The 57,671-nt window shown below is 42.2% G+C and carries 46 protein-coding genes, 1 tRNA gene and 1 pseudogene (2 of these 48 running past the window's edge); 26 read left to right on the forward strand and 22 right to left on the reverse strand.

Going from position 1 to position 57,671, the window contains the following annotated elements; translation table 11 throughout:
• The 5 genes from I595_RS11670 to I595_RS11690 all read left to right on the forward strand — a co-directional run.
• Window positions 1-553, forward strand: partial view of an ExbD/TolR family protein gene (locus I595_RS11670; RefSeq protein ID WP_054559613.1) — the 3' portion only. Its footprint begins 68 nt before the window's first position; 553 of the gene's 621 nt are visible here — the last part of the coding sequence; its start codon lies beyond the left edge, outside the window; its stop codon occupies window positions 551-553.
• 11 nt (window positions 554-564) lie between these two features.
• Window positions 565-1,047, forward strand: a complete 483-nt coding sequence (locus I595_RS11675; protein ID WP_054559614.1) for an ExbD/TolR family protein — start codon at window positions 565-567, stop codon at window positions 1,045-1,047.
• 192 nt (window positions 1,048-1,239) lie between these two features.
• Complete coding sequence (locus I595_RS11680; protein ID WP_054559615.1) at window positions 1,240-1,842, forward strand: ExbD/TolR family protein; 603 nt, start codon at window positions 1,240-1,242, stop codon at window positions 1,840-1,842.
• An 11-nt stretch (window positions 1,843-1,853) separates the two neighbouring features.
• The gene (locus I595_RS11685; RefSeq protein WP_083467590.1) at window positions 1,854-2,324 is read left to right on the forward strand and encodes an ExbD/TolR family protein; all 471 of its coding nucleotides are present in this window, start codon (window positions 1,854-1,856) and stop codon (window positions 2,322-2,324) included.
• 166 nt (window positions 2,325-2,490) lie between these two features.
• Complete coding sequence (locus I595_RS11690) at window positions 2,491-3,126, forward strand: porin family protein (protein WP_245628280.1); 636 nt, start codon at window positions 2,491-2,493, stop codon at window positions 3,124-3,126.
• Here the strand turns inward: I595_RS11690 and I595_RS11695 are convergent.
• The 4 genes from I595_RS11695 to I595_RS11710 all read right to left on the reverse strand — a co-directional run bounded on the left by I595_RS11695 (window position 3,121) and on the right by I595_RS11710 (window position 9,227).
• Complete coding sequence (locus I595_RS11695; RefSeq protein ID WP_054559618.1) at window positions 3,121-3,726, reverse strand: hypothetical protein; 606 nt, start codon at window positions 3,724-3,726, stop codon at window positions 3,121-3,123. The two genes, I595_RS11690 and I595_RS11695, sit on opposite strands and share 6 nt — an antisense overlap.
• Window positions 3,726-5,183 carry an RNA polymerase factor sigma-54 gene (rpoN, locus tag I595_RS11700; RefSeq protein WP_054559619.1) on the reverse strand — a complete coding sequence of 486 codons (1,458 nt, stop codon included), beginning with the start codon at window positions 5,181-5,183 and terminating at the stop codon, window positions 3,726-3,728. The genes I595_RS11695 and rpoN overlap by 1 nt, the downstream gene beginning before the upstream one ends.
• A 36-nt stretch (window positions 5,184-5,219) precedes the next feature.
• Complete coding sequence (asnS, locus tag I595_RS11705; RefSeq protein ID WP_054559620.1) at window positions 5,220-6,653, reverse strand: asparagine--tRNA ligase; 1,434 nt, start codon at window positions 6,651-6,653, stop codon at window positions 5,220-5,222.
• A gap of 177 nt (window positions 6,654-6,830) precedes the next feature.
• Complete coding sequence (locus I595_RS11710) at window positions 6,831-9,227, reverse strand: efflux RND transporter permease subunit (protein WP_054559621.1); 2,397 nt, start codon at window positions 9,225-9,227, stop codon at window positions 6,831-6,833.
• A gap of 371 nt (window positions 9,228-9,598) precedes the next feature.
• Between I595_RS11710 and I595_RS11715 the strand changes: the two genes are divergently transcribed.
• Window positions 9,599-10,417, forward strand: coding sequence for a hypothetical protein (locus I595_RS11715; RefSeq protein ID WP_054559622.1), 819 nt, complete (start codon window positions 9,599-9,601; stop codon window positions 10,415-10,417).
• Here I595_RS11715 and frr read toward each other — a convergent pair.
• The 11 genes from frr to hppD all read right to left on the reverse strand — a co-directional run bounded on the left by frr (window position 10,404) and on the right by hppD (window position 21,060).
• Window positions 10,404-10,958, reverse strand: coding sequence for a ribosome recycling factor (frr, locus tag I595_RS11720; protein WP_054559623.1), 555 nt, complete (start codon window positions 10,956-10,958; stop codon window positions 10,404-10,406). The two genes, I595_RS11715 and frr, sit on opposite strands and share 14 nt — an antisense overlap.
• A gap of 44 nt (window positions 10,959-11,002) precedes the next feature.
• Window positions 11,003-11,710 carry a UMP kinase gene (pyrH, locus tag I595_RS11725; protein WP_054559624.1) on the reverse strand — a complete coding sequence of 236 codons (708 nt, stop codon included), beginning with the start codon at window positions 11,708-11,710 and terminating at the stop codon, window positions 11,003-11,005.
• Between the two features lie 220 nt (window positions 11,711-11,930).
• Window positions 11,931-12,755, reverse strand: coding sequence for a translation elongation factor Ts (gene tsf, locus I595_RS11730; RefSeq protein ID WP_054559802.1), 825 nt, complete (start codon window positions 12,753-12,755; stop codon window positions 11,931-11,933).
• A gap of 77 nt (window positions 12,756-12,832) precedes the next feature.
• The gene (rpsB, locus tag I595_RS11735; RefSeq protein WP_054559625.1) at window positions 12,833-13,909 is read right to left on the reverse strand and encodes a 30S ribosomal protein S2; all 1,077 of its coding nucleotides are present in this window, start codon (window positions 13,907-13,909) and stop codon (window positions 12,833-12,835) included.
• 241 nt (window positions 13,910-14,150) lie between these two features.
• On the reverse strand, window positions 14,151-14,537 hold the full coding sequence (rpsI, locus tag I595_RS11740) for a 30S ribosomal protein S9 (protein ID WP_054559626.1): 387 nt from the start codon (window positions 14,535-14,537) through the stop codon (window positions 14,151-14,153).
• The gene (gene rplM, locus I595_RS11745) at window positions 14,537-14,992 is read right to left on the reverse strand and encodes a 50S ribosomal protein L13 (protein WP_054559627.1); all 456 of its coding nucleotides are present in this window, start codon (window positions 14,990-14,992) and stop codon (window positions 14,537-14,539) included. The genes rpsI and rplM overlap by 1 nt, the downstream gene beginning before the upstream one ends.
• A gap of 294 nt (window positions 14,993-15,286) precedes the next feature.
• Window positions 15,287-16,378, reverse strand: a complete 1,092-nt coding sequence (locus I595_RS11750; RefSeq protein WP_054559628.1) for a pyridoxal phosphate-dependent aminotransferase — start codon at window positions 16,376-16,378, stop codon at window positions 15,287-15,289.
• Window positions 16,375-17,280: a flavin reductase family protein gene (locus I595_RS11755; protein ID WP_054559629.1), complete on the reverse strand. Its 906-nt coding sequence runs from the start codon at window positions 17,278-17,280 to the stop codon at window positions 16,375-16,377. Before I595_RS11755 ends, I595_RS11750 begins: the two co-directional genes overlap by 4 nt.
• A 69-nt stretch (window positions 17,281-17,349) precedes the next feature.
• The gene (gene fahA, locus I595_RS11760; protein WP_054559630.1) at window positions 17,350-18,570 is read right to left on the reverse strand and encodes a fumarylacetoacetase; all 1,221 of its coding nucleotides are present in this window, start codon (window positions 18,568-18,570) and stop codon (window positions 17,350-17,352) included.
• Between the two features lie 108 nt (window positions 18,571-18,678).
• Window positions 18,679-19,845: a homogentisate 1,2-dioxygenase gene (locus tag I595_RS11765; protein ID WP_054559631.1), complete on the reverse strand. Its 1,167-nt coding sequence runs from the start codon at window positions 19,843-19,845 to the stop codon at window positions 18,679-18,681.
• A gap of 81 nt (window positions 19,846-19,926) precedes the next feature.
• Window positions 19,927-21,060: a 4-hydroxyphenylpyruvate dioxygenase gene (gene hppD / locus I595_RS11770; protein WP_054559803.1), complete on the reverse strand. Its 1,134-nt coding sequence runs from the start codon at window positions 21,058-21,060 to the stop codon at window positions 19,927-19,929.
• 149 nt (window positions 21,061-21,209) lie between these two features.
• Here hppD and I595_RS11775 point away from each other — a divergent pair, with 149 nt between their 5' ends.
• Together I595_RS11775 and I595_RS17415 are read left to right on the forward strand one after the other, a co-directional pair.
• Window positions 21,210-21,650, forward strand: coding sequence for a MarR family winged helix-turn-helix transcriptional regulator (locus tag I595_RS11775; protein WP_054559804.1), 441 nt, complete (start codon window positions 21,210-21,212; stop codon window positions 21,648-21,650).
• Window positions 21,651-21,862: 212 nt separating this feature from the next.
• Window positions 21,863-22,039, forward strand: a complete 177-nt coding sequence (locus I595_RS17415; RefSeq protein ID WP_157449735.1) for a hypothetical protein — start codon at window positions 21,863-21,865, stop codon at window positions 22,037-22,039.
• A gap of 167 nt (window positions 22,040-22,206) precedes the next feature.
• Here I595_RS17415 and polA read toward each other — a convergent pair whose 3' ends face one another.
• Complete coding sequence (polA, locus tag I595_RS11780; RefSeq protein WP_054559632.1) at window positions 22,207-25,047, reverse strand: DNA polymerase I; 2,841 nt, start codon at window positions 25,045-25,047, stop codon at window positions 22,207-22,209.
• A gap of 482 nt (window positions 25,048-25,529) precedes the next feature.
• Entirely contained in the window at window positions 25,530-26,531 is a 1,002-nt protein-coding gene (locus tag I595_RS11785) for an isoaspartyl peptidase/L-asparaginase family protein (RefSeq protein WP_054559633.1), read from the reverse strand.
• Between the two features lie 39 nt (window positions 26,532-26,570).
• Between I595_RS11785 and I595_RS11790 the strand changes: the two genes are divergently transcribed.
• The 3 genes from I595_RS11790 (at window position 26,571) to I595_RS11800 (ending at window position 28,963) form a co-directional block, all read left to right on the forward strand.
• Window positions 26,571-27,293, forward strand: a complete 723-nt coding sequence (locus I595_RS11790) for a copper homeostasis protein CutC (protein WP_054559805.1) — start codon at window positions 26,571-26,573, stop codon at window positions 27,291-27,293.
• 55 nt (window positions 27,294-27,348) lie between these two features.
• Entirely contained in the window at window positions 27,349-28,575 is a 1,227-nt protein-coding gene (locus tag I595_RS11795; protein WP_054559634.1) for a metallophosphoesterase, read from the forward strand.
• 91 nt (window positions 28,576-28,666) lie between these two features.
• On the forward strand, window positions 28,667-28,963 hold the full coding sequence (locus tag I595_RS11800) for a thioredoxin family protein (protein ID WP_054559635.1): 297 nt from the start codon (window positions 28,667-28,669) through the stop codon (window positions 28,961-28,963).
• Between the two features lie 525 nt (window positions 28,964-29,488).
• On the opposite strand, the gene I595_RS11805 is transcribed toward I595_RS11800, so the two are convergent.
• Entirely contained in the window at window positions 29,489-32,842 is a 3,354-nt protein-coding gene (locus I595_RS11805; RefSeq protein ID WP_054559636.1) for a glycosyltransferase family 117 protein, read from the reverse strand.
• A gap of 188 nt (window positions 32,843-33,030) precedes the next feature.
• Between I595_RS11805 and I595_RS11810 the strand changes: the two genes are divergently transcribed.
• The 4 genes from I595_RS11810 (at window position 33,031) to infB (ending at window position 38,067) form a co-directional block, all read left to right on the forward strand.
• Window positions 33,031-33,102, forward strand: a tRNA-Gln gene (locus I595_RS11810).
• A 468-nt stretch (window positions 33,103-33,570) separates the two neighbouring features.
• Complete coding sequence (gene rimP / locus I595_RS11815; RefSeq protein ID WP_054559637.1) at window positions 33,571-34,038, forward strand: ribosome assembly cofactor RimP; 468 nt, start codon at window positions 33,571-33,573, stop codon at window positions 34,036-34,038.
• 12 nt (window positions 34,039-34,050) lie between these two features.
• A complete protein-coding gene (gene nusA / locus I595_RS11820; protein ID WP_054559638.1) occupies window positions 34,051-35,283 on the forward strand; it encodes a transcription termination factor NusA in 1,233 nt (410 codons plus the stop codon).
• Between the two features lie 42 nt (window positions 35,284-35,325).
• On the forward strand, window positions 35,326-38,067 hold the full coding sequence (gene infB, locus I595_RS11825; RefSeq protein ID WP_054559639.1) for a translation initiation factor IF-2: 2,742 nt from the start codon (window positions 35,326-35,328) through the stop codon (window positions 38,065-38,067).
• A 48-nt stretch (window positions 38,068-38,115) separates the two neighbouring features.
• Here the strand turns inward: infB and I595_RS11830 are convergent, their stop codons facing one another.
• Window positions 38,116-38,487, reverse strand: coding sequence for an SPOR domain-containing protein (locus I595_RS11830; RefSeq protein WP_054559640.1), 372 nt, complete (start codon window positions 38,485-38,487; stop codon window positions 38,116-38,118).
• 315 nt (window positions 38,488-38,802) lie between these two features.
• Here I595_RS11830 and I595_RS11835 point away from each other — a divergent pair, with 315 nt between their 5' ends.
• The 9 genes from I595_RS11835 to I595_RS11875 all read left to right on the forward strand — a co-directional run bounded on the left by I595_RS11835 (window position 38,803) and on the right by I595_RS11875 (window position 51,502).
• Window positions 38,803-40,161 (forward strand): c-type cytochrome, encoded by a 1,359-nt coding sequence (locus tag I595_RS11835; RefSeq protein ID WP_054559641.1) that lies wholly within the window; start codon window positions 38,803-38,805, stop codon window positions 40,159-40,161.
• 31 nt (window positions 40,162-40,192) lie between these two features.
• A complete protein-coding gene (locus tag I595_RS11840) occupies window positions 40,193-43,306 on the forward strand; it encodes a TAT-variant-translocated molybdopterin oxidoreductase (RefSeq protein ID WP_054559642.1) in 3,114 nt (1,037 codons plus the stop codon).
• A 32-nt stretch (window positions 43,307-43,338) separates the two neighbouring features.
• Window positions 43,339-45,069 carry an NrfD/PsrC family molybdoenzyme membrane anchor subunit gene (nrfD, locus tag I595_RS11845; protein ID WP_083467591.1) on the forward strand — a complete coding sequence of 577 codons (1,731 nt, stop codon included), beginning with the start codon at window positions 43,339-43,341 and terminating at the stop codon, window positions 45,067-45,069.
• Between the two features lie 6 nt (window positions 45,070-45,075).
• Window positions 45,076-45,594 carry a DUF3341 domain-containing protein gene (locus tag I595_RS11850; protein ID WP_054559643.1) on the forward strand — a complete coding sequence of 173 codons (519 nt, stop codon included), beginning with the start codon at window positions 45,076-45,078 and terminating at the stop codon, window positions 45,592-45,594.
• A gap of 6 nt (window positions 45,595-45,600) precedes the next feature.
• Window positions 45,601-46,179 (forward strand): c-type cytochrome, encoded by a 579-nt coding sequence (locus I595_RS11855; RefSeq protein ID WP_054559644.1) that lies wholly within the window; start codon window positions 45,601-45,603, stop codon window positions 46,177-46,179.
• A 12-nt stretch (window positions 46,180-46,191) separates the two neighbouring features.
• Window positions 46,192-47,502, forward strand: a complete 1,311-nt coding sequence (locus tag I595_RS11860; RefSeq protein ID WP_054559645.1) for a hypothetical protein — start codon at window positions 46,192-46,194, stop codon at window positions 47,500-47,502.
• Between the two features lie 24 nt (window positions 47,503-47,526).
• The gene (locus I595_RS11865) at window positions 47,527-48,648 is read left to right on the forward strand and encodes a cytochrome c oxidase subunit II (RefSeq protein WP_054559646.1); all 1,122 of its coding nucleotides are present in this window, start codon (window positions 47,527-47,529) and stop codon (window positions 48,646-48,648) included.
• Window positions 48,649-48,709: 61 nt separating this feature from the next.
• Window positions 48,710-50,530 carry a cytochrome c oxidase subunit I gene (locus I595_RS11870; RefSeq protein ID WP_054559647.1) on the forward strand — a complete coding sequence of 607 codons (1,821 nt, stop codon included), beginning with the start codon at window positions 48,710-48,712 and terminating at the stop codon, window positions 50,528-50,530.
• Window positions 50,531-50,677: 147 nt separating this feature from the next.
• Complete coding sequence (locus tag I595_RS11875) at window positions 50,678-51,502, forward strand: GIN domain-containing protein (RefSeq protein WP_083467592.1); 825 nt, start codon at window positions 50,678-50,680, stop codon at window positions 51,500-51,502.
• Here the strand turns inward: I595_RS11875 and I595_RS11880 are convergent.
• Window positions 51,499-53,760 carry an acyl-CoA dehydrogenase family protein gene (locus tag I595_RS11880; RefSeq protein ID WP_054559649.1) on the reverse strand — a complete coding sequence of 754 codons (2,262 nt, stop codon included), beginning with the start codon at window positions 53,758-53,760 and terminating at the stop codon, window positions 51,499-51,501. The genes I595_RS11875 and I595_RS11880 overlap by 4 nt on opposite strands.
• Before the next feature lie 86 nt (window positions 53,761-53,846).
• Between I595_RS11880 and ruvB the strand changes: the two genes are divergently transcribed.
• Together ruvB and I595_RS11890 are read left to right on the forward strand one after the other, a co-directional pair.
• Window positions 53,847-54,869, forward strand: a complete 1,023-nt coding sequence (gene ruvB / locus I595_RS11885) for a Holliday junction branch migration DNA helicase RuvB (protein WP_054559650.1) — start codon at window positions 53,847-53,849, stop codon at window positions 54,867-54,869.
• A pseudogene (locus tag I595_RS11890) lies at window positions 54,870-56,192 on the forward strand (cytochrome P450).
• Window positions 56,193-56,319: 127 nt separating this feature from the next.
• Here I595_RS11890 and I595_RS11895 read toward each other — a convergent pair.
• Window positions 56,320-57,498: an ABC transporter permease gene (locus I595_RS11895; protein ID WP_054559651.1), complete on the reverse strand. Its 1,179-nt coding sequence runs from the start codon at window positions 57,496-57,498 to the stop codon at window positions 56,320-56,322.
• Window position 57,499: 1 nt separating this feature from the next.
• Window positions 57,500-57,671: the 3' end of an ABC transporter ATP-binding protein gene (locus I595_RS11900; protein WP_054559652.1), read on the reverse strand. The gene runs 584 nt beyond the window's last position; only the last 172 of its 756 coding nucleotides appear in the window; its start codon lies off the right edge, out of view — the gene reads right to left on this strand; it ends in the stop codon at window positions 57,500-57,502.

The following is a 57,671-nucleotide window of genomic DNA, read 5'->3' on the forward strand; positions in this document are numbered from 1 at the left end:
TATCTTTTTCTTGGTAACCACTACCATTGAAACAGATGCTGGCTTGGATCGTATGTTGCCTCCAATAGAACCACCAACGGAAGACCCTCCGGTCATTAAGCAGAAAAATATCTTTACCGTAAATATCAATAAGAACGGTCAGCTTTTGGTAGAGGAGAAAATTATGAACATCAAGGATTTAAGAGCGGCTGCCACTGAGTTTCTTGATAATGGTGGAGCACCCCAAGGACCAGAGTACTGTTCCTATTGTAAGGGGAAAAGAGATCCAAATTCCTCGGATAATCCTAATAAAGCCATTATTTCGTTAAAAAATGATAGGGAGACCAAATATGCTACCTACATCACTGTACAGAATGAATTGGTAGGTGCATATAATGACTTAAGGAACAGGGAGGCACAAAGGCTGTTTAATCGTGACTTTGTGGATATGGAAGCGGAATACCTTAATCCAGAAACCCCTAGCGCGGTCCGGGAAGAATTAAAGGATAAGGTAAAAAAGATTCAAGATTTGTTTCCGCAGAAACTATCTGAAGCAGAAACCTCAACAAACTAAAATTTAAAAGTATGGCGAAGTTTGCTAAAAAGAAAGATGGTGATTTACCAGCTGTATCAACAGCGTCCTTGCCTGATATTGTGTTTATGTTACTGTTTTTCTTTATGACTGTAACCACAATGAAGGATAGCTCCATCATGGTAGAAAATACCTTGCCAAATGCCTCTGAAACTAAAAAGTTGGAAAAGAAGGATAGGATTATTTACATCTTTGCCGGAAAGCCAACCAAAGAGTACCAGAGCGTTTATGGAACGGAGACAAGAATACAACTTAACGATAAATTTGCCAACGTTAACGAAGTAGGCTCTTATATTCTTGCAGAGCGGGCCAAAAAGCCACAGGAATTGCAAAATGTATTGACTACAGCTTTAAAGGTAGACAAAGAGGCCAATATGGGTCTTATCTCCGATATAAAGCAGGAGTTACGTAAGGTAAATGCCTTAAAGGTAAACTACACTACCTTTGAAGGTGATGCCTTCAATAACATCCAATAAGGATAGTTATAGAATTGACAAGAAGTTACAAGCCCCACTTTCGTGGGGCTTTTTTTATGATTTAGGGTATACAAGGAGGTCCAATCGCTCACCCATAGGCGAAGTTCCCTCATTGCAGGTGGATAAGTAGATTAATTTTTAGGTAATTCAAGGTATAAACAAGGTAGATACTACCTTTTAAACCTTGAAGATATGGCAACAAGAAAACAAATGCCTGAGGTAAATGCCGGTTCCATGGCAGATATAGCCTTTTTACTACTTATCTTTTTTTTGGTGACCACCACCATTGAATCCGATGTTGGGCTATCTGTAAAACTCCCAAAAGACAATAATACGGCAACCGTTCTGGAACGCAATGTTTTAAGGGTAAGCCTCAACGCGAGCAACGAGGTTTTGGTAGAGGATAGCTTAGTTCCGATTAAGGATTTACGGGAAATTGCCATAGCTTTTTTGGACAATGGTGGTCTAGTAGGCGGAAAGGGAAAATGCGAGTATTGTCAAGGTGCTAGGGATGGGGCTTCTTCAGATCATCCGCAGAAAGCTGTCATTTCCATTTCAACCACCCGCGCTACAAAGTATGGCCTTTTTATTGCGGTACAGAATGAGTTGGCAGCTGCGTACAATGTACTGCGTAACCGGGAAGGGCTATCACGCTATAATGCCAGTTATGTGGATTTGATTCACCTATATGAAAGTACGGCTACCCATATGGAGGAAAAAGCCCTGCTAAAGTCAAAAATAGAGCATTTGCGCACTTTGTTCCCAAAACTAATATCAGAAACCAACGTTAACTAAAACATGCTCTTATGAGTTTCAGAAAAACAATGAATAGAGAAAAGATTCCCCAAGTTTCTACTGCATCCTTACCAGATATCGTTTTTATTTTATTGTTCTTTTTTATGACGGTTACCGTTGTAAAAAACACGGATTATCTGGTAGACTACGCCTTGCCTTATGCGCAGGATGCAGAAGCACTGGCTCCACCGGATAGGGTGATAGAACTTATTGTGGGGCAGCCTAAACAGCAATTCAGGTCCAAATGGGGCAAGCAAGCAAGGGTTCAATTAAACGGGAAATTAATGGCGGTAAAGGATGTAGGGAATTTTGTCCTCTCGGAACTGGGTAAAATGCCCGAGTATCTCCAAAGGGTGGCGGTTGTTTCTCTAAAGATAGATGAGGCGGTACCTATGGGAATGGTAGCTGACCTAAAGGAGCAATTGAAAAACGTGCAGGTCTATAAAATACACTATGTTACTCATGAGGTAGAAGAACCATGAGTAACCCTTAGAGAGGTCCGTTGGATAAACTAACCTATGGCATACCAGATTTTAAGCTAAAATCTAGGTAAAATATTTTAACTTAAGTTACCTTGCATTCATGTTTTTGAGACGCCTCATTATTCCCGTTTGTATATTTTTTCTACTACAGGTAAAGGCCCAGAACATGGTGGATAGTAGAGCTGTTAAAGGGTTGGACAACACCTACCTGGAGGATCAGTTCTATGCAGGCCTGGCCTATAATTTTATTACGGACTTACCAGCCAATGTGGTCCTACGAAACTTATCTTATAATTTGCGTTTTGGGTTCGTCAAAGACCTTCCTTTAAACGCACAAAGAAACTTTGGTCTAGGTGTGGGTTTTGGTTATGACGTAAATTCTTATTATACCAATATGGTTGCGGAGGAGATAAATGGTGATATTGGCTATAGGTTAACGTTACCTACCGAGAATATAAACCGAACAAAGTTAGAAACCCATGCTGTTGAGTTTCCATTGGAAATACGGTGGCGCACCTCCAACAGCGAAGATTATAAGTTTTGGAGGATATATGGCGGAGTAAAATCTTCGTATGTATTCTCTAGAAGGTCAAAAACTGTAAGTGATTCTGGTTCTAGCAGTTTTTCTAACACAGATGTGCGTAATTGGCAACATGGGCTCACTCTTAGTTTTGGTTACAATACCTGGAACATACAGCTTTTTTATGCCTTAAATCCCCTTTTGGAAGACGGGGTTACCTTAAATACAGAGCCCATAGCACTTCGCCCTTTGCGGGTTGGGGTGGTTTTCTATATTCTATAACCAATACTGCAACAATACCAGTTGTGAAATAATGCCAACCATTAAGCCTACCAAAACCTCGGGTTTGGAGTGTGCATGCATATACAGTCTAGAAGTGGCTACCAAGCCGGTGGTCAGGGTAAAGATAGCAATGGCAAAAGTAATGTTGACCTCAAAGTGGATGCTCAACGCAATTAAGAACATTAATAGGTTTCCCATGCCTAAAAGATGCAGGCTTATACGCATTTTAAAAAATAACAGTAGTAGTGCCGTGGAGGTGGAAACGACTAGTCCAATAAAGAAATAATAGAGTTCATGAACGTAATGCTGGGGAATCACCTTATATAAAATGAGAAAGAAAAGTACAAGGCTAATGTAAAGTGGATATTTTCGCTCCTTTAAGGTTGGCGCAAAAATAGAGCTGATAAGTCCCAAATTTCTAAGGATAAAAAATGCCAATATCGGAATGATCACGGTTAGGATAAAGATGGGTAGTATATTGCCTCCCTGCACAGATAAGGAGGTATATTTTGGTGTTACAAGGAAATAGGAGACAGTACCTGCTATTGGAATAAAAAGTGGATGAAAAATATAGGAGACGGAAGTAAAGACCTTGTCCATTAAATTTCTTTTCTGAGGCGAGCTACCGGAATGCCCAATAATTCCCTATATTTTGCCACCGTCCGCCGGGCTATTGGATATCCTTTGTCTTTTAATATTTTGGCCAGTTTATCATCCGTCAATGGTTTTTTCTTGGTTTCCTCACCAATAACGGTCTCCAAAATCTTCTTGATCTCCGTAGTGGACACGTCTTCACCCTGCTCATTTTTCATAGATTCTGAAAATAGGGATTTGATGAGCTTAGTGCCATAGGGTGTATCTACATATTTGCTATTGGCCACACGGGAAACGGTAGAAACGTCCATTTGTATTTTGTCTGCAATATCTTTTAATATCATGGGCCGCAGTTTGCGCTCGTCACCGGTTAAAAAGTATTCCTTCTGATATTCCATGATGGTACTCATGGTCACGAACAACGTCTGTTGGCGCTGCTTGATGGCATCTATGAACCACTTGGCGGCATCCAATTTCTGCTTGATGAACAGTACCGTATCTTTTTGGGCCTTGGATTTCTTTTTGGTGTCCTTGTACCCTTTTAGCATCTCATTGTAGTTTTTGGATACATGCAGCTCTGGAGCGTTCCTACCGTTTAAGGTTAGCTCTAAATCCCCATCTACAATGCGAATGGAAAAATCAGGAATCACATGCTCGATCATTTTGGTGTTGCCAGAATAAGAACCGCCAGGTTTGGGGTTCAGCCTCTCTATTTCCGCAATGGCAGCTTTGAGTTCTTCTTCCGTGATATTGTGTTTGGCGATGAGCTTTTGGTAGTGTTTTTTGGTAAACTGGTCAAAAGAACGCTTAAGAATTGTGGTGGCCAGTTCAATAGGGGGTGTAGGTTCCTTTCTGGTTAACTGCAGTATCAGACATTCGTCCAGGCTTCTGGCACCTACGCCCGGTGGATCCAAGGACTGTACCGTTTTTAATACTTTAAGGATGCTTTCCTCATCCGTATAAATGTTTTGGGTAAATGCAAGATCATCCATGATATCGGCTATTGGCCTCCGGATATAGCCGCTTTCATCTATACTGCCCACCAAAAATTCCGCAATGGACCACTCCTCATCACTTAAATAGACCGTATTGAGTTGGTTGACCAAATACTGGTTAAAAGAAATACCCGCTGCATAGGGCACGCTCTTTTCATCCTCATCTGCGCTGTAATTATTGGCATGGGTTCTATAGTCTGGAATTTCGTCGTCACTTAGATAATCATCAATATTGATGTCTTCCGCGGTAATGGTCTCGCTGTCGTCCAAATCATCATAGGTGTCCTCGTAAGGGTCTTCATTGATCTCATTTTCCTCTTTGCCACTCTCCAATGCAGGGTTTTCCTCTAATTCTTGCTTCAATTTTTGTTCAAAAGCCAGGGTTGGCAATTGTATGAGCTTCATCAACTGTATCTGTTGGGGAGATAGTTTTTGTGAAAGCTTAAATTGAAGGTTTTGTTTTAGCATGGTGCTGTTGTCTTTCCTTAAAGTTAAGAAATCAAATTAAAACGATGCGTTTTGAGGAGTCCTGGGAAAGGGAATAACGTCCCTAATGTTGCCCATACCTGTGGTAAATTGCACTAATCTTTCAAATCCAAGGCCAAAACCACTATGTACGGCCGTGCCAAATTTCCTTAAGTCCAAATACCACCAAAGTTCCTCTTCATCAATCTGTAGTTCTGCCATTTTTTGCTTTAGTACATCCAAACGTTCTTCCCGTTGCGAACCACCCACAATTTCACCAATACCGGGAAATAGCACGTCCATGGCCCTTACGGTTTTACCATCCTCATTTAATCGCATATAAAACGCCTTGATGTCCGCAGGATAATCAAAGAGTATCACGGGACATTTAAAGTGTTTCTCCACCAAAAATCGCTCGTGTTCACTTTGTAGGTCCGCACCCCATTCTTCAATGATATAGTTGAATTTTTTCTTCTTGTTGGGCTTACTGTTTTTAAGGATTTCTATGGCCTCCGTGTAGGATACTCTCTTAAACTTGTTATCCACAACAAACCTAAGTTTCTCTATCAGTGCCATTTCGCTTCGTTGGGCAATTGGTTTTCCTTTTTCTTCGTCTAGCAATCGTTTTTCCAAGAACGCCAAATCATCCCCACAATGCTCTAGCACGTATTTTAGTACCCATTGGATAAAGTCCTCCGCAAGGTCCATATTGTCATTCAAATCATAAAAAGCCATCTCGGGTTCAATCATCCAAAATTCCGCTAAATGCCTAGATGTGTTGGAGTTTTCCGCACGGAATGTAGGGCCAAAGGTGTACACTTTTCCCAAGCCCATGGCGTAAGACTCTGCCTCTAGCTGTCCAGATACGGTTAGGTTGGTCTCCTTGCCAAAGAAATCTTCCTTGTAATCTACTTGGCCGTCCGCAGTCAACGGCGGTTGTTTTGCATCAAGGGTAGTTACCCTAAACATTTCTCCCGCTCCCTCGGCATCGGAGCCTGTGATAATGGGGGCGTGGAAATAATAGAACCCATTGTTTTGAAAATAGGTATGTACGGCATAAGAAAGTGCCGAGCGTAATCTCATCACCGCAGAAAAGGTATTGGTCCTTACCCGTAGATGTGCCTTTTCCCGTAAAAACTCAAAAGAGTGTTTTTTAGGTTGAATTGGATATGTTTCCGCATCTGCCTCCCCATGAATATATATAGCACTTACTTGGATTTCAACAGATTGCCCCCTTCCTTGGCTTTCTACCAAAATCCCGGTAACCTTAATTGCGGCACCTGTAGATATGGATTTAATTAGAGCCTCATCAAACTGCTCAAAATCGATGACACACTGGATGTTATGTAGGGTAGAACCATCATTTAGGGCGATAAACCTATTGCTCCTAAAGGTTTTGACCCATCCATTTACATGTACTTCTTGGTTGTTAGGGGTGGTTTGTAACAAGGTTTTAACCGAAATCTTTCCCATGGGCTATCTTCAAATTTAGGGTGTAAAGATAACTTTTTGGGGGGATAAATTTCATGTAAAACCAAACAACCCTGCGCTGCAATCTGGTATTGTTTAAAGAAATTGGTGTTACATGATTTCAGAACCAATATGGCGCAATCTTTGGACCAATTGGAACCGTACCACTATGTAGCTTACCTATTTGCCATTTGGTTTCTCCTCGTTGTCCGGCAAAATATCAATCTGTGGTTTTTTAAGGACCGTTTTATTGGCAATGCTCCGTTCTAAGGACAGTAAGAGTGATGGTAGTAGAATTAAATTGGAGAGCATGGCAAAAAGTAAGGTGGCCGAAACCAGGCCGCCAAGCGCTTTGGTTCCTCCAAAGCTGGAAATGATAAAAACGGAGAAGCCAAAGAAAAGGACTATGGAGGTATAGAACATACTCACCCCGGTTTCCCTTAGGGCGTTGTAGACAGATTTTTTTATTTGCCATTTATTGGCGGTCAACTCTTGGCGGTACTTTGCCAAAAAATGTATGGTATCATCCACGGAAATGCCAAATGCGATGCTGAAAACCAAAATTGTTGAAGGTTTTATAGGTACCCCTAAAAATCCCATCAGCCCGGCTGTAATGACCAATGGTAAAAGGTTGGGAACCAGCGATATGAGAATCATCCGGAAAGATCGAAAGAGGTAGGCCATAAAAAGGGCAATAAGCCCTATGGCAAAAGCCAATGATAATAGGAGGTTTTTGGTTAGATATTTTGTCCCTTTTAAGAAAAGAAGCGCCTTACCCGTCATATAGACCTCATACCGTTCTTTGGGGAATATTTTATTGATGGAGGCCAAAAGATCTTCTTCTATCTCTTCCATTCTTGGGGTTTTAACATCCCGCATAAAGGTGGTCATGCGAGCCGTTTGGCCGGTACTGTCCGCAAAGCTTTCCAAAAGGTTACTGTTTCCCGAAGATTTTCTTGCCACATCCATAATGAAATTGTTCTCTTGTGATGTGGGCAGTTGGTAATACTTGGGATTCCCATTGTAGAAGGCTTGTTTAGAGTACTTGACCAAGTTAACAATGGATACGGGTTTGGAGAGTTCCGGGGTTTCATCTATAATTTGGGCAAGTTCATCCATGCGCCTTAAGGTTGCAGGCTTGAGCACCCCGTTTTTCTTTTTGGTGTTTACTACCACCTCAACGGGCATGATACCATCAAATTCTTTTTCGAAGAAACGTATATCTTTAAAAAATTGGGTGTTTTTGGGCAAGTCCTCTATCCTGCTTCCGGTAATCTGAATTTGATAAATACCAATAACACTGGTTACCAAAATAACAACGGTGGTCATATAGACGGCAATTCTGTGGTTGCGGACCACATGTTCCATCCAACTAACAAAACGGTCTATCCATTTTTTTCTTAAATGCTTTAAATGCTTGTCCTTAGGGATGGACATAAAGCTGTAAACAATGGGTATGATCAAAAGGGATAATAGGAAAATACAAAGAATGTTGATGGAGGCCACGATACCAAACTCGCGCAGTAAATCACTATCCAATGCAATAAATGTGGCAAACCCCAATGCCGTGGTACAATTGGTCATTAAAGTGGCATTGCCAACTTTTGAGATTACCCGTTGTAGGGATAAGGCTTGGTTCCCGTGTTTTTTGACCTCATTTTGATATTTGTTGATTAAAAAAATACAATTGGGAATCCCAATTACAATGATAAGGGGTGGTATCAGTGCGGTTAAGATGGTGATTTCATATTCCAATAGGCCCAAAACACCCAAGGCCCACATGACCCCAATGATCACTACGCACATAGATATCAAGGTAGCCCTGATACTTCTAAAAAAGAAAAAGAAGATAAGGGAGGTAACAATGAGTGCCGCCAGTATAAAGGTGCCTACCTCGTCAATAATTATTTTGGAGTTCAGGGTTTTTATGTATGGCATCCCTGATACCTTAACATCTATTTGAGTCTCTTTTTCAAAATTAGTGATTAATGTTTTTAGGTCATTCAACACAAATTCATTCCTAACGGAGGTATTTAGGATGTCCTTATCCAAATAAAGGACGCTTCTCACCGTTTGGCTTTTTGGGTTAAAGAGGAGGTTCTCGTAAAAAGGCATTTTTTCAAAGAGCTGTTTTTTTAATGCCTTGGTTTCCTCGTCAGAGCTGAGCTGCCCTAGTATAACAGGACGCATTGCAAACTCCTGCTTTTCCTCATCCTTGTATAGCTCTTGGAGATTTTCCATGGAGACCACAAAATCAATTTCTGGCGTGGCTTGAAATTGCTTACTGAGTTTGTTCCAGCGATTCAGGATTTTTGGGGTGAAAAGGGCTGGGTCGCTTATGGCGATGACTATGGCATTGTCCTCCTCACCAAAAAGGGATACAAATTTTTGATATTGTACGGTTTCTGGATGATCGTCCGGAAGTACGTTGGCCTCTGTGTTGGAAAAGCGCATGTTTTCCCATTGAAATCCAAGGAAAACGGTTACCGCGGAGATGATTAACAGGATGATGATTCTGTTCCGAAGAATTAGTCTAGCCACCCCATCCCAAAAACCATGGAAAACCCCTTTTAGCATTTTTTGTCAGTTTGTTGCAAAGGTAGAAGATTAAGATGGTATATAAATGATGCTTATAATACAAAAAAGAGGCGAAGGTGCAGCTTTAAAACGGTATTCAAATTTTACGCATTCCCGCTGCTCCTAAGCAAATTAGCTGTGATACTAAGTTGGAATTTTTTTAGTGTACAGTTAAAAGACGCGGATAACAGGATACATCTTTAAGCAATAATCGGTAAAAGTTTAGAAGATGTTTTAAATGCCCCGAAACGCTAAGGTTTCTTATTGATAGCTTCCTTTATAAAGGTAATTCATCTAAGCCCTCAAAATCGTTATAAATGTACAGCGGGTATTGTTTAAATAATTTTTAAGTAACTAGCAACCAAAACATCATGGTGTTTCCTAAAATAGGCCCTAAAAGTATCCAACTTAATGCAGTACCGGCAAAAGATATCATCATAAGGGCAAATCGTGATGGAGACGTTCTATTTAACGAAAAAAAAGTCTTTCATTGGGGCGGTATATTTCATTGTCTCTATCAAAAATTTTTGGATAACCCGCAATTTCTTTTTAAGGCAAAAATTTTTCTTGAGGCTGATAAAAAAGTGAGCCTAACCACAGTTGAAAAAATTGTCAATGAATTAGCTAGGTTTCCGTTTAAGATGTTATATGCCAGAGTGGGTAATGACAAGACTACATTTTACGAGGTAATTCAACTTATGGGCACCTCTAAAAATGATTTTGCAGAAGAAACGATTCATTCAGGCAAAGTTACCGTAGAACTGTTTGTGGAGGGTTTTTTAATTCAACCGCAAGCTAATGGACTATCGGACTACGAAAAACTGCAACAATTAAAACAAGGCTTATTTGGTCTTGACACTGCGTTGGTAAAACAAAACATAAAGCAGTTACAAGTTAGTTTGTTTAGGATCACCAGCACAGATAGTTCCTATAACGGGGGCGATGGTCATCAAAGTTTACGGAGTTCAATTAAATCTAAGAACAGTAAAAAGCTTCTTCTGGTGCTATTTGATGACACTATGAGCTTTGAGGACTACATATCCTACCTAAGATACTTTCGCGATTGTTGGAAACACAGGTATGAATCCCTAAGCATCAAACACAGATTGCTATACATAGAAATACCCACTTTTTTAGAATTTAAATTAAGAAAAGCCGGTATGGATTTCAATGCATTTAAACCTTCATGATTTCCGTTTCTTTCACTTGGAAAATCGCGTCTACCTTTTTGATATAGGTATCGGTAAGCTCTTGCACATCAACCTCTGCGTTGGCTAGTGCATCTTCAGAAATATCTAACTTTTTAAGTTCTTTGTTGGCCTCTTGCCGGGCACTTCTAATACTCACTTTAGCATCTTCTGCCTCGGCTTTGGCCTGTTTTACCAAATCCCTCCTTCTTTCCTCGGTAAGTGGTGGTACATTGATGATGACCAAATCCCCGTTGTTCATGGGATTAAAGCCAAGATTGGAATTCATGATCGCTTTTTCAATTTCTTGAAGCATATTCTTTTCCCATGGCTGAACGGAAATGGTTCTTGCATCTGGAGTATTGATGTTGGCCACCTGCGTTAATGGCGTTTGTGAACCATAGTATTCTACCATAACCGTAGAGAGCATGGCAGGGCTGGCCTTCCCTGCACGTATTTTAATAAAAGCCTTTTCCAGATGGCTCATGGCACCATCCATTCCCTCTTTAGTAGTATCTAAAACAAAAGTGATTTCTTCGTTCATGTGTATTCCAATTTAATTGAATTGTACCAATGATTATACCGTAATTAATTTTCTACCACCGTTCCTATTTGCTCCCCAGATATCAACTTCATCAGATTTCCCCTGGTGTTCATGTCAAAGACTACAATGGGGAGCTCATTTTCCTGACTTAAGGTAAATGCCGTGGTATCCATTACCTTAAGGCCTTTGGAGAGTACATCGTCAAAAGACAAATTATGGAACTTGGTGGCCGTTTTGTCTTTTTCCGGGTCAGCTGTATAAATACCATCTACCCGTGTTCCCTTTAAAATAACATCTGCCTTAATTTCAATTGCCCTTAAAACTGCGGCGGAATCCGTTGTAAAATAGGGATTTCCCGTTCCGCCCCCAAAGATGACCACCCTGCCTTTTTCAAGATGTCTTAGTGCGCGTCTACGAATAAAAGGCTCTGCAACCTCGTTTATTTTAATGGCTGTTTGTACACGTGTCTGTACACCAGCAATTTCCAAGGCACTCTGCAGCGCCAAGCTATTGATCACCGTGGCCAACATGCCCATATGATCCCCCTGTACGCGGTCCATGCCTTCACTCGCACCTTTTAACCCCCTGAAAATATTACCACCCCCAATAACAATGGCCACCTGCACCCCTGTCGCTACAACAGCTTTAATATCTTCTGCATATTCCTTGAGCCGGTGGGCGTCAATACCGTATTGTTGATCGCCCATTAAGGCCTCGCCACTAAGTTTTAAAAGGATTCTTTTGTATTGCATTGTTGTTGTTTTGCTCGATTACCGAGGTGTAAAAGGATGACATTCTTACGCTGAAATCCATCTAAATGGATCTGCTTGGTGCCATTCCTCTTTGCGGAAACCATTACCGCGAGCAAAAATAATCAAAAATATGTTTGGGCTGTTATGGTGGCGGGGTGATGAGAAACAAAAAGTCCCACCGGTAACGTGGGACTTTTTAAGCTTATGTCGTTAAAGGGTGCTATCCAAGAGCCACCCTGGAAAAACCTGTAACTTCCAGACCTGCATCCACGGACTTCACGTACTCAGAGACGCTTTGCTTACTGTCTTTTATGAAAGCTTGGTTCACCAACGTATTGTCTTTGAAGAAACGGTTTAATTTGCCTTTGGCAATATTGTCCAGCATGGCCTCGGGCTTCCCTTCTTGGCGCAGTTGATCTTTGGCTATTTCAATTTCCTTGTCAATGATGGATTGATCTACACCGTCTTCGTTCAAGGCTACTGGGTTCATGGCGGCAGCTTGCATGGCCACATCTTTGGCAGCGGCTGCAGCACCTTCAACAGCAGCGGATAGTCCTACCAAGGTTGCGATTTTGTTTCCGGCATGGATGTAAGAACCTACAAAAGGAGCACTAAGGGTTTCAAAACTTCCAATTTCAATTTTTTCACCAATGACACCAGTTTGCTCTGTAAGTTTTTCGGCAACCGTCATTCCATTGAACGGGGCATCCATAAAGGCATCCTTACTGTCATAGCCAAGGGCCAAATCTGCCAACTCGTTTGCTAGGGTTACAAAAGATTCGTTTTTAGCAACAAAATCAGTTTCGCAGTTTAGGGATATGACAACACCTTTAGCATTGTCCGCACTTACCTTTGCTATTGCCGCACCTTCCGAAGAATCGCGGTCTGCTCTTTTTGCTGCTACTTTTTGTCCCTTTTTACGGAGAATTTCAATGGCTTTGTCAAAATCTCCATCGGCCTCTACCAATGCTTTTTTGCAGTCCATCATTCCAGCACCTGTTACTTTTCTTAATTTATTTACCTCAGCGGCTGTAATTTTTGCCATAATCATATATGTTTTAGTTCCGCAAAGCGGAAAAAGAATTGTACGTTAAAATGTTATCACCAAATAGCAAGAATGGGCTATTCCTCAGAATCTTCTATGCCACCCTTGGTGTTGTCCTGCCATTCCTTAAGCTCATCCCATTTGCCGTCAGCGGCCATTTGGGCTTGCTTTGGCCAAGAGGCTGGCTCTAAATGCGCCAAACGTGGACTGGCATCGGTTAGTATGGTTTTAATGTTTGCAGGCTCAGCTTTGGCGAGGTCTGCAAAGGTTGCTACACCGGCGGCCACTAGGGCTTCCGCCGCTTTTGGCCCAATACCTTCTACTTTGGTTAAATCGTCTGCGGCTGCTGCTTTTTTAGGAGCCGCCTTTTCCTTTTTAACAGGAGCTGCCTTTACCTCAACTTTTTCTGCGGTAACGGTTTGTGTCTTTTCCTTTTGGGCAGGTTTGTCGCTTTGCTTCTCTGCTTTGCGCTCTGCCAGACCTTCTGCCACCGCTTCCGTAACCGATCCCATGATAATCTCAATGGACTTGCCTGCATCATCGTTGGAAGGGATGATATAGTCAATGGGTCTTGGATCGGAATTGGTATCTACCATCGCAAAAATGGGAATGTTCAATTTTTGGGCTTCTTTCACGGCAATGTGCTCGCGCATGGTATCTACAATGAAGATGGCACCTGGCAACCTTGTCATTTCAGAAATGGAACCAAGGTTTTTTTCCAATTTGGCTCTTAGACGGTCTACCTGTAAGCGTTCCTTTTTAGATAGGGTGTTAAAGGTTCCGTCCTTCTTCATGCGGTCAATGGAGGCCATTTTTTTTACCGCTTTCCTAATGGTCACAAAGTTGGTCAGCATACCACCTGGCCACCTTTCTGTAATGTAGGGCATGTTTACATTAGCTACTTTCTCGGCAACAATATCCTTTGCTTGTTTCTTTGTGGCCACAAAGAGGATTTTACGTCCGGAGGCGGCAATTTTTCTTAGCGCCTCATTGGCCTCATCTAATTTTGCTACAGTTTTGTAGAGATTGATAACGTGGATACCGTTGCGCTCCATGTAGATGTATGGGGCCATGTTAGGGTTCCACTTGCGGGTAAGGTGTCCAAAATGCACACCTGCTTCCAATAGATTTTTTACTTCAACTTTACTTGCCATTCTTTTGTAATTAGTTTACGTTCCGTTGGGATAGCAATGCTTTGGTGGTCATTGATGGTACAAATCGCCCTAAACATTTAGATGCTAAACTAAATTCCAAAAAGTTCGTAATTCACTCCTTGGAACAACGACAACTTTGATTTAAAATGTAATCCTGACCGCAAGGCCAGGATTTTATGAACTTTTCCCAAATTACCACTGGGATGTATGGTTGACGTAACTACTTCGTTACGCTAAATTCTTAACGTTTAGAGAACTGGAATTTCTTACGGGCTTTTTTCTGACCGAACTTCTTACGTTCAACCATTCTTGGGTCCCTGGTAAGCAAGCCTTCTGGTTTTAAGGCCAATCTGTGCTCTTCATTTATCTCACACAAAGCCCTTGAAATTGCCAAACGAACTGCCTCTGCCTGACCCGTAATACCGCCTCCATAGACATTTACCTTAACGTCATAATTGTCATCAGTTTCAGTAAGGCTAAACGGTTGTTTTACTTTATATTGCAGGGTTGCAGTGGAAAAGTATTCCTCAAGATTCCTTTTGTTCACCGTGATGTTCCCTTTTCCTTCGGAAACATAAACCCTAGCTACGGCTGTCTTCCTTCTTCCTATTTTATGAACCACTTCCATTATTTGTAGTCATTTAAATTAATAGCCTTTGGTTTTTGAGCCTCTTGGCCATGCGCTGCACCAGCATATACCTTTAGGTTGCGAAACAAATCTGCACCCAGTTTGTTTTTTGGCAGCATGCCCTTAACGGACTTCTCAATAATACGTTCCGGATGTTTGTCCAGTAAACTTAGCGCAGAAGTTGCTCGTTGTCCGCCTGGATATCCTGTGTAGCGCAGATACGTTTTGTCATTCCATTTGTTACCGGTCATTTGTATCTTTTCCGCGTTCACAACAATAACGTTGTCACCGCAATCTACATGAGGGGTAAAATTTGGCTTATACTTACCTCTTAAAATTTTAGCCACTTTTGATGCCAGTCTTCCAAGGGTTTGTCCTTCAGCATCTACAAGTACCCATTCTTTCTGAATGTCGGCAGGTTTGGCTGAAATTGTCTTATAACTTAATGTATCCACTGCTTGAACTATTATTGATTTTCAAATCCTTCCCAATAATCGGGGTGCAAATGTACAATTATTAGATTGAATTGCAAATGCTTGTAAAATAATATTTTATTTTCTTATTGATTTTTTTGGTAATGCCCAAAATTAGAACGAGATGTTCGGCTGTCGTATGCGATTGCTTTATTCTTATAGGCCTTTTACAGACCTGCAGGGCAAGGGCTTTAATTGGGTTCCCCACAAGTTCTAGTAGTACCTGTGAAACATGGCGAGTTCTTGCAAAAGGGTCAAAAAGGTAATGTGCCTAAGTTATTTGAGGTTTTTCAACACCTTGATTAATGCCTGGTTTGCCTCCTGATCCCCAATGGAAATGCGTACCTTACCGGGAGCGCCAAATTGGGAGACTGGTCTCACCATGATTCCCTGATCCATTAATTGATTGGTAAACTCCATTTCAGGTAGTGGGGGGTCTATGATAAAAAAATTCGCTTGGGTGGGCCAATAGGTAATGCCAAGCTTGGTAAAAGACTCTTGCAAAAACCGCCTACCTTCCAAAACGGTCTGCACGGTTTTTTTAATGAATTCATGGTCTCTTAATGCTCCAATGGCTCCTTCAATAGAGGTGATGGGCAGTAAAAAGGGTTTATGTATCTGGCGGATGTACTTAGCAATGGTAGTTGTGGTATAGCAATACCCAACCCGTTGGCCGGCCAAACCATAGGTTTTTGAGAAGCTGTTGACCGCAATAATGGAGTGGCCTTTTTTGACAAAGGGCAAAGCGGTTGTATAGTCGGTTGCGTCGGCAAAATGGCGATAAACCTCATCAAACACTATGATAATGTTATTTGGAATTCTTTCCAAAAAAGCTTCTAAAACATCTTTTTTGATATAGGTGCCCGTAGGATTGTTGGGGCTGGTTAAGAAAATGATTTTGGTTTTTTGGGTTACGACTTTCAGTATGCCTTCTACATCTAGAGCAAAGGACGCTTCTTTTAAAGGTACGTCAATGAGCTTGGCTCCATACCATCTGGAAAAAACATGGTAAGGCAAAAAACAGGGATTGGAATAGATGACTTCGTCACCTTCGTTAATAAACGCCCTTAACACCATATCAATGATTTCAGAACCACTGTTGCCGCATATAAACTGATCTGGCGTTAATTCTTGCCCAAAATCCGTCACTAAAGCTTCCCTGAGCCGAATATCCGTTTGGTCTGGGTATAGGTCAATGGATTCGGCCGCTTGTTTAATCATTGCTATGGCCTTTGGCGACGCACCAATAGGGTTTTCATTGGAAGAAAGCTTGTAGATTTTCTTATCTGAGGCAGGAACATTTTTACCTCCCCTATACACCTCCTTGGGTTCTAAATAGGGTTTAAAGATGGATGTAATATCGCTCATGAATCCAGTTTTTCTGCCACCAATAAAACACACATGGCCCTTTTACTCTCTCCTTCTTCTAACATGCGCTGCGCCAGCCAATGCAATTGTCTTTTATGTTCAGAAGAATCATGCCCTACTTTCTTGGCCATCATCAAAAGTTCATCATCTTTCTCCATGGCCTGCATTTCATGATCTTCAGGGAGTGATTCCAGATTTCCAAGTCGCCCTAAGTTATTACCTGTGAGTATGGCGCTGTTTCTAATTCCCTCAGGAAGCGCATCCACCCCTATGCCCGTTGTGCGTATGGGTTTGGGAATTTCGAACAAAGACTCGCCATTGGAACGGGTATACCAACTACCCCCCATACGGCCTACCAAATCTAGTTTTTTGGTATCTAGCTGGCCATCGGTTAGGTAATTCTCATTCATATGGATAAGTTTTACTTCACATAGTATCAAGTTTCCTGCCCCAGGGGTTGTCGCCAATTCTATGACATCCGTAACCGTACATTCAAAAGATACGGGGGCTTCGGCCACCCGTGGGGGACGTACTTTGGTACTGGCCACTTGTTTAAGTCCTGCCTTAACAAATTCATTTATTCCCTTTGGATAGGCTGTGCTGGACAATGACATTTGTTCTACCAGGGGGTAGTTAACGATATTAATGACCACTTCTGCCACTTCTTTTACATTTTCGTGGGAGTGCTTTAACGTATTGTCCCTACCACTCCTGGCCGGTGAGAAAATAAGCACCGGGGGATTGGAACTAAATACGTTAAAATAGCTGAAAGGGCTTAAGTTAACGTTACCGGATTTGTCCACGGTACTCGCAAAGCATATGGGGCGTGGTGCCACCGCCGTCAACAATATGCTGTGCAGATCTGGTTGCGCTATCTGGTTAGGGTCTAGTGTTTTTATCATAGGTTATCTTGCTATTCTTTGGAAACTGGGCACGGTTAAATAAAGGTAGTGGTTTGTGGGTGCTTGCGTTTATGTTGCCGGTAAGATTTTTGCTTTAACCTCACCAAAGCCAACCCGTTTTCCTTCTTTTTGGGAATGTCCGCGCATGATAACGGTATCACCATCATGAATAAATTTGCGTTCCGTGCCATCTTTCATTTTTAAAGGCTTAGTGCCCATCCAGGCCAGTTCTAGCATAGAACCATAAGAGTTTTCATCTTTTCCGGAAATGGTCCCGGAACCGTAAAGGTCGCCAATGTTAACGTTACATCCATTTACCGTATGGTGGGCCAACTGCTGTGCCATGTTCCAATACATAAATTTAAAATTGGAATGACAAACGGTTTGTTCTGAGCTACCCTCCGGTACAATACCTACCTCTAGGTTGATGTCGTAATTTTTGTACCCCTCATATTGCAAATAAGGGAGTACTTCTGGCTCTTGTTTTGGTCCCGCAACCTTAAAAGGCTCCAAGGCTTCCAGGGTCACAATCCAAGGGGAAATATGGGAGGCGAAGTTTTTGGCCAAAAAAGGACCTAGCGGGACATATTCCCATTTTTGGATATCCCGCGCAGACCAATCATTTAACAAGACCATCCCAAAAATATAATCATCTGCCTGCTGCGTACTGATGGATGCTCCAAGGGTGGTGCTTTTTCCAGTAATAAAACCCATTTCCAACTCAAAGTCCAACCCCTGTGACGCGCCAAAGATTGGTTGTTTGGAGTCGTTGGGTATGGTCTGTCCTTTTGGGCGGTGAATCGCCTGTCCGCTCACCACAATGGAGCTTGCGCGACCGTGGTAGCCAACGGGGATGTGCCTCCAATTGGGCAAGAGCGCATTTTCCGGATCACGAAACATTTTGCCCACATTGGTGGCATGTTCCATACTGGAGTAAAAGTCCGTATAATCATTTATAAAGACCGGCATATGCATTTGCGCCTCTGACTGCCTAACAAAAAGTTGGGGCTTGTTCGCCAGTACGGAAACATCATCCTGTAACCACTTTTGGATATCCTTGCGTACCTTGTTGGTAATGTTCTTACCTAGGTCAATAAAATCATTGAGGGTTTGTTTTTCAAAAACAGCGGTATTGAAATCAAAAACATCCAGTTGGGCCACTGCGGCCAAGTCCAAAATATGGTCTCCGATGGCTACACCTGCCCTAGGACTTCGGTCCGCAGTAGAAAATATACCAAAGGGGATGTTATGAATGGAAAAATCTGAGTTTTTAGGTATGTCTACAATCATAAATAATATCTAAATGTTAGAAACAAGCGACAAGCTTTATGTAAAATCTAAGGACTTCGCTTTTCTAACGCAGTTCTTGTTTGTTTTTAATGTCCGCCTTAACAGGATTTATGAAGGGTTTTCCAACCACGATGTATAGTATTTTCCGTCATCGATTTTCATGGCATTTTCCGTAAGCTGTAGGGGTTTAAACGTATCGATCATCACGGCCAGTTCTTTGGTTTCCGTTTTGCCGATACTAGCTTCATAGGTGCCTGGGTGTGGCCCATGCGGAATACCTGCCGGATGCAAAGAAATATACCCTGGACCAATGCCCGTTCTACTCATAAAATCACCATCAACATAATAAAGCATCTCATCAGAATCTATATTGCTGTGGTTGTAGGGAGCCGGTATTGATTTTGGATGGTAATCATACAGCCTAGGGCAGAAAGAACAGATAACAAATGCACTGGTCTCAAAAGTTTGGTGCACTGGTGGCGGTTGATGCACACGGCCCGTAATGGGCTCAAAATTATGGATTGAAAAACCATACGGATAATTATACCCATCCCAGCCTACCACATCAAAAGGGTGTGTTGCATAGACCAAATGGTGTAGCACGCCCTGCTTTTTAATTTTTAGGATAAACTCCCCGGTTTCATCATGGGTTTCCAAGTCTTGTGGCAATTTGTAATCGCGTTCGCAGAACGGTGAATGTTCCAAGAGCTGCCCAAACCAATTGCGGTAGCGTTTTGGGGTGTAAATGGGGTGGAAGGATTCTGCATAAAGGATACGGTTGTCCTCGGTATCAAATTCCATTTGGTAGATCATTCCCCTTGGGATAATCAAATAATCCCCGTATTCAAACGGTATGTTTCCCAGAAAGGTTTTCAGCTTTCCCGTACCGCGATGAATGAACAACATTTCATCAGCATCGGAGTTTTTGTAAAAATAGGTGGTCATGGATCGTTTGGGCGCAGCGAGACCAATATGTATGTCATTATTGACCATCATAGGTTCACGGGACTCTAAAAAATCCGCTTTAGGTTCCACGTTAAAACCAATGAGCTTTCTTGATTTGATGTGTTTGGCCTCAGCAATTTTTGGGCTCATGTCAAGAGCCTTTCCAATTTCCTTAACCTGCGTGGGACGGTGTACATGATATAATAAGGAAGACATTCCATCAAAACCGATGGTCCCAAACAATTGCTCATAGTACAGATTGCCGTCAGGCTTTCGAAATTGGGTGTGCCGCTTTTGCGGAAACTGACCAAGTTTGTGATATATGGGCATAGTTTTGTTTTTTTAGTTGAAGTACCCGAATAAAGTTCAAAATAGCGTGCACTTTAAACTTAAAACTTTTGTATCCGCACCTTAATGCAAGGTTCCCCTTAACTGTTGTTCCAGTTCAATGGCTTCAAACAATGCTTTAAAGTTACCTTTTCCAAACGATTGTGCCCCTTTTCTTTGTATAATTTCAAAGAACATGGTGGGCCTTGGTTCTATAGGACGGGTGAAAATTTGCAGCAGATAACCTTCATCATCACGGTCTACCAAAATACCCAATTCTTTTAGTGGCGCAATATCCTCATCTATTTTCCCTACGCGGTCCGTTACGGCATCGTAATAGGTATCTGGAATGTTCAAAAATTCAATGCCCCTACTTTTGAGCTCACGCACGGTTTTTATGATGTCGTCCGTTGCCACGGCAATATGTTGTACACCTTCACCTTCGTAGAAATCCAAATATTCTTCTACCTGTGATTTTTTGGCTCCTTCCGCAGGTTCGTTTATGGGAAATTTTATACGGCCATTCCCATTGCTCATCACCTTGCTCATTAAAGCGGTGTATTCCGTAGAGATATCATTATCGTCAAAGGACAGGATGTTTACAAAACCCATCACTTTTTCATAAAACTCCACCCAATGGTTCATGCGGTCCCACCCTACGTTGCCCACCATGTGGTCTACGTATTTTAAGCCTGTGGGGGCCGGATTGTAATCTGGCGTTTCCCACTTTGTAAATCCGGGCAAAAAGGTGCCTTTGTAGTCCTTACGTTCCACAAAAATATGAACGGTTTCCCCATAGGTGTAGATGCCCGCCCTTACAACTTTACCATGCTCATCTTTCTCCGTAACGGGTTCCATGTAGGATTTGGCCCCATTCTTCATGGCGGTTTCATAGGCATAGGTTGCATCATCTACCCAAAGGGCCACTACTTTTACCCCGTCCCCATGTTTGTCTATATGCTTGCCAATTTCAGTGCCACTTTTAAGGGGGGAGGTTAACACCAAGCGAATCTTATCTTGAATGACCACGTAACTCTCACGGTCCTTTAAACCCGTTTGCAATCCCGCATAAGCATAGGATTGAAAACCAAAGGCAGCTTTGTAAAAGTGGGCCGCTTGTTTGGAGTTGCCTACGTATAACTCAATATAATCGGTACCATTGATGGGCATAAAATCTTTGGCCGCATCATGTATTTTGGGTATTGAAGTGGTTTCCATAGGATATTGTTCTAATGTTGTTGGATTAAAATTGTTGTTAATGCAACAAAAATACATATTTTTGCCATGCCAAAAGGCTTACAGAAATAAATTTTCGTTAAAAATCATTGTGCCAGGTTCAAATGTTCACCTGGAGAATAAAGGAAAGCATGTTACATCAAATAGACCAAATCTCGGGCATTGGTTTACATCTAGATCTTGTGTTGAGAAAGGTACAGGATGCCTATCTGCGAAAGTTTGGGGAGTTGGGTATTGACATGACCATAGAACAATGGGTGATTTTACATCGTATCTCCGTGTTAGGGGAGGAGGCCTCCCAGACAGAAATTGTCAAATCCAACTTCCGTAACCGTGCCACCACTTCGCGTGTCATAGGTGGTTTAGAGCGCAAAGGTTGGATATCCAAATCCAGGTTTAAAGGGGATTTAAAGCGGTTTAAACTGGAGCTTACCCCGGAAGGAGAATCGCTTATTGCGCGGATACAGCCCCATGCCCAACAATTACGAAAACAGGCCGTACGGGGTTTGGATGTTCTTGAATTTGAAACTTTTTTAAAAGTATTGGAGCAAATAGGGGAGAATTACACCTAAGGCACTCTTGTTAAAAACTTCACCGACGGCAGTATTCCTGTACACCTAATTTTAAAATATTTTGGTGGTGTAAGAAGGGTTTGTTTAACTGATTACCGAGATTTCCTCAAAAAATAATAATAATGGATAATATACCATAGAAATTAGCAAATCTAGAGGTATTGGTAGTGCTGGGTCTTTCGGATGTTTGCAGCGTTATAAAAAATCATTTCATGATGAGAAAGTTAAAGCATTACCCAACCGTATGGCAAGCTTATCCCTATTCAATGGAAATGTTTGCCCACTTTGAAGAACAAGCGAGATTAAACAATATAGAGGCCCAAATAGAAAAGGAAGAAGTCAAGAAACGCAGAAAATCTCGGTTTAAACTTGCTTTTGGGCTTTGGTAAGGCCAATAATTGCATAGGATTTAAAGGCACCGCATCGGTGCCTTTTTTTATGTCTGTTGATCAGGGTTTGCGATACCAGAAATGGTCTAAACAAATTAACTTGTTATTGCCCAATGATTTGTTAAATAGCTTGCTTCTAGGCCATAGCTGCAAGGCACCACAACTTCTTAGTGCGCCTCCAGCCAATTTTGGCCAACGCCAACTTCAACATCCAAGGGGACACTCATAGTGTAGGCATTTTCCATTTCAGACCTGATCAGTACCTTCATTTCGTCCAGTTCAGGCTTGTAGCAGTCAAAAACCAGTTCATCGTGCACTTGTAGCAGCATTTTGGTCTTATAGTTGCCTTGTGTTAATTTGTTATGAATGTTGATCATCGCGATTTTAATGATGTCCGCGGCACTACCTTGTATGGGCGCGTTTACGGCGTTGCGTTCTGCGGCACCGCGGACCACTTGGTTACTTCCGTTAATGTCTTTAAGATAGCGCCTTCTGCCAAGAACTGTCTGTACAAAGCCGTTATCCCGAGCAAAATCAATTTGTTCACTCATGTAATTCCTTAATTTCGGATAGGTTTTGTAGTAGGTATCGATGAGCTCTTTGGATTCTGCACGGGTTAAATCGGTTTGGTTGCTCAATCCGAAGGCAGATACTCCATAGATAATACCAAAGTTGACCGTTTTAGCATTGCTACGTTGTTCTCTAGTTACTTCTTCTATAGGTACATTAAAAACCTTGGATGCAGTTGAGGCATGAATGTCCATTCCGTTTTTAAAGGCCTCTATCATGGTGTCTTCTTCACTCAATGCAGCGATGATACGAAGCTCAATCTGTGAATAATCTGCCGCTAGTAAAACATAGTTTTCGTCGCGCGGAACAAAAGCTTTTCTTACTTGCCTTCCGCGCTCTGTTCGAATGGGAATGTTCTGTAAATTAGGATTATTACTGCTCAATCGGCCTGTGGCCGCTACCGTTTGCATATAATCTGTATGTACCCGTCCCGTTGTTGCTTCTACCTGTTCTGGCAAGGCGTCTACATAGGTGCTTTTTAGTTTGGCTAGCCCGCGGTAATCCAACACATGTTGTATGATTTCATGGTCTTTGGCCAAATAGGATAACACATCTTCCGCGGTGGAGTATTGCCCCGTTTTGGTTTTTTTTGGTTTGTCCACAAGCTTCATTCTATCGAACAGCACCTCACCCAATTGCTTTGGAGATCCAATATTGAATTCTGTTCCCGCAGCTTGGTATATTTGCCGTTCCAAGTTTTTGATGTCGTTGTCCAAATCCCCGGAGAGCGACCCTAAGAAATCTTTATCAAGATTGATGCCCTCACTTTCCATGTCTGCCAATACCCGTAATAGGGGCACTTCAATATCTTCAAATAGCTTTTGGGTATTTGCCGCTTGGAGTTCTGGACGAAAATGTGCTGCCAGTTGAAAGGTGATATCCGCGTCCTCAACGGCATATTCCGTTTGTTTTTCTAAAGGAACGTCCCGCATGCTAAGTTGGTTCCTTCCTTTTTTTCCAATGAGTTCGGTAATGGAAACAGGGGTGTAATTTAGATAGGTTTCCGAGAGTACATCCATATTGTGGCGCATATCCGGATTGATCAGGTAATGCGCCAGCATGGTATCAAAAAGATGTCCTTTGACCTGGATACCATGGTTTTTCATCACCTTGATATCATATTTTAAATTCTGTCCAACCTTTTCTATTTCTTCTGATTCAAAGAACGGGCGTAGCTGTTCCAGCAGCTGATGAACCTTATCCTTGTCCTCTGAGAACGGGATATAATAGCCCTTTCCGGTTTGCCAGCTAAAGGCAATACCTACCAATTGGGCCTCCAGTGGGTTTAAGGAGGTGGTTTCCGTATCAAAACATACAGACGGTTGTTCCAGTAGTTTTTTTAGGAACAATTGCATGGCCAATTCCCCTTGTACCAATTGGTAAAAATGGGTGGTATCCGCAATGGTTTTTCTGCCACTGCTATCGGCAATGGTAGCTGCGACATTGGCAGGGTCGCCCCCAAAAAGGGTGAATTGTCCACTTCCTGCGGTTTTGGTTTCCAGTTTTGCTTTTTGGGCCGTGTTGTCTTGATTGTCTGTTGCCGATTCCGCCCCTTCCGAAAATAGTTTTAGGAACTGATCTTTTAGGCGTCTAAACTCCAGTTCCTCAAATATCTCCTGTACCTGTTGGGCATCGGGTTGGCACATCTGGTAATCATCGGCATTAAAGGTAACCTCACAATCAACTTTTATTTCGGCAAGCTGACGGGACAACCTGCCCAGCTCTGCATTGGCCTCTACTTTCTCCCTCATTTTACCTTTGAGTTGGTCCGTATTAGCCAGGAGTCCTTCCATAGAACCAAACTGTTCCAAAAACTTTTTGGCCGTTTTGTCCCCTACACCAGGAAGTCCGGGAATGTTATCACTGGCATCACCCATCATGCCCAAATAATCTATGACCTGTTCTGGACGTTCTACCCCAAAGCGCTTTTGTATCTCGGGTATGCCCCAGATTTCAATGCCATTGCCCATTCGCGCAGGGCGATACATAAAAATGTTCTCCGAAACCAGTTGCCCAAAATCCTTGTCAGGGGTCACCATAAAAACCTTATAATTTTCTTTTTCGGCCTGCTTGGCTATGGTGCCAATAAGGTCATCGGCCTCGTATCCTTCCAATTCTATTATTGGAATTTTAAGTGCCTTTAAAATATTCTGAATGTATGGAACGGCAATCCTTATGGCATCTGGTGTCTCATCCCGGTTGGCCTTGTAAGCCTCAAAAAGTTCAGTACGTTCCACACTGCCCCCTTTATCAAAAGCTACGGCAAGATGGTCTGGTCGCTCCCTTTTGATGACATCAAAAAGTGAATTCACAAACCCCATGATGGCAGAGGTGTCCATGCCTTTAGAGTTTATTCTAGGGTTTTTTATCAAGGCGTAATACCCACGAAAAATTAGGGCGTAGGCATCAAGCAGAAAAAGTCGTTTTTGTTCGGACATGTTTTTTAGTTGTCAGTTAATAGATAAAAGTTGACAGGTTTTAAAAGTAGAAAAAAGACTTAAGATATGGGATATTAGCGTCAAGTCTTTATCCTTCTCGATAAAAACCAAATTGTATTTGCTATCCATAAGTTGATAAAAATCATAATACTAGAGTTGGATAAGATCAATGGATGGTAGAGAAAATTACAAGAACTAATACCAGTACCATATTCCCAAATAGGATTTGCTTCGTTTTTCTTTTAAAGTCTCCGGAAAATTCGAGAAAAAAGGCATTAAGAGTACATGCGGGAACAATAAAAACAGCCTCCATTACCATGCGCATTAAGCTTTTATCTTCAGCGAAAAAGAAATTGATATGGATGTGGCTACAGCTTAGGATAATACTTAGAATAGCGAAAAAGAAAATGCGTTTAAAGTAAATAACAGCGATAAAATTTTTAATCTTGAATGAGAAGTTTGGAAAAAAATGGTACTAAAATTTATAAGAAACTACTGGATTCGATGTTCTCATGTCCCTGTTCCGTATATACCCGATAACTAAACCCGGGATGAATACAATACCCCCCGGTTTCCCCATTTTTGTTGATGGCAATATACCCTACTTGAATTTTTTCATAATTAGGGTCATTTTTGATGATGCGGTTAACGGCTTCCTCGCAAGCTTCTTGGGGAGAACGTCCCTGGCGCATGAGCTCCACGACCAAAAAACTACCCACGGTCTTTACTATTTCCTCACCTTGTCCCGTGGCGGTAGCGCCACCAATTTCATTGTCCACAAAAAGTCCCGAGCCAATAATTGGTGAGTCTCCAACACGACCGGCCATTTTATACGCCATGCCGCTTGTGGTGCAAGCGCCCGAAATATCACCGTTTTTATCAATGGCCAGCATACCAATGGTATCATGGTTTTCAATATTGATGACCGGCGCATATTTGGCTTCCTTCTTCCATTCTAGCCACTCCGCTTTGGATTTCTTCGTCAATAAATCCTCTTTATCAAATCCTTGCTCAAAAGCAAATTGTTCCGCACCCTTGCCGGCAAGCATCACATGGGGAGTTTCTTCCATCACTTTTCTTGCCACGGAAATGGCATGGGTGATATGTTGTAGGTAGACCACGGCACCACAGTTGCCTTTTGAATCCATAATGCAGGCATCTAGCGTTACATGGCCATCGCGATCAGGTCTGCCACCTTTTCCCACAGATTGGTTGTTTACATCTGCTTCTTCCATTTTAACGCCAGTTTCTACCGCATCCAACGACGTGCCGCCCTCTTTAAGGACTTTCCAAGCTGCAGCTGTGGAGTTGGGGACATTCCAAGTGGCAATTGCAATTGGGCGGATGGGGGATTTGGTTTCCATGGGTGCGTTCCGTGCATTTTCATCCTCTGACGTTTTGGTTTTACATGAGGCAAGTGCTGTGGTAGAAAGAGCTCCAACGGCCGTAAGGCTAGATTTTTTTAAGAATTTTCTGCGTTGCATGCTTGGGTTGTTTATTTTAGATATTTTAAATATACCAATATGTTGGTTGAGGTTTGCTGTAATTCCTTGCAATCTGCCCTAAATGCCGAAAAAGCAGGTGCTGACCGAATTGAGCTTTGCTCAGAACTTGGGGTAGGTGGGGTCACCCCTTCTTACGGATTGCTGCAGTTGGTCAAAAGCAGGCTGTCCATCCCTGTACATGTACTCATACGTCCCCGTAGCGCACATTTTACCTATACCGATTTAGAGTTTGAAGTGATGCTCAACGATATTGGCTTGTGTATCTCGGCTGGTGCCGATGGTATCGTTTGTGGTATTTTAAACGCTGATGCCACCTTGGATATCCAACGGACGCAAAAATTGATCAAAAAAGCGGCACCCTTACATTTTACATTTCATCGTGCCTTTGATTGGATATCCGACCAAAAAAAGGCGTTACAGCAATTGGACCAACTCGGGGCGCACTGCGTTTTAACTTCTGGTGGCAAGGCCAATTCCCATAATGCGCTAACACAGTTGGCGCAACTTAAAAAGTTAAATACGCGAATGGTAGTCATGCCTGGCGGTGGAATACACCACCAAAATGTTTTGGATTTTAAAAAGGAAGGTTTTAGCGCTATCCACCTATCAGGGAGCCAGTTTCAACATCATCTGCCACAGACAGATAAAATACCTTTGAATTCCAACCCTCATCTTCAGGAGGATAGGGTAGCTGTTACCAATGCTCAAGTAATAGCCGAGGTGGTGCAACTCGTTAAATAAGCCAAAATACGGAAGGCTACTTACAGGTAAAGGGATAAATTTGTAAAAACGTATTATGCTCCGCTGGATTATTTTTGTTGCCATTTACGGAATCCTTGGTTTTTATGCTTTACAGGCCATCAAAACGGCATCTAGGTTTCCTTGGGTCCATTATACTTTCATAGTGGTTTCCTTATTGGTCGTCGGTAATTTTTTATACCAGTTTACTGGCGATGACCAAGGTAGGGTGTTAAGCAGGCCAAAGAGTTATGCCTTTGGCTTTTTGTTGGCTACACTTTCATTTTATTTGATCACCATCATTTTTTTGTTTGGGGAAGATATCTTTAGATTGTTCACCGGATTGTACCAAAAGATAGCTGGGGACCAAAAAGAGTTTGGCATTCCGGCGCGAAGACGATTTTTAAGTGTATTGGGACTTGGTATTGCCGCAATGCCTTTTGGGGCCCTACTGTATGGTATGTACAAAGGCAAATACAACTATAAGGTACTTAGTTATAGTTTGGAGTTTGATGATTTGCCCGATGCTTTTCACGGCTATAAAATCACCCAGATCTCAGATATACACAGTGGAAGCTTAGATGATGCGGAAAAGGTAGCCTACGGAATAGATCTAATCAATGAGCAACAAAGTGATCTAATATTGTTTACGGGTGATTTTGTGAACAACCAGACCATAGAACTGGTCCCTTGGGCTAGTACGTTTGCCAGGTTAAAAGCAAAAGATGGTCTGTATTCCGTTCTCGGAAATCATGATTACGGTGACTATATTGGCTGGGATTCAGAAGAAGAAAAAGCCAAAAATCTAAAGGATTTAAAGGCCTTACAACGAGAAATTGGTTTCGATCTTATTTTGGATTCGCATCGATATATAGAAAAGGATGGTGAGCGCATCGCTTTATTGGGCGTGGAGAACTGGGGACGTGGAGGTTTTAAAAAAGCCGGTGATCTAGAAAAGGCAAAAGCGGGGATATCCAAGGACGATTTTAAGATATTAATGAGCCATGACCCATCCCACTGGGAAGATGTTGTCATCCATGACGATTATCATTTCCATTTAACCCTAAGCGGCCATACCCATGGTATGCAATTTGGCGTGGAGATACCTGGCTGGATTAAATGGAGCCCGGTAAAGTGGCGATATACCTACTGGGCGGGTATTTATAAAGAAATGGGTCAATACATTAACGTCAACAGGGGCTTTGGTTTTCTTGGATATCCAGGAAGGGTTGGCATTTGGCCAGAGATTACGGTAATTACGTTAAAGAAGAAAGGTTTAACTTGAATTTAACGGCGATACCCATGGCGTGGAACGCAGCCGATGGGTTGCTTTAACATTTTTTCTTACTTTTGATAAGAACAATAACCTATTTACCATGTCCAAATTTGGTGAGCTTATTGACCTAAACATTCCAGTGCTCCTTGATTTTTACGCAGATTGGAATGAACAATCTACCTCCATGCATCCTGTTCTTCGCGATGTTGCCGCAGCACTTGGGGATAAAGGCAAAGTCATTAAAATAGATGTTGAGAAAAACAAAGAGCTTTCCCAAGCTTTACGGATAAAGGGATTACCAACGTTAATGATTTATAAGCGGGGCGAAATGGTGTGGCGCCAAAGTGGTGAACAGGACGCCAATACGCTGATTGGTATCCTTAACGAATACATTTAAGCCCGTTGTGCATTTTGAATACTTTTAAGATTTAAAACCGTCAGTTCGAGTTTTTTCTGGAAGAAAAAGTATCGAGAACAAGGTTATAATCCTAAAATTCTGATTCTCGTTACTATTTTCCGATACTTCCTATCAAAAAATCACTCGAATTGACGAATTTTCATCAAAATGTACAATAGGTACATTTAAACTTTCAAGTAACCGTTATCCGCAGCCTGTTGCGGTATTGCTGGTCTTTTTGGTTTATCTCTGGTCTGCAAGCTTAGTATCCTTATCGGCTTTAACGAATAGCAGGCAGATGAACCATAACTTCTATCGCGTTTGCTGTACCCCTATATGCCTTGGTGTAAAAACCGGTATTTCTTAAGGGTCCGTAAAAATTGTTATCGATTATTTGTTGTGTGCCTCTTTACTCCCTTTTTCTTTGAATCCTAAAAACGGTACTAAGGTTAAGCTCTAAATATTCGTATTAAAGCCTGCAAAAAAAAGGGATAATGATTCCAATGACATCAACCTAAATAGGCGCTAATTCATTTCTGTTTCTGCAGGAACCATAGCCGGTATACTATCCTTTGGAATACTATCCGTATTTATGGGCAGGGAATCTTTTAAATCAGGATTGCTAAAATCTGGTTGTCCCAAATATTCTTGGTCCTCTTCCCCGATAAAGTGTTGAAACTTATCTATGTACTCATTGAAAATTAAGGTTTGACTTTCCGCATACTCCCTATCCTTATTTCTGATGAGGATATCAATGTTCCTGCGGTAGGCTTCCATATCGCTTAGGATATCATCCAAACGGTCATACTGCTGATCACGCGGAGCACTGGCGTAATAAGTGAGCCGCTCTTGATAAATGGTTCTTAACTTTTCAAAAAGTTCACGCGCTTTTTGTTGTTCACCTACTTTGTAATAGCCATCCACGTATGGTTCCACAAAAGCATAAAAGCCATAATGCTCAAATGGAATATGGGTCATGGCAATGTCTATAATGTCCTTTGCTTTTTCAATTTTCTCCTCTTCTAATAGCTGCTCCATAAGCCTAGCAAGGTTGCTTCTAAAAGATAGTCCCTGGGAACGTGTTTGTGGATCATGGTAAATCTCAGAGCTGGAAGAGTTGCCCCATTCCCAATCCTTAACTATATTGTACATGAGGTCTGAGTCTATCCTTCCCATTTCAAAAGGTGAGGCATTTTTTGTTTTTATGGGGACCAATTTGTAAACAAGGCCATCTAACTGCAAGTACTCTTTCATCCAAATATATTCTGCTGCATCAAAACTTCCACCAGAAAAATAGATAGGCCGCTTCCAATCGTTGTTGGCAATAATATCCAACATTAAAATACGATTTTTGGGCAGGGCACTTTTTGGCAGGTCAATGTCTATATAATCCAATATTAAATCTGCATCCTCAGGTTTTACCAATCCGCTTTCCAGTACGTTTTGTTTGTTTACGGGTATCCTAATCTTATTGGTAGGGTAATACACAATTTCTTGGGTGCTTTTGGGGTATGCGCTAATATCACGGCCCTGTTTCTCAAAAAGGCTTTTGAACTTGGTTTGTGGTTTATCACTGCCAATCCAGTTCATGAAATCCTTTATGTTCCAACGGCTATCCGTTACCTCTTGATAATATACCGCATCTCTGGTGCCGTAGCGGTATTTGTCATGGGTAAGTTGGGACGGAATGGGGTCACTGTCATAAGCTTTACGTTTCATTTGGTCAATGTACCAATCCGTGGCAAATAAACTGGTGTTTACCACCCGCACGTCTGTCCTAAATTTTTCAATGTCCTGCGCATACCATAGCGGGAAAGTATCGTTGTCCCCAATGGTAAACAAAATAGCACCTACATCTTTTTGGGTAGAGGAAAGGTATGCCTTAGCACTGGATTTTGCCGTATATCTTCCAGAGCGGTCATGGTCGTCCCAATTCTGGAAAGCCATTAAAAGGGGTACTGCAGCCAAACACACAAGAGTGGTCAATGGTGCTGCCATCTTAGGTTTAAGGAGTTTTTTTACCTCTTCAAAAAGTCCATACACCCCAAGCCCGATCCAAATGGCAAAGATATAAAAGGACCCTACCAAGGAATAGTCCCGTTCCCTAGGTTGGAAAATATAAGGGTTGGTGTAGAACTGGATGGCAATACCGGTAAACATAAAAAAAACAAACAATACCCAAAACTTTTTGGGGTCTTTGGAGATAAGAAATACGAGGCCTATAATGCCCAAGAGCAATGGAAGGAAGAAGTAGGTGTTTCTGGCTTTATTCTCCAATACCTCGGTAGGAAGGTTTTCTTGGCTTCCCAGAAAAATCTGGTCTATGACCTTGATGCCGCTCAACCAGTGCCCGTTTTCGTCATACCTTCCTTGTACATCATTTTGCCGGCCAACAAAGTTCCACATAAAGTATCGCATGTACATGTATCCAAATTGAAATTCGAACATGTATTTGATGTTGTCCATCAATGTTGGGGGCAAGACATCAATATAATCACTAAACTGGTTAAGAAATTCCAGATATTGTTCGGTGTCAATATCACCCTGGGCATCCATTTGTCTAAAGCGAGCCACGGCATCCCTTAGTTGGCTTTCTGATATGTATTCTGATTTAATTTTAAAATCCAATCGCCCAAAATAACGCATATAGTTTTCTGCGTGCTGTTCACTCCAAAGTCGTGGCAGTATGCCTACGTGCTTTTTGTTTGGGCCTTGCATGGCATCCTCGTAATAATTGACGATGACATATTTGCCAAGCTTTTCATCTTTTTCATACTTAGGTTTGTCATCTATATCTTCACCGGGACCGGCAAATGCGTTGGAATAGTAAGCGCCGTAAAAAGGGCTTTCCACCCCTGGGTACTGTTCCCTGTTGTAGTAGGCCAAAAGTGACCTGGCATCTTCTGGATTGTTCTCGTTCACCACGGTTTGGCTATTTGCCCTAATGGGAAGCATTAGCCATGAGGAAAAACCTAAAATCAAGAACATAAAGCAAAGCACAATGGTATTGGCGTGGTAATAATTGTTTTTGCGGGTGTATCGGAGGGCAAAGAAAAAAACGGCAATAAACGCAAGCCCCATGATAATTGTACCAGAATTAAATGGCAGTCCAATTTCATTTACAAAAAACACCTCGCTCCAACCAAACACCTTTAAAATGTAGGTGAGCGAAAATTTATAGACCAACATAAGGATGCCAACAACCAAGGCATTGGCAATGATAAAATTCTTAACGGTTACTTTTTTATACTTTTTAAAGTAGTACAAAAGCCCAATGGAAGGTATGGCCAAAAAGCCCATAAATTGGACTCCAAAGGTAAGGCCAATCACAAAACAAATTAAAAGCAACCATCTGTTGCCTCTGGGGTCATCCAAATTATCTGTCCATTTAAGACCCAACCATAGCAAAAGCGCCATAATTAAACTGGCCATGGCATACACCTCTGTTTCTACGGCGTTGAACCAGAAGCTATCGGAAAACGTAAACGCCAAAGATCCTACCAATCCACTGCCTAGTATGGCCATGGCATTGCCGTTGGATAAAGTGGCTTGTTTGCCTACCAATTTTTTGCCAATATTGGTGATGGTCCAGAACAAGAATAAAATGGTAAAGGCACTGGACACCCCGGAGACGGTATTTACCATGCGTGCAATTTGCCCATTTTCAAAAGCGAACATTGCAAAAAAGGCACCAATCATTTGTAGTAAGGGTGCTCCCGGCGGGTGGCCAACTTGTAAATTGGCAGAAGTGGTTATGTACTCGCCAGCATCCCAGAAACTGCCAGTAGGTTCAACGGTAATTAAATAGGTAATTAAAGCTATGGAAAAAGCAGTCCACCCTAGAATGGTATCCCATTTATTAAAATCTTTCGCAAACATGTACGGGTTCCTTTACTGGTTGGGGCGAAAATACCAAATAAATGAGACACCTTACTTTATTTTTTTCAAACCTTTAACACGGTGGCCGTCCAATTATCCGCTCAATTCTATTTAAAAATATTTGTCTGTATAAAAGTTTGTTTTAAATTTGCACGCTCTTACCGCAACACCAGGTAGGAATTAGGTAATGGCCCATGGTGTAATTGGCAACACAGCTGGTTTTGGTCCAGTCGTTCTAGGTTCGAGTCCTAGTGGGCCAACGAGGTTAATAAATTTCCAATAGCTGATTGCTGTTGTTGGATTTTTTTTGCGCGAAAGGGACGAGAAGTTTATCCTGAGCGTAGACCAAGGGAGTCCTAGTGGGCCAACGAGGTTAATAAATTTCCAATAGCTGATTGCAGTTGTTGGATTTTTTTTGCGCGAATGGGACGAGAAGTTTATCCTGAGCGCAGCCGAGAGGAGTCCTAGTGGGCCAACGAGGTAAATAAATTTCCATTAGGTGATTTTAGTTGCCATGTTGATTGTTGAAAATTTTGTGTAAAGTGTTTAGGACGTTATTATTGCTTGAACACGAAGTGAATTGTAAATCAGACAGTGCTTATTTATTAATTTTCATAAACTATTAGCGCGTTTTGTAAACAATAGAATTATCGTATATTTGCATCACTGAACGAATAATTAGTATTCATGAGGGGACTTTGAGTCCCCTCTTTTATTATTTGATTTTAATGTTTAAGGAAAAGGTCTCTGAACTACTGGAACAAGCCCTGGAACAACGCAAAGATTTGTTTTTGCTTGCATTTTCGGTAGGGGCAGACAATAAGATCAAAGTGGTTTTGGACGGCGATGACGGGGTAAATCTTAAGGACTGCATGGAGGTAAGCCGCGCCATAGAGCACAATCTGGATAGGGAAGAACAGGATTTTTCCCTTGAAGTGACATCAGCAGGAGCGGCGGCACCGTTAGTATTGTTTAGGCAATATCCAAAAAATTTGGGACGGACCTTAGAGATATGCACGGAAGATGGCATTTTTGAAGGCAAACTTACCCTTGCGGATGCGGCTAGTGAAATGATTGCATTAGAATGGAAAGCAAGGGAACCTAAGCCTGTAGGTAAGGGAAAACACACGGTGCAGAAAAAGAAAGAAATCGCTTTTTCTGATATAAAAGAGGCAAAAGTTGTATTAAAATTTTAAAGGAAGACCACAATGGAAAACATGGCGCTTATTGAATCCTTTTCGGAATTTAAGGATGATAAGTTTATTGATAGGGTAACCCTAATGGCAATTTTGGAAGAAGTTTTCAGAAGTGCCCTAAAGAAGAAATTTGGTTCCGATGATAATTTTGACATTATCATAAATCCTGATAAAGGGGATTTGGAAATTTGGAGAAATCGTATTGTCGTTGAAGATGGAGAGGTGGAAGAACCCAATGAGGAGATTTCATTGTCCGATGCCCGAAAAATTGAGCCAGATTTTGAAGTAGGTGAAGATGTTTCGGAAGAGGTAAAGCTTATGGATTTGGGGCGTCGTGCAATTTTGGCATTGCGTCAGAATTTGATTTCTAAAATTCATGAACATGACAATACCACTATTTACAAACAATTTAAAGATCTAGAGGGCGAGATTTATACGGCCGAGGTGCACCACATTAGGCATAAAGCAATTATTTTGCTGGATGATGAGGGCAATGAAATTATATTACCCAAGGAAAGACAGATACCTTCGGATTTTTTCAGGAAAGGAGATAATGTAAGGGGTATCATAGACAGTGTGGAACTTAAAGGTGCCAAACCTTCCATTATTATGTCCAGAACATCGCCCAAATTTTTAGAGCAATTGTTCTTCCAAGAAATACCGGAAGTGTTTGACGGGTTGATTACCATTAAGAAGGCAGTACGGATCCCAGGGGAAAAGGCCAAGGTGGCCGTTGATTCTTATGATGATCGTATAGACCCTGTTGGTGCCTGTGTGGGTATGAAGGGTTCAAGGATTCATGGTATTGTAAGGGAATTGGGCAATGAAAATATTGATGTGATCAACTGGACGGCAAACCCGCAGTTAATGGTGACCAGGGCATTGAGTCCTGCAAGGGTGTCCAGTGTAAAGCTCAACGACGAGAAAATGACCGCGCAAGTGTACCTAAAACCTGAAGAAGTTTCCAAGGCTATAGGACGGGGTGGCCATAATATTAGGTTGGCAGGACAATTGACTGGTTATGAGATAGATGTGTTCAGGGAAGGTGTTGAAGAAGATGTGGAATTAACGGAATTCTCCGATGAAATCGATAGCTGGATCATAGAGGAGTTTAAGAAGATAGGTTTAGATACCGCCCGCAGTGTACTAGAGCAGGATGTGGCAGACTTAATAAAACGTACGGATTTAGAGGACGAAACGGTCAATGAGGTCGTTAGGATTCTCAAAGCCGAATTTGAAGATTAAAGTATATATTAGCACCGTTAATTGCGGTGCAGCAAAGTTTTTATGGCAGGAAATCCAACAATAAGATTAAATAAGGTTCTAAGAGAGTTGAATATCTCACTGGATCGGGCTGTTGACCATTTGGTGTCCAAAGGGCATGAAATTGAAGCAAGGCCAACTACGAAAATCAGTGACGAGGTATATCAAGTCTTGCTGGACGAATTTCAGACGGACAAAAGTAAGAAAGTCGCCTCCAAAGAAGTTGCCGAGGAGAAGATGAAGGAGAAGGAAGAACTTCGCCTACAGATTGAGCGGGAGCAGGAAGAAAGACGTCTTGCGCGTGAAAAAAGACAGGCTGCTGCCGAGGTCATTAAGGGCAAGGTAGAGCTGGCTGGTCCAAAAACAGTTGGAAAAATAGATTTGGACGGCAAAAAACCTGTAGAGAAAAAAGAGGAGCCTAAAGAAGCACCTAAGGTTGTAGCCAAAAAAGAAGAAGCCAAAGAGGAAGCTGCCAAGACAGACACTGCGGTTAAGGAAGAGGTGGCAGTACCTAAAAAACCTGATGAGGTTAAGCCGGTAGAGGCCAAAAAGGAAACAGTTGCTCCAAAAGAAGAGACTGCGGTTTCGGATTCTCCCACAGAACCAGAGACTATTGAGACAAAATACCAGAAATTATCAGGCCCCAAGATTACGGGTGATAAAATTGACCTAAGTAAGTTCAATAAGCCTAAGAAGAAGAAGGAAGATGCCAAAAAAGATGATGCTTCTTCCACAGACCGCAAAAAGAGAAGAAGACGTATTGTCAGTAATACCGGAGCTAATCCAAAAGGCAGGAATGATAGAAGCCGTGGTAATGACGGTCGCCGAAGCGGCCAGCGTTCCAATGCGCCAAAAGTAGAGCCTACCGAGGAAGAAGTGCAACGTCAAGTGCGGGAGACCCTAGAAAAACTTCAAGGGAAATCCAGTAAAGGCAAAGGGGCAAAATATAGAAGAAATAAACGGGACCAGCACCGTGAGCAGACAGAGAAAGACCTAGAGCAACAAGAACTGGAAAGCAAGTTGTTAAAGGTGACCGAATTTGTTACGGCCAACGAAATGGCCACAATGATGAACGTTTCTACTACGGAAATTATCTCTGCCTGTATGTCGTTAGGCATGATGGTCACCATGAACCAACGTTTGGATGCAGAGACTTTGTCCATTGTAGCCGAGGAGTTTGGTTATGAGGTAGAGTTTATAACAGCGGATATTGAAGAGGCTATTGAGGTGGAGGAAGACAATCCAGAAGACCTTAAGCCCAGGGCGCCAATTGTCACCGTAATGGGACATGTGGACCATGGTAAAACCTCGTTATTGGATTACATACGCGAAGAAAACGTCATAGCTGGTGAAAGCGGCGGTATTACCCAACATATTGGAGCCTATGGGGTTACCTTGGAAAAAGGGCAGCAAATTACCTTTTTGGATACTCCGGGTCACGAAGCCTTCACCGCCATGCGTGCACGTGGTGCCCAGGTAACCGATATCGCTATAATCGTTATTGCTGCGGATGATGATATTATGCCACAAACCAAGGAGGCCATTAGTCATGCACAAGCTGCTGGTGTGCCCATTGTGTTTGCTATAAATAAAATAGACCGGCCAACGGCAAATCCTGACAAGATTAAGGAAGGACTGGCACAGATGAATTTATTGGTAGAAGATTGGGGGGGCAAAATCCAATCCCATGATATTTCTGCGAAAACTGGTGCAGGTGTAAAAGACTTATTGGAAAAGGTCTTGTTGGAGGCAGAGTTGCTGGAACTAAAGGCCAACCCGGACAAATTGGCTACCGGAACCGTAGTAGAAGCATTTTTGGATAAGGGCCGGGGTTATGTGAGTACCATTTTGGTACAAGCGGGAACCTTGAAAATTGGCGATTATGTGTTGGCCGGGACTTGTAGTGGTAAGGTTAAGGCCATGCAAGATGAGCGCGGTAAGAACATAAAAAAAGCGGGTCCAGCCACGCCAATTTCCATATTAGGTTTGGATGGTGCCCCGCAAGCAGGGGATAAGTTTAATGTGCTAGAGGATGAAAAGGAGGCCAAATCCATTGCGTCCAAACGCTCACAGCTGCAACGCGAGCAATCCGTAAGAACACAACGCCATATTACGCTTGATGAAATTGGAAGGCGTATTGCCTTGGGCGATTTCCAAGAGCTGAATATTATTTTAAAGGGTGATGTTGATGGTTCCGTTGAAGCGTTAACAGATTCGTTCCAAAAACTGTCCACAGATGAAATTCAGGTAAACATCATCCACAAAGCGGTGGGTGCGATAACTGAATCCGATGTTTTATTGGCCAGTGCGTCAGATGCCATTATTATAGGATTTAACGTTAGGCCAATGGGCAATGCCCGGGATATCGCGGATAAGGAGGAGATAGACATCAGAATGTATTCCATTATATATGATGCTATCAATGACTTAAAGGATGCCATGGAAGGCATGCTTTCTCCAGAGATGAAAGAGGAAATTACAGGTACGGCAGAAATCCGGGAGACCTTTAAAATTTCCAAAATTGGTACCATTGCCGGGTGTATGGTGACCAATGGGAAGATATTCAGAAACTCCCAAATTCGCCTTATCCGTGATGGTGTGGTTATCTATACCGGGGTGTTGGCATCCCTAAAACGTTTTAAAGACGATGTGAAAGAAGTATCCAAAGGATATGATTGCGGTCTACAAGTGAAAAACTATAACGACATTAAAATTGATGACATTGTAGAAGCTTTCCAAGAGGTGGCCGTAAAGAAAAAGTTGTAAATAAGCTTTTATGACATATTTAAAAAATCCCCCAATTTGGGGGATTTTTTAGTCTTCATCCTTATCAATGGTAAGGAGCATTGCCTCAGGGTATTTTTTCCGAACCTCAATAAATTTCCTATCAGCTTCCAAACGGTCATAGAATTTTCCTAACCGTACGCGATACGTGGGTTCTTGAAATTCTATTTTGGTGTATAGACCGGGAAAATCTGTTTCAACCTCAGATTTTAGTCGTTCCGCTTTGCTGGCACCACCAAATCCAACTTGTATTTGGTAATAGGTTCGTTTTTCGTTGACCTTTTTATAGAGTTTGATGACTTCATTGATTTTTGGCTCTTGTTCAATGGTAACAGTGCCTTCCTGACCAAGGGCATTGAATGCTGTTAGGAGGAAAACAGCAAGTAAAACAAGGGGTTTCATAGTTTTGTTTTTAGTAGTCGTAAACATGGAATACAAAAGTAGATTTTTATCCTTAAACAAAAGCTCTGTAAGTTATTTAGAATAATTATAAATTAATTGCAACCGCCCGTTCTGTCTCTAAAAAAACGCTAATGTGTCGTATTTTTGTCAGCAATTTGGCGCAACGTAGAACTTTATTTCTATCCTAAAATAAGGGAAAACCGTGCCAAAAATCTGAAAGCAAAGGGATTAGCTTTCAATTGATAATTAAGGATTTTTTTCAGTCAAAAAAATGACCATTGTCATTTTAGGCGTTTTAATAATATGAGGTAGCAGATGAAAAAGCTTTTTAGCCAAGTTTCGACATTAAGATTTCAAGCCCTGTTTGTGGGGTTGTTCCTATTGCTCTTATCCAATCCACTGTCCGCTCAGGAAGAGGCTGCGGAGGCCACTCCGGATTTGGGTGGGGATCCTGTTGCTGGAAAACAGCTCTTCAATCAGAATTGTGCAGCATGTCATGCCTTAAATAGAAAAATGACCGGTCCCGCGTTGGCCAATGTGGAAACCAGGTTGTACGAGGAGGAGGGGCTGGATAAAGAGTGGTTGTACTCTTGGATTCGCAACAGTGCAGGAATGATTGCTTCCGGAGATGCGTACGCTAACAAAATTTATAACGAATACAATGGGGCCGCAATGACGGCTTTCCCAACGTTGTCTAATGCAGATATAGACAATATCCTTGCGTACACAGCGGCACCGCCACCAGCTCCAGCTGTTGTTGCTGCCGTTCCTGGGGGTGAAGTTCCTGCAGGGGGTCAAGTTGGCGGTATTTCCAACGAAGTTATCTTGGGAGCTTTGGCATTGGTTTTTGGACTGCTGGTGGTGATGCTTATTTTGGTGAACAATACGCTTCGCCGCATAGCGGAAGCCAATGGGGTGGAAATGGTGAAGGCGCAAGCAGAAAAGCGCACACCCATCTGGAAAGCTTTTGCGCAGAATCAATTTTTGGTGTTCTGCACAGTGATTGCCCTGTTGTTGGGCAGTGCCTACGGTGCTTACAGTTGGATGTCCCAAATAGGGGTAGACCAAGGCTACGCACCAGTGCAGCCCATCCATTATTCCCATAAAATCCATGCTGGCGACAATAAGATAGAATGTAAATATTGCCATTCATCCGCCAGGGTATCCAAACATTCCGGAATTCCGTCATTGAATGTTTGTATGAACTGCCATAAATCCATTTATGAGTACAAAGGAAACCCAGAAGGGCCAAGTGCAGAGGATTTGGCCAACGGATACACCAATGAGTTCTATACAAAGGAAATCAAGAAGTTGTACAAAGCCGTTGGATGGGACGAGGAAAACCAAAAGTATACCGGAGAATCGCAACCCGTGGAGTGGGTAAGAATACACAACCTTCCAGATTTTGCATATTTCAACCATTCCCAGCATGTTACGGTGGGTAAGATTGAGTGTCAAACTTGTCACGGTCCTGTAGAGGAAATGGAAATTATGTACCAATATTCGCCATTGACCATGGGGTGGTGTATCAATTGTCACCGTGAAACCGAGGTTCAGGTTGCGGACAATGGCTACTATGAAAAAATCCATGCCGAACTCTCCAAGAAGTATGGTGTGGACAAGTTAACTGCAGCGCAGATGGGCGGATTGGAATGTGGTAAATGTCACTATTAATAGAATTTAAGAAGTTATTTCAATAAAACGTATGGCATCAAACAAAAAGTACTGGAAAAGCGAAGCGGAACTCAATCCGAACGATTCCATTGTTGAGGCGTTGAAGCAGAATGAGTTTACGGAACAGATTCCGGTAGACGAGTTTCTCGGGGATAAAGAAAATTTGGAGGCATCATCTACGAATAGAAGGGACTTCTTAAAGTATATTGGATTTAGCACGGCGGCAGCCTCGTTGGCGGCTTGTGAGGGTCCTGTAAAAAGGTCTATTCCGTATGTAATACAACCAGAAAATATTGTACCTGGGGTTGCTAGTTATTATGCTACTACCATTGCCGATGGTTTTGATTTTGCCAGTGTGTTGATCAAAACTAGAGAAGGACGCCCTATAAAAATAGAGAATAATGTTTCCGCCAAAGTCAATGGTGGTGCCAATGCCCGTGTGAACGCCTCTGTATTATCATTATATGACAGCACTAGGGTTCAAGGCCCAATGGCAGGTGAAAATCCGGCAACTTGGGAAGAACTGGATGCTAAGGTTATCAGCGGACTAAAAGCCGCAGCTGCTTCAGGAAAACAAATTGCCTTGCTCACACAGACCTATGCAAGCCCGTCAATGGCCAAGTTGGTAGGGGACTTTTCTTCAACCTATCCCAACGTAAACCACGTAACCTATGATGCCGTATCTGAGGATGCAGCGTTAACGGCCTTTGAAATGGCCTATGGTGAAAGGGCGCTGGCAGATTATGATTTTGAACAAGCCGATGTTATCGTATCCTTTGCTGCAGATTTTCTTAGCGATTGGCAAGGAGGGGGTTATGATACAGGATATACAAAGGGTCGCGTTCCAACGAACGGTAAAATGTCCCGTCATATCCAGATAGAAGCCAATATGTCCCTGACCGGCGCAAATGCCGATAGACGTATACCCATGAAGCCTAGCCAGATAAAATTGGCACTGGCCAAATTGTATGGAAAGTTAAACGGTACCAATGTTGGTGGTGGCAGCTCCGATGTGGATGGCGTAGTTGGCCAACTTGCGGCCGAGATTAAAAGAGCCGGTAGCAAGGCAGTAGTGGTTTGTGGTCTTGATGATATAAATGCACAATCTGTGGTGATTGCCATCAATCAAATGTTACAAAGTAAGGCCTTTGATGCGGAACAGCCCAAATATGTAAGACAGGGAAGTACGGCTAAGGTGAATAAGTTGGTTGCCGATATGAAAGCAGGCCGAGTTGGAGTGCTTTTGGTGGATGGCGTTAATCCAATGTACACGCTACCCAATGCCGCAGATTTTGTTGAGGGACTTGGAAAGGTAGGTGTTTCTGTAAGTTGTTCCTTTAATTTTGATGAAACTGCCCAGGCGGTAGATTATGTGGCTGCGGCTTCCCATTATTTAGAATCCTGGGGGGATGTGGAAATGAAAAAAGGGCACTATAGTTTAATGCAGCCTACGATACGGGAGTTGTTTGACACCCGCCAGTTCGCCGCTTGTCTACTCAAGTGGATGGGAAGTGATGCGAACTATTATGATACCATCAAAAACCATTGGTCAGCTAATATATTAAACGGCACAAGTTGGAATAAGACGTTGCAAGATGGGGTTTTTGTGGATGCTTCATCAATGACTCCCAGCTCTGCGGAAGTGTCTGAAGAGTCAGAGGAAACAGAAACGACTGGTACGCAGGACAATTTGGCTTCTGCTTTACGTTCCCTGGCCAATGCCACTAGTACAGGAATGGAACTGATGTTGTATACCAAAGTAGGTTTGGGAGACGGTAAACAGGCAAGTAATCCTTGGTTGCAAGAATTTCCAGACCCAATCACAAGGGTTTCATGGGATAACTACGTTACCGTGTCAAAAGCGGATGCAGCGGATTTGGGGCTGGAAAATTACAATGTTGCCAACGGAGGGTTGGATGGTAGTAAGGTGAATCTAACGGTGGATGGGGTGACCTTGGAGAATGTTCCCGTAATCATTCAGCCGGGCCAAGCTAAGGGAACCATTGGTATGGCCTTAGGTTATGGTAAAACAGCAGGCATGAAGGATGAAATGCAGGTAGGTGTTAATGCGTATCCTGTGTATAAAGATTTTAACAATGTCCAGTCTGCCAGCATATCTAAAGTAGACGGTATTCATGAGTTTGCTTGCGTTCAGCTGCATAATACGTTAATGGGACGTGGGGACATCATCAAGGAAACCACGCTCGAAATATTTAATACCAAGGACCATGCGGAATGGAACCATGTTCCCCAGGTATCGTTGGACCATCAAGAGGTGCCAGCCAATTCGGTAGACCTTTGGGCAGAGTTTGACCGTTCCATAGGGCATCATTTTAACCTTTCCATAGATTTAAATGCTTGCACGGGATGCGGGGCATGTGTCATAGCTTGTCATGCAGAGAACAATGTGCCTGTAGTTGGTAAGGAAGAAGTGCGTCGTTCTAGGGACATGCACTGGTTGCGTATAGATAGGTACTACTCGTCCGAGGATAGTTTTGAAGGCGATAATGAAAAGAAGGACAATTTAGACGGACTTTGGGGAGAAACAGGTTCTTTGGGTGGTTTTGGTGAAATGGAGGACCCTGCGGAAAACCCACAAGTGGCTTTTCAGCCGGTAATGTGCCAGCACTGCAACCACGCTCCTTGTGAAACAGTCTGCCCGGTTGCGGCAACCGTACACAGTAGACAGGGTCAAAACCATATGGCTTACAACCGTTGTGTGGGCACCAGGTATTGTGCTAATAACTGTCCCTACAAGGTAAGGCGCTTCAATTGGTTCCTGTACAATAATAATGATGAGTTTGATTACCATATGAATAATGACCTTGGTAAAATGGTCGTAAACCCAGATGTGAACGTACGTTCCAGAGGGGTAATGGAAAAATGCTCTATGTGCATACAGATGACCCAAAAGACCATATTGGATGCCAAGCGTGAGGGCCGCCCAATAAAAGATGGGGAGTTCCAAACAGCTTGCTCATCAGCCTGTAGCAGTGGAGCCATTGTTTTTGGAGACATCAATGATGAGGAAAGTAAAGTGGCAGTGTTGAAGAAAGATGACAGAATGTATCATTTATTGGAGCACGTAGGTACCAAACCAAATGTTTTCTATCACGTTAAAGTGAGAAATACAAACGAAGCATAACCAACGAATAAGTAAGAAACAAGAATAAAATTATGGCGTCGCATTACGAAGCACCTATTCGAAAACCTCTAGTACTTGGCGATAAAGGCTACCACGATGTTTCTGTGGATATAGCCCGTCCGGTAGAAGGTAAGGCCAATAAACATTGGTGGATTGTATTTTCCATAGCCTTGGTTGCCTTTCTTTGGGGTCTAGGTTGTATTATTTACACTGTGTCCACCGGTATCGGGGTTTGGGGATTGAACAAGACCGTAAACTGGGCTTGGGATATTACCAATTTTGTATGGTGGGTTGGTATTGGGCACGCAGGGACTTTAATATCCGCTGTGTTGCTATTGTTCCGCCAAAAATGGAGAATGGCCATTAATAGGTCTGCCGAAGCAATGACCATATTTTCGGTTATTCAGGCGGGATTGTTTCCTATCATCCACATGGGACGTCCATGGCTCGCGTATTGGGTACTTCCCATTCCTAATCAGTTTGGATCCCTTTGGGTAAACTTTAATTCCCCATTGCTTTGGGACGTTTTTGCTATATCTACCTATTTATCCGTCTCATTGGTGTTTTGGTGGACAGGTTTATTGCCAGATTTTGCGATGATTAGGGATAGGGCGGTAAAACCATTTCAAAAGAAAATTTATAGCTTATTGAGTTTTGGATGGACCGGACGCGCCAAGGATTGGCAGCGTTTTGAGGAAGTTTCTTTGGTGTTGGCAGGTTTGGCCACCCCTTTGGTACTTTCCGTACACACCATTGTTTCGTTTGACTTTGCCACATCGGTAATTCCTGGTTGGCATACCACCATTTTTCCTCCATACTTTGTGGCTGGAGCTATTTTCTCTGGGTTTGCAATGGTAAATACCTTACTTATCATTATGAGAAAGGTTTGTAGTTTGGAAGAATATATAACCGTACAGCATATTGAGCTGATGAACATTGTAATAATGATAACGGGCTCCATCGTGGGCTGTGCATACATTACAGAGCTGTTTGTTGCTTGGTATTCTGGAGTGGAGTATGAGCAGTATGCATTTTTGAACAGGGCAACGGGCCCATATGCTTGGGCGTACTGGGCAATGATGACTTGTAATGTGTTTAGTCCGCAGTTTATGTGGTCCAAAAAATTACGTACCAGTATCATGTTCTCTTTTGCCATTTCAATTGTGGTAAACATCGGGATGTGGTTTGAGCGTTTTGTAATTATCGTTACCTCTTTACACAGGGATTATTTGCCTTCTTCATGGACGATGTTTTCTCCGACTTTTGTTGATATAGGCATATTCATAGGAACCATTGGTTTTTTCTTCGTGTTGTTTTTATTGTATTCAAGAACGTTCCCAGTGATTGCCCAAGCGGAGGTAAAATCAATTCTAAAATCTTCAGGGGCTAGGTACAAGGCACTGCGGGAGGCAGGTCAGCCTTCATTTGTAATGCCTCCAAGAGGTAAGGTCATAGAAGTGGAAGTAGAGACAGAGGAGGAGGAAGTTCCATCAGGAATCGGTGCGCCCGTCCTACAGTTATTGGACCGTATTGGAAGCTTCGATAATAAAACCCAAATTCCTGACGATTTAAAAAAAGTAAACGGTATTGGACCGATGATGGAGAAAACGTTGAATCAAATTGGTATATTTTCTTTCTTACAGGTCAGTAAAATGTCCGAAAAGGAATATAGCCTGTTGGATGCCATTACGGGTTCGTTCCCGGGACGGGCACAAAGGGATGATTGGGCAGGTCAGGCAAAAAATTTTATTAACCTAGATTAGAAACAGATGTCAGCAACGATTAAGGCATATTATAACGATGACGACATTCTAATGAATGCAGTCAAAAAGATTCGGTCTGAAAAGTATCACATAGAGGAGGTATACACCCCTTTTCCGGTGCACGGTCTAGATAAAGCTATGGGCTTAAAGGATACCCGCTTGGCGATAACTGCGTTTATGTATGGCTGTTTGGGTCTTACTGTTGCAGTGGTGATGATGAACTTTATCATGATTCAAGATTGGCCCCAAGATATCGGTGGTAAGCCAAGCTTTAGTTATTTGGAAAACATGCCGGCATTTGTACCTATTATGTTTGAATTAACGGTTTTCTTTGCGGCGCATTTAATGGTAATTACGTTTTACCTCAGAAGTAGAATGTGGCCTTTTAAAGAAGCTGAAAATCCCGATGTAAGGACTACGGACGATAGTTTTGTCATAGAATTGCACGGGACTGATGACAACGAGGCGTTAACAAATCTTTTATTGGACACAGGGGCAACAGAGGTGCATGTTCCTAAAAAATAGGCAAGAATGATTAAAAAGGGATTATATATATGTAGTTTGTTTGTGGCTATTGTTTTAGGGTTTTCCTCTTGTGTAGACAAACAGAATGAGCCTAATATTCAATACATGCCCAACATGTATGAGCCAGTAGGTTACGAGACTTATGGTGCCGTGGAAAATGGGCTGTTCCCACAGGGAACAGAGGCCATGCTCCCGGCCGAGAATACGGTTTCAAGAGAGTGGCTCCCATATGAATTTGAAGATGGTTTGGTAGGTAAGGAGTTGGCAAGATTACAGCCCAGCCCCTTGGATTCCTTACAAAGAGAAGAGAACTTGGCCAAAGGGAAAGAGCTTTATGATGTATACTGCGCCATATGCCACGGGAACAATGGTGCCGGACAGGGTACTTTGGTTAAGCGAGAAAAGATATTGGGAGTTCCAAGTTATGCGGATGCTGCCCGAAATATTACGGTGGGTAGTACTTATCATACCATGTACTATGGTTTAAATTCAATGGGTTCCTACGCATCCCAAATGAGTTCCCAAGAGGAGCTGTGGCAAGTGGCAGAATATGTAATGAAATTAAAGGGAGACCTAACCAAATAAGATAGCTAAAACATGTATACGGTATCTAATAGATTAAAAATTACCTCCTACATTTTAATGGCTGTGGGAGTTTTATTCCTAGCCATTGGATTTATGGCGGCGCCTTCAACGGTGGAAGAGGCCAAAGAAATGGTAGCAGCACATCACGATGCCCATTCAGATGGGCATGAAACTGCCGCAGCACATGCAGATGAGGCACACGGGGAAGCTCACGGTGCAGCACATGATGAACATGTGTTTCACCAATTACAAAATAGACCATGGTCTGCCCTTTATGTGGCTGCCTTTTTCTTTTTTATGATTTCCCTAGGTGTTTTGGCTTTCTATGCGATTCAAAGGGCCGCACAGGCAGGCTGGTCACCTTTATTGTTCCGGGTCATGGAAGGTATTACTGCCTACTTGGTTCCAGGCGGTATTATCGTCTTTGTTCTCCTAATGTGTTCTGTTTTTCACATGAACCACATGTTTACTTGGATGGATGCAGATGTAGTTGCAGAGGATTATTTGTTGCAAGGCAAAAAGGGATACTTAAATCCTACATTTTTCTTAATCCGTGCTGCATTCTTCCTAGGGGGATGGATTTTCTACAGGCAATATTCTAGAAAATTATCCTTGGCACAAGATAACGCAGACGATAACAGGAACTTTGTTAAAAACTTTAGATGGTCTGCCGGGTTCTTGGTATTTTATTTAGTGACAGAATCAATGATGTCTTGGGATTGGATCATGAGCTTAGACCCGCATTGGTTTAGTACCTTGTTCGGTTGGTATGTATTTGCCAGTATGTTTGTGTCCGGTATTACCGTAATCGCTTTAATAACCATTTATTTAAAATCAAAGGGGTTATTGCCAGAGGTCAACAACAGTCATATCCATGACTTGGCAAAATTCATGTTCGGAATCAGTATTTTTTGGACGTACCTGTGGTTTAGCCAGTTTATGCTTATATGGTATGCCAATATTCCTGAAGAGGTCACTTATTTTGTGACAAGGATTGAAGATTACAAGCTGCCCTTCTTTGGTATGCTGGCGTTAAATTTTATTTTCCCACTTTTAGTGCTAATGAACAGTGACTTTAAACGGGTAAATTGGTTTGTGGTCATGGCGGGAATCATTATACTTTTTGGACACTATATGGATGTATTTAATATGGTGATGCCAGCTACTGTTGGTGATCAATGGTACATTGGTTTTCCTGAAATAGGTGGAATTTTGTTCTTTGCAGGATTGTTTGTTTTGGTGGTATTTACTACCTTAAGTAAGGAAGCGCTAACGCCAAAAAGGAATCCGTTTATAGAAGAGAGTAAGCATTTCCATTATTAATAGTAATAGAGAAAGCAGGTAAGAATGACAACAGTATTGATATTAGCGGTTTTAGTTTTAGTGGCCATTGCTATATGGCAAATGACCAAAATTTTTGAGTTGTCCCAAATGAGGGCGGAATCTTCTAATGCAGAGGTGGCTAGTGATGCGGATAACAAAAACAATGGATACCTTTTGTTTGCGTTTTTGATTTTTATTTATGGCATTACCATCTTCAGTTTTGCTAAGTATACAAAAGTATTGTTACCAGAGGCAGCCTCTGCCCATGGTGGTGAGTATGACACTTTAATGTGGGTCTCCTTTGCCATCATCTTTTTTGTGCAAACCATAACTCAGGCCCTTCTACATTATTTTGGATATAAGTACCGTGGGGAAAAAGGTAAAAAAGCATTGTTCTATGCCGACAATGATCGTTTGGAGTTCATCTGGACCATTATTCCTGTTATAGTGTTGGCGGGACTCATTATTTGGGGTTTATATTCTTGGACCAATATTATGGATGTGAATGATGAGGATAATCCTCTGGTAGTTGAACTATACGCGCAGCAGTTTAATTGGACGGCTCGTTACGGAGGTGAGGACAACGTTTTGGGAGATGCGAGTGTAAGATTAATAGATATTAATAGGGCCAATGTGCTTGGATTGGATGAGTCTGACCCCAATGCCGGGGATGATGTTATTGTAAAGGAGTTACACTTGCCCGTAGGAAGAAAAGTTAATTTTTACATGCGTTCACAGGACGTTCTGCATTCTGCATATATGCCGCATTTTAGGGCGCAGATGAACTGTGTGCCGGGAATGATAACGGAATTCTCTTTTACCCCCACAATCACAACGGAAGAGATGAGGATGAATCCGGATGTGATTGAGAAAGTAAAAAGAACCAATGCCATACGAGCAGAAAAGGCAGCTGCTGGTGAACCAAACTCAGACCCATGGGAGTTTGATTATGTGTTGTTATGTAATAAAATATGCGGAACGTCACATTACAATATGCAACTAAAAATTATCGTTGAAACAGAGGAGGAGTATAATGCTTGGATGGCAGAACAAACTACCTTCTCCAATATGCTGATAAAAGAGGATACGGCCTCCAATGGGGATGCGGTGGAGAGTGCCAACAACAATGTTGCCATGTTGGAATAGGATATTCCAGATAATTTAAAATTAGGCTAGAAAAAGAAAATATAAATTAAAAAAATCGATTATGTCTGCAGTAGCACACGCACACGTTGATGATCATTCACATGATGAGCACCATCATAAAGAGACTTTTATAACCAAATACATTTTTAGTCAGGATCATAAGATGATTGCCAAGCAGTATCTGATCACTGGACTGATTATGGGTTTCATTGGTATTGCAATGTCCTTGTTGTTCAGGATGCAGTTAGCTTGGCCCGGAGAATCCTTCTGGTTGTTCGATACCTTTTTGGGTAAATGGGCTCCTGACGGTGTAATGTCTGCGGATGTTTATTTGGCCTTGGTGACCATTCACGGGACCATTATGGTCTTCTTTGTCCTTACCGCTGGTTTAAGTGGGACATTTAGTAACCTTTTGATTCCATTGCAGATTGGAGCGCGCGATATGGCCTCTGGATTCTTGAATATGGTATCCTATTGGTTGTTTTTTGTTTCGTCCGTGATAATGATTATCTCTTTATTCGTGGAAGCAGGACCCGCCGCTGCAGGTTGGACCATTTACCCACCGTTAAGTGCCTTACCCATGGCACAACCAGGTTCTGGAATGGGAATGACTTTGTGGTTGGTATCGATGGCCATATTTATTGCCTCGTCCCTCTTAGGTTCCTTGAATTATATTGTAACCGTTATCAACCTAAGGACAAAAGGAATGTCAATGACACGTTTACCCCTAACAATTTGGGCTTTCTTTGTAACAGCTATCATTGGGGTAATTTCTTTCCCGGTTCTACTTTCGGCAGCGTTGTTGTTAATCATGGATAGAAGTTTTGGTACTTCGTTTTTCTTGTCTGATATTTTTATCCAAGGTGAAGTATTGCATTATCAAGGTGGGTCACCCGTGCTGTACGAGCACTTGTTTTGGTTTTTAGGACATCCAGAGGTATACATTGTTTTATTGCCAGCTTTGGGGATAACGTCAGAAGTGATGTCTACCAATGCTAGGAAACCCATCTTTGGCTATCGCGCGATGGTTGCTTCCATTTTGGCAATCGCATTTTTGTCCACAATTGTTTGGGGACACCATATGTTCATATCTGGGATGAACCCGTTCCTTGGTTCCGTTTTTACCTTTACAACGCTTTTAATAGCCATACCATCTGCGGTAAAGGCCTTTAATTATATTACAACACTGTGGAAAGGAAACCTACAATTAAATCCTGGGATGTTATTTTCCATTGGTCTGGTATCCACTTTTATCACAGGTGGGTTAACAGGTATCATTCTAGGGGATAGCACTTTGGACATAAATGTCCACGATACTTATTTTGTAGTAGCGCATTTTCACTTGGTGATGGGTATTTCTGCCTTATACGGATTGTTTGCAGGTGTATACCACTGGTTCCCTAAAATGTTTGAAGGTAAAATGATGAACAAAAACTTGGGGTATATTCACTTTTGGGTGACCGCGGTCTGTGCGTACGGGGTTTTCTTCCCTATGCACTTTGTGGGTATGGCGGGCGTTCCAAGACGTTACTATCAGAATACCGCGTTCCCGATGTTTGATGAACTCACCAATGTACAGGTGTTAATGACGGTTTTTGCCATTATTGCCGGTTTAGCACAATTGGTTTTTGTGTATAACTTCATCAGCAGTATTTTCTACGGTAAGAAGGGACCACAGAATCCATGGAAATCCAATACCTTGGAGTGGACAACCCCACAAAAACATATCCATGGAAACTGGCCAGGTAAAATTCCCGAAGTACATCGTTGGGCATATGATTATAGTAAGACTTATGAAAATGGGGAGTACATCATAGAAGGGCAGGATTTTGTTCCACAGGATGTACCACTGCAGGAAAATGAGGAAGAATTGCAGCACTAGACTATTAAATGCTATAAATTCAAGGCCATTCCATAGTTGGAATGGCTTTTTTTTGTTTATGGCACAAAATTTTCATTGTCCGTGTTAGAATGACTTTTATCACTAATTTGTGTCCAACAATAGACTACAAATAATAATTTAAACGGTATGAAAAAAATATGTATTTGTGTTTGCTTGTGTTTTGCAGTATTTGGGTATTCCCAAAGAAAACCAAAAATTAAAGGAAATAGGGCTGTAACCGAGGAGCAGGATGTATTGCCAGCTTTCAATGCCATAGCGTTAAATGACGATATAGATGTTAGGCTTCGCAAAGCCAATACTGAGGGATATCAAATTGTTGCTGATGACAATCTTATTGATATTCTTAAATTTGAGGTGTTGGACAGTACTCTTGTGATTTCCTCTTACTATACCGTAACCAGTAAAAAGAAGTTTGAAATTACCATCGACTTTGTGGAAATTGAACAAATCGTCCAAAATAGTGGAAGTATTGAAACAGAGGATTTTTTGGGCATGGATTCCTTTTATCTTCAATTGTCTGGCGATGCAAAATTTAAGGCTAGGACCAAGGCGTTTATAACAACTTTGGATCTGGAAGAAAAAAGCTTCGCTGATTTAAATATGGACACGGATAGCCTTCAGGTAAAACTCAATGGTAGGTCAGACTTAAAGCTATATGCAGTCTCTGGGGCAAGTAACTTTTCCATTACCGGAAGCGGTACCGCAGACGTGCAAGGTTCTACGGAGGACTTGAATGGGTCGTTTTTTGAAAAAGCAAGATTTAAGGCAGAAGAGTTTCAAGCTAAAAACGTTGGCATCACCATTGAAGATGATGCGGATGCTAGGGTATTTGCCACAGATACACTTTATTTAGAAAGTAGCGGTAAGGGACAAACCTATTTTTATGGGGATGCCAAAATAATCGTGGAACGTTTTTTAAATGAGTCCCAACTCATAAAAAAAGAAAACTAGCTGGCAATTGGTGCAGTAAGCAGTTTTTCTGGAATCCCGTAACCATCTACCAAGGTGTTGATATGCGGCCTGAGCTCCGTGCTAAGGCGCTCAACGCGCTGCCTTATTGCCTTGGATTTTGTACTGCCTAAATATCCTTCCTCCAAATACCAGGTGGCATGTTCACGGATAATACTTAAGCTATGCAACGCCCCCATTTGCCGCAAGAGTTTTTGGTACGGTTCGTTGGGTTGTTGCGCTACAAAGTCATAATACCATTTTACCGCCAATACATCACTGTAGGCCCTACCTACCTGAAGCAAATGGGTTTGTACCTTTAGAAAGGCCTGGTAACTAGGTATTCCTTTTTTGATGTAACCACGGATACGCATGGCCGCAGAATCGGTTAGACGCCTTAACCTAAAATCCATGGCGTGTAAGTGGAATTTTGGGTTGTATAAATGGTCTTTATCCACCTTGTTGGAATACGCCGGATTTATGGTTGCCAGTTTATCCGTTAACCTACTGCTAAGGAGTTTTAAAACGCCCACGAAACCATCTGAGTTTAATTCCGATTTAAAATCGGAGAGTACGCCTTTAGCGGCCAATTGTAGCAAAACGGTGTTGTCACCTTCGAATGTGGTGAAAATATCCGTATCGTTCTTGAGGTCGGCGATACGGTTTTCTAATAAATAGCCCTTGCCGCCACAGGCTTCACGGCATTCCTGGATGGTATCGGTTGCGAACCAGGTGATTACGGCCTTTAATCCCGCCACTTGGGTTTCAATCTTACGTTTATCCGTCTGTCCGTTGGCATATACCTCCATGGCCCGCTGCAATACCGTATGGTACACGTAAGAAGTGGCCACCTTTGGTATAAGCCTTAATTGGTGCGAGGGATAATCCATTAATAGATCTTCCTGTATTTTAATGGAGTCATTGAACTGTCTCCGTTTTAAGGCGTGTTTAATGGCAATGGTCAATGCCATCTTAGCCCCTGCCAAAGCACCTTTGGCCACACAGATACGACCACCCACAAGGGTGCCCAGCATGGTGAAAAAACGTTTGTTGGGATTTTTTATGGCAGATTGATAGTGGCCGTTGGCATCTATGCTACCGTATTTATCCAAAAGGTTGGCAACCGGTACCTGAACTTGGTTGAACCAAATCTTACCGTTGTCCACCCCGTTAAGTCCTAACTTATAGCCGTTGTCCTCTACCCTTATTCCAGGTAGGGTTTGGTGCTTTTCATCCCTAAGGGGAACCAAAACGGCGTGTACCCCTTGGTTTTTCCCATTTACAATGAGCTGTGCGAAAACCGAGGCCATTTTGGAATCCATGGCATTGCCAATGTATTCCTTATTGTCATTTTTTCCTGGGGTATGGATAACCAGATGTCGGTCTTGGTGTACATACGTTGCCGTGGTTTTAATACCGCGCACATTACTTCCGTGTCCGGTTTCGGTCATAGCAAAACAGCCCAACAATTGCGCCTCTCCTGTTTGTTTAAGATAAGCGTCATGATGTTTTTGAGTGCCCAAACTTTGAACACTTCCCCCAAATAGTCCAAACTGAACCCCAAATTTGATGGCCAAACTCCCATCCACAAACATGAGATATTCAAAAATAACAGCATAGGCTTCAAGCGAGCCTTTTCCTCCGTAGGCTTTAGGATAGGCCAAAGCACCCCAGCCTTCATTGGCCAATGCTTTAAGCTGTTCCAAAACCCGTTTCCTAGCCTGTTCTTTTGGCCGATGTACGCCCCACTCAAAAATGGGATCTTGCAAAAATGTTCGTATGTTTTCTATTTCCCCACGATGCGCATGGTTAAAGATGCTGTCAATTTCTTTGGCGTCATACGTTGTTGCAGACACCTGGTGTACCACATCAACATGAAATAAATAACTGTAATGATTGGGTTGGATACCGAGATTTATTTCAATATTCCGTAAGTTGCTGTTCTTAACCTCCGTATGACTGTAGAAGGCGGCCACCTTTTGTGAAAATGCTTCTAATGGATAGGTTTCACTTTCTATTAAGGTAACCCCACTTTTAGAAATCAATTGTTGCCAGTGTTTTATTTCCTCATTTTTAGGGGGATGTTTTTTGTCTAACCAAGAAAGGAGTATTTTCCTATCTGTGGCAGTGAGCCCATCATCCTCTGAAACTGTTTTCTTGACCACTTCAATTTCGGAAGCGGATAAAAGATCATCTGACCAAATGACATAAAAAAAAGGAATATAAGGTAAAAGCGTATGGCTGTAGTTCAAAGTCTTCATGCCATGAAAATACTACAAAATACATTCTCTTGCATGACTTTGAAATTTAAAAATCTTATAAGCTAATTGCTTTATCTTTGTTAGGTATGAACGATAATCTGGATCCAACTACAGGCAGTTTCTCGCAAGAGGAAATGGACATTGAAAGAGCGTTGCGCCCGATCACTTTTGATGATTTTACCGGGCAGGAACAGGTATTGGAAAATTTAAAGGTATTTGTCCAAGCGGCAAACCAACGGGACGAAGCCTTGGACCATACCTTGTTCCATGGTCCTCCGGGGCTTGGTAAGACTACCTTGGCGCATATTTTGGCCAATGAGCTTGGGGTGGGTATCAAAATCACTTCTGGGCCGGTATTGGACAAACCTGGTGATTTGGCAGGTTTGCTTACCAACTTAGAGGAACGGGATGTGTTGTTTATTGATGAAATCCATCGGTTAAGCCCCGTGGTGGAGGAGTACCTCTACTCCGCAATGGAGGACTACAAAATAGACATCATGATTGAAACCGGACCAAATGCAAGAACGGTACAAATCAATTTAAGCCCGTTTACCTTAATTGGTGCCACCACCCGTTCTGGTTTGTTGACCGCCCCTATGCGAGCCCGTTTTGGTATTCAAAGCCGCTTGCAGTATTATGATACGGAACTCTTGTCCACCATTGTGGAACGCAGTGCGGAGATATTAAAAGTCCCTATCACCAATGAAGCCGCTATTGAAATTGCGGGCCGAAGCAGGGGTACCCCAAGAATATGTAATGCACTGTTACGCCGTGTTCGGGATTTTGCCCAAATCAAAGGGAATGGGAGCATAGACATGGAGATTTCAAAATTCAGTTTAAAAGCGCTTAATGTCGATGCCCACGGATTGGATGAGATGGACAATAAAATACTCACCACGATCATAGACAAGTTTAAAGGCGGCCCTGTAGGGATTACCACCCTTGCCACCGCAGTTTCAGAAAGTGCGGAAACCATAGAGGAAGTGTATGAGCCATTTTTGATTCAGCAAGGATTTATCATGCGCACCCCAAGAGGGCGAGAGGTCACAGAACTGGCATATACCCATTTGGGAAGAATTAAGGGAAATATACAAGGGGGGTTATTTTAAATGAAGAAACTACCTCTTGTCTCTTATAAGGAAGTCTTTAAAAACAGACAGCGTATCCTTAAAAATCCGTTACCCTTTCACCGCGAGAAATTTGATGCTTTAGGTGATGTGTTCAGGGTAAGCGTTGGCCCCAAAACTACAGTGGTCTTTACCCGTGACCCGGGATTGATACGCCATATATTGCAAAAAAACCAGAAGGCTTACGAGAAATCCCCTCTCCAGACCAAAGATTTGGCCAAATATATTGGCCATGGACTCCTTACATCCAACGGAGAACATTGGCGTACCCATAGGCGTATGGTACAGCCCGCATTCCATAAGAAAAAGTTGATAGGCTTGCTAGGCATCATGCAGGATGCCATTCAACAAGAACTACAGCGCATAAAGCCCAATACCACCCACGACGTTTATCCCATTATGGGCGATTTGGCATTTCAGGTAGTGGCCAAATCCTTGTTTAGCCGTGATGATATTAGGGAGCTTATGAACAAACTCCAGCACATTACGGAAACCAACCAAAAAATGCTCATTAGGGAAATGAGACAGCCTTACCTCAAATGGTGGTTTTCCGTATCGGGTAAAATAGGCAAGCACCTAAGGTTGGCCAAAGAGGGCAGAACGGTCATCGATACCATTATTAACCAACGTTTGGAACGGAATATAGAAAAAGATGATCTGCTGGATATGCTCTTAAAGGCCAGGTATGAGGATGGTACACCCATGTCTAGAAGACAGCTCATTGATGAAGTGCTTATCCTTTTTACCGCTGGTCATGAGACTACTGCAAATGCCCTTAGCTTTATTTTGGGACTCCTCGCAGAAAATGAAACAGTACAAGAAAAAGCATATAAGGAGGTGGCCAACGTGCCAATTGGAAGTGGTGATATTATGGCAAACCTAGGGCAGCTGGGCTAAATAAAACAATGCGTGGAAGAGGGACTGCGTTTGTATCCGCCTGCTTATGTCATTGATAGAATAGCCAATAGGGAAGACCAGTTTAACGGAACTACCATCAAAAAGGGGACCCTGTTTTTAATGTCGATTTATGAATTGCACCGATATGAAGCATTTTGGGAAGACCCCTTGGCATTTAAACCGGAGCGTTTTGAGGCCCAAAACCAAAAAAAATACCAAGAGTACTACTACCCCTTTGGTGCTGGACCAAGAATGTGCGTGGGCAATAATTTTGCCATGTTTGAAATGATGATGGTCATTGCCGAAGTTTTAAAAAAATACCGAATTACAACTGATGCACCTATTGAAATCAATCCACTGATTTCCTTAAAGCCCAAACAAATGAACCTTTATTTTGAGCTCCGGTAAGGCACTTTTTAAAAATGTTTCTAACCTCAAAAGGAAGGGAACTAATACAATAAAGTGTATTCTAGAATTTTAGCCCCCCCAATGACAATAACTTTAATCCATACCTCCGCTATTATGGAGACATCAATTAACTTAAAATAGCACTTTCGTCAGAGAATTTCTTGTAACTGAAATAGATTGCTGCGACGGCAAACGCGATCAATGAAACCAGCATAGCAATGTACATCGCAATATTTACCGTTCCGGCCATGATTTCCTTTACCCCCAACCCAATATTTAGAACAGGAATAAATACGGTGGACCAGGTAAATTCTATGCCAGGCATAAGAGCCATCACCAAAGGAATTATGATAAGAATAATAATGGGTGAAGCCTTGCTCTGCGCTTCTTTAAAACTGGTGGCGCCGGCAACAAGGGCAATGATCAACCCAGATAGGAACAATGAAAACGGAATCAATAGCAATAATATCATAACAATGGACTGTGGATTCAACATTTCCGTCAGGGCCATTTTAAAGTTGTCTGGAATGCCTTCTATAAAATTGAGGCCAACAATTAAGCCTATAAGGTTGAGTAGCGCTGGAACAAAACCAAGGATGGAAGCAACAATGGCTTTTCCCATCAAAACAGAAAATTTAGACACCGGCAGGGACAAGGTGGTTTCAATGGTCTTACGTTCTTTTTCACCGGTAACCAAATCAATGGCGGCTAGCAAACAACCGCCCCACATGGTCAAGATAAAAATGTAGGGGATAAAACCTCCAATACGCTTGCCTATCAATTCCTTTTGTTCACTCACCTCCACAAAGGTCTGTACCATAGGGTTCATTTTTTCCACTGGAATGTTCAGGGTAGCGATGCGGTTGGTTTTTAGCTTGTCACTATAGGCATCTAAAAGCTTACTTACCCTACTGTTGATGTTGTCCTTGGTTCCATTGCGATGCACCAAGACCTCTGAGGTTTCAAGGCTATCCATTTTTGTGCTCCAGTCAGACGAAAAAACTAGGGCTGTTTGTATGTCGCCCGAGTTGATAAGGGACTTAAAATCTTGGTTTTCCTCAAAAATGGTAACCTCATGAAGGGTGTCCTTGGCCACCAACTGTTTAAAATCCTCTGGAGCATTCAATAATCCTATTTTAATCGTTTTTTGTTGGTTGCTCTCCTGTATCATCTTGCTTACCTTAAACCCGCCAAACATGAGGATGGGAATGAGTAAAGTGGGCAATACTATAGAGTTTATAATGGTTTTTTTGTCCCGTAAAAGCTCAGTCAATTCTTTCTTGACAATTATCAATAAATCTCTCATCTTAGGCTTGTTTTACTCGGTTAATGAATTCTTGGGTAAGGTTAGGTGCGGTCATCTCTTTTTTGAAAGTTTCAAACGAGTCGTTGTAGATAATGGAACCTTTGCTAATGATGGCAAGGTCGTCACACAACAAATCCACCTCACTCATAATGTGAGAGGAGAAAATCACGGTC

This window comes from Croceitalea dokdonensis DOKDO 023, assembly GCF_001306415.1.
GTDB lineage: Bacteria > Bacteroidota > Bacteroidia > Flavobacteriales > Flavobacteriaceae > Croceitalea > Croceitalea dokdonensis.

What these genes read in the sequence shown, in the direction of transcription:
- I595_RS11675 (WP_054559614.1), top strand. Translation starts at nt 565, where the DNA reads ATGGCGAAGTTTGCTAAAAAGAAAGATGGTGATTTACCAGCTGTATCA.
- I595_RS11680 (WP_054559615.1), top strand. Translation starts at nt 1,240, where the DNA reads ATGGCAACAAGAAAACAAATGCCTGAGGTAAATGCCGGTTCCATGGCA.
- I595_RS11685 (WP_083467590.1), top strand. Translation starts at nt 1,854, where the DNA reads ATGAGTTTCAGAAAAACAATGAATAGAGAAAAGATTCCCCAAGTTTCT.
- I595_RS11690 (WP_245628280.1), top strand. Translation starts at nt 2,491, where the DNA reads ATGGTGGATAGTAGAGCTGTTAAAGGGTTGGACAACACCTACCTGGAG.
- I595_RS11695 (WP_054559618.1), bottom strand. Translation starts at nt 3,726, where the DNA reads ATGGACAAGGTCTTTACTTCCGTCTCCTATATTTTTCATCCACTTTTT.
- rpoN (WP_054559619.1), bottom strand. Translation starts at nt 5,183, where the DNA reads ATGCTAAAACAAAACCTTCAATTTAAGCTTTCACAAAAACTATCTCCC.
- asnS (WP_054559620.1), bottom strand. Translation starts at nt 6,653, where the DNA reads ATGGGAAAGATTTCGGTTAAAACCTTGTTACAAACCACCCCTAACAAC.
- I595_RS11710 (WP_054559621.1), bottom strand. Translation starts at nt 9,227, where the DNA reads ATGCTAAAAGGGGTTTTCCATGGTTTTTGGGATGGGGTGGCTAGACTA.
- I595_RS11715 (WP_054559622.1), top strand. Translation starts at nt 9,599, where the DNA reads ATGGTGTTTCCTAAAATAGGCCCTAAAAGTATCCAACTTAATGCAGTA.
- frr (WP_054559623.1), bottom strand. Translation starts at nt 10,958, where the DNA reads ATGAACGAAGAAATCACTTTTGTTTTAGATACTACTAAAGAGGGAATG.
- pyrH (WP_054559624.1), bottom strand. Translation starts at nt 11,710, where the DNA reads ATGCAATACAAAAGAATCCTTTTAAAACTTAGTGGCGAGGCCTTAATG.
- tsf (WP_054559802.1), bottom strand. Translation starts at nt 12,755, where the DNA reads ATGGCAAAAATTACAGCCGCTGAGGTAAATAAATTAAGAAAAGTAACA.
- rpsB (WP_054559625.1), bottom strand. Translation starts at nt 13,909, where the DNA reads ATGGCAAGTAAAGTTGAAGTAAAAAATCTATTGGAAGCAGGTGTGCAT.
- rpsI (WP_054559626.1), bottom strand. Translation starts at nt 14,537, where the DNA reads ATGGAAGTGGTTCATAAAATAGGAAGAAGGAAGACAGCCGTAGCTAGG.
- I595_RS11750 (WP_054559628.1), bottom strand. Translation starts at nt 16,378, where the DNA reads ATGAGCGATATTACATCCATCTTTAAACCCTATTTAGAACCCAAGGAG.
- I595_RS11755 (WP_054559629.1), bottom strand. Translation starts at nt 17,280, where the DNA reads ATGATAAAAACACTAGACCCTAACCAGATAGCGCAACCAGATCTGCAC.
- fahA (WP_054559630.1), bottom strand. Translation starts at nt 18,570, where the DNA reads ATGATTGTAGACATACCTAAAAACTCAGATTTTTCCATTCATAACATC.
- I595_RS11765 (WP_054559631.1), bottom strand. Translation starts at nt 19,845, where the DNA reads ATGCCCATATATCACAAACTTGGTCAGTTTCCGCAAAAGCGGCACACC.
- hppD (WP_054559803.1), bottom strand. Translation starts at nt 21,060, where the DNA reads ATGGAAACCACTTCAATACCCAAAATACATGATGCGGCCAAAGATTTT.
- I595_RS11775 (WP_054559804.1), top strand. Translation starts at nt 21,210, where the DNA reads ATGTTACATCAAATAGACCAAATCTCGGGCATTGGTTTACATCTAGAT.
- I595_RS17415 (WP_157449735.1), top strand. Translation starts at nt 21,863, where the DNA reads ATGATGAGAAAGTTAAAGCATTACCCAACCGTATGGCAAGCTTATCCC.
- polA (WP_054559632.1), bottom strand. Translation starts at nt 25,047, where the DNA reads ATGTCCGAACAAAAACGACTTTTTCTGCTTGATGCCTACGCCCTAATT.
- I595_RS11785 (WP_054559633.1), bottom strand. Translation starts at nt 26,531, where the DNA reads ATGCAACGCAGAAAATTCTTAAAAAAATCTAGCCTTACGGCCGTTGGA.
- I595_RS11790 (WP_054559805.1), top strand. Translation starts at nt 26,571, where the DNA reads ATGTTGGTTGAGGTTTGCTGTAATTCCTTGCAATCTGCCCTAAATGCC.
- I595_RS11795 (WP_054559634.1), top strand. Translation starts at nt 27,349, where the DNA reads ATGCTCCGCTGGATTATTTTTGTTGCCATTTACGGAATCCTTGGTTTT.
- I595_RS11800 (WP_054559635.1), top strand. Translation starts at nt 28,667, where the DNA reads ATGTCCAAATTTGGTGAGCTTATTGACCTAAACATTCCAGTGCTCCTT.
- I595_RS11805 (WP_054559636.1), bottom strand. Translation starts at nt 32,842, where the DNA reads ATGTTTGCGAAAGATTTTAATAAATGGGATACCATTCTAGGGTGGACT.
- rimP (WP_054559637.1), top strand. Translation starts at nt 33,571, where the DNA reads ATGTTTAAGGAAAAGGTCTCTGAACTACTGGAACAAGCCCTGGAACAA.
- nusA (WP_054559638.1), top strand. Translation starts at nt 34,051, where the DNA reads ATGGAAAACATGGCGCTTATTGAATCCTTTTCGGAATTTAAGGATGAT.
- infB (WP_054559639.1), top strand. Translation starts at nt 35,326, where the DNA reads ATGGCAGGAAATCCAACAATAAGATTAAATAAGGTTCTAAGAGAGTTG.
- I595_RS11830 (WP_054559640.1), bottom strand. Translation starts at nt 38,487, where the DNA reads ATGAAACCCCTTGTTTTACTTGCTGTTTTCCTCCTAACAGCATTCAAT.
- I595_RS11835 (WP_054559641.1), top strand. Translation starts at nt 38,803, where the DNA reads ATGAAAAAGCTTTTTAGCCAAGTTTCGACATTAAGATTTCAAGCCCTG.
- I595_RS11840 (WP_054559642.1), top strand. Translation starts at nt 40,193, where the DNA reads ATGGCATCAAACAAAAAGTACTGGAAAAGCGAAGCGGAACTCAATCCG.
- nrfD (WP_083467591.1), top strand. Translation starts at nt 43,339, where the DNA reads ATGGCGTCGCATTACGAAGCACCTATTCGAAAACCTCTAGTACTTGGC.
- I595_RS11850 (WP_054559643.1), top strand. Translation starts at nt 45,076, where the DNA reads ATGTCAGCAACGATTAAGGCATATTATAACGATGACGACATTCTAATG.
- I595_RS11855 (WP_054559644.1), top strand. Translation starts at nt 45,601, where the DNA reads ATGATTAAAAAGGGATTATATATATGTAGTTTGTTTGTGGCTATTGTT.
- I595_RS11860 (WP_054559645.1), top strand. Translation starts at nt 46,192, where the DNA reads ATGTATACGGTATCTAATAGATTAAAAATTACCTCCTACATTTTAATG.
- I595_RS11865 (WP_054559646.1), top strand. Translation starts at nt 47,527, where the DNA reads ATGACAACAGTATTGATATTAGCGGTTTTAGTTTTAGTGGCCATTGCT.
- I595_RS11870 (WP_054559647.1), top strand. Translation starts at nt 48,710, where the DNA reads ATGTCTGCAGTAGCACACGCACACGTTGATGATCATTCACATGATGAG.
- I595_RS11875 (WP_083467592.1), top strand. Translation starts at nt 50,678, where the DNA reads ATGAAAAAAATATGTATTTGTGTTTGCTTGTGTTTTGCAGTATTTGGG.
- I595_RS11880 (WP_054559649.1), bottom strand. Translation starts at nt 53,760, where the DNA reads ATGAAGACTTTGAACTACAGCCATACGCTTTTACCTTATATTCCTTTT.
- ruvB (WP_054559650.1), top strand. Translation starts at nt 53,847, where the DNA reads ATGAACGATAATCTGGATCCAACTACAGGCAGTTTCTCGCAAGAGGAA.
- I595_RS11895 (WP_054559651.1), bottom strand. Translation starts at nt 57,498, where the DNA reads ATGAGAGATTTATTGATAATTGTCAAGAAAGAATTGACTGAGCTTTTA.